The following is a 57,671-nucleotide window of genomic DNA, read 5'->3' as shown; positions in this document are numbered from 1 at the left end:
TAGCACTGCCATGCAGCAGAGCCATTTGATGCCATTGCATTTGTTGACAGGAAGAATGTGTTTCCATAGCCTCCTGTAGCAATAACAACAGCGTGAGCACCGAAGCGCTCAAGTTTACCTGTAACAAGGTTTCTAGCAATTATACCACGTGCACGACCATCTATAACTACAAGATCAACCATTTCGTAGCGAGTATACAGTTTCACCTGTTTTTTATTAACAGCACGGCTCAAAGCAGAGTAGGCTCCAAGAAGCAACTGTTGTCCGGTCTGTCCTCGCGCATAGAATGTTCTGGATACTTGTGAACCTCCAAATGAGCGGTTAGCAAGTAAGCCTCCGTACTCTCTTGCAAATGGAACACCCTGTGCAACACACTGGTCGATAATTTCATTAGATACCTCAGCAAGACGATAAACGTTAGCTTCACGAGCACGGTAGTCACCACCTTTTATAGTATCATAGAACAGACGGTAAACTGAGTCTCCGTCGTTTGGATAATTCTTAGCTGCATTTATACCACCCTGAGCTGCAATTGAGTGAGCTCTTCTTGGTGAATCCTGTATACAGAAGTTTAGAACGTTATAACCTTGTTCTCCAAGTGTAGCCGCAGCCGATGCACCAGCAAGACCTGTACCAACAACAATTATATCCAGTTTTCTTTTATTGGCAGGGTTTACCAGCTTCTGGTTGTTTTTATAATTTGTCCATTTCTCGGCAAGTGGTCCTTTAGGTATTTTAGAGTCTATATTATTCATAATGTTTGATTTTCTTAAGTTAAGCTAATAAGTTGGAATATCCCAGGTACATAAGCACTGCTACAGCAATAAATCCAACACAGATAAATGTTGACAGTACATTTCCAATTATTTTAATACGTTTCATCCAGATGTCGTTATTCCATCCTACAGTATGCAGTGCACTCCAGAAACCGTGTGTCAGGTGAAACCATAGAGCAATAAAAGAAACTACATATAAGATTACAACCCAGATGTTTGAAAATATCTCTTCTACAAGCTGAGCACCGTCATGACGTACTCCATCCAGGCCAAATAGTTCTTTTACCTGCATCTGATACCACATCTGGTACAAGTGCAATACCAGAAAAAAAGTAATTACAAGACCTAAAACAAACATGTTTTTTGAAGACCATGTTGTTGTGGTTTTGCTAGATGATTCATATCTGATGTTTCCACGAGCTTTCCTGTTTTGTAGTGTCAGGAATGTAGCGTAGATAATATGAACACCGAAACCAAAGAAAATAAAAACTGTTCCAACTATTGCCCACCAGTTTGCTCCCAGCACATCGTTTGCAAGGAAATTGTATGTTTCAAAGTTGAAAATTAGTACCAGGTTCATACAAACATGGAACAATAGAAACAGAATCAGGAATAATCCGGATAAGCTTTGTACAAACTTCCGCCCGATAGATGATTTGATTAACCAACTCATAAAGTTCTAATTTAATGATTAATTTTAATATAATTTTTTATTGAATTTTCAAACAACTGTATATCCAATAGTTACAAATTTCCTATATAATTATTTTGTATAATTTAGGTCCAAAGATGTTTCCTCCAACTTTATGGTGCAAAAATAGTACTTTTAACCGTCAAAAAAGAATGATTTAAAGAAATATTTCTTTAATAGGTTCTTTTAACGTCTCATTTCTCAAAGATATATTTTACATGTCATTACACAAAACTCTTTTTATAAATAATTTATTACCTTTGCGACTTTAACAGAAAAGAAATTGATTTTTTATGGATATTGTTTTAAGTGGTATACGCTCAACAGGTAAATTACATCTGGGAAATTATTATGGTGCACTGCTCAATTTTACAAAGATGCAGGATACAAGCAAATGCTATTTTTTTATTGCAGACATTCATTCACTTACAACTCATCCAGATCCCAAACAATTACATCAAAATGTTAAAAATGTACTAGTAGATTATCTTGCTGCAGGAATTGACCCTGAGAAGTCAGTTATATATGTACAGAGCGACTTACATGAAACGGCGGAGCTTTATCTATATTTGAATATGCATGCATATATGGGAGAATTGGCAAAAACTGCATCATTTAAGGAGAAAGCACGTAAGCAGCCTGAAAATGTAAACGCAGGACTCCTTACCTATCCAACACTAATGGCAGCTGACATTCTCATTCATAATGCTGATAAAGTACCAGTTGGAAAAGACCAGGAACAGCATCTTGAAATGACCCGAAAGTTTGCAAGACGCTTCAATAACTTTTATGGAGTAGAATATTTTAAAGAGCCTGTAGCATATAACTTCGGTAAAGAACTTGTAAAAATACCAGGATTGGATGGTAGCGGAAAGATGGGCAAATCCGAAGGAAATGCAATATATCTTAGCGATACACCAAAAGAGATAGAGAAAAAGGTGAAGAAAGCACTAACTGATTCCGGACCAACAATTCCAAATTCAGTAAAACCAGATTATATAGAGAATCTGTTCACAATCTTAAGAGTTGTTTCTACCGAAGAGGTGGTAAATCATTATGAAGATCAATGGAACAGGTGCGAAATTAGATATGGCGACCTTAAAAAGCAGTTAGCTGAAGATATAATAAAGGTAACAACACCTATTAGAGAAAGAATACTCGAGATACATAATGATGATAATTACCTACGCAAGGTAACTAGTGAAGGAGCAGAAAAGGCTAGGGAGAGAGCGTCAAAAACTATTGCTGATGTAAGAGAGATAGTGGGATTCAAGAAGTTTTAACTGAACTAACCGAATATATGCTAGAATTCAGGTCATTCGAATTAGAAGACAAAGATTTAATCAACTCATACCTTAAAAATCAGAATTATAGAGTTTCAGACCTTTGCTTTGTAAATCTATATGCTTGGGGAAAGAAGTTCAATACACAATTTGCTGTGTGTGACGACTGGCTTTTTATAAGATTTAAAGATAACTATGGCCGAAATTCATACCTTAAACCTATTGGTGAGGGTGATATTAAAAAAGGAATAGAGTTAATCATTGAGGACCACAAGCAGTTTGATACAGTATTTCAGATCAGGGGTGTAACCAAAGAGATGATAGCGGAAATTGAGGAAGCTATGCCCGGTGTATTTGAATATAAGCTGAATATGAGTGTTTCGGATTATATATATACATCTGAAAAACTTATCAATCTAAAAGGCAAAAAGCTTCAGAGCAAGAGAAATCATATAAACAGATTCAAACGCGAAAATAGCTGGAAATATAAAACACTTACAGGTAATCCTCAACTGGTGAAAGAGTGTAAAAGTATGCTTGATAAATGGATGGAGATCAATTCTGATGAAAAAGACCCATCACTGGCATATGATGATTTTGCTACAAAAATAATGCTTGAGAATTTTGAGTACCTGGGTCTTAAAGGGGGACTTATATGCGTAAATAATGAAATTGCTGCATTTTCAATAGGTGAAGTACTTACAGAAGATACAGTGGTAGTGCATGTTGAAAAAGCGTTTACATCCATTCATGGTGCATATACAATTATGAACCAGCAGTTTGTTTTAAATGAAGCCGCTGAGTACAAGTATATAAACAGGGAAGAAGATATGGGAGTTGAAAATCTTCGTAAAGCAAAACTCTCATATCAGCCTGATATCCTGCTGGAAAAATATAATGCAAGATTCAAAGAATAATCAGTATACAAATATTTTATTTTAGTGTACTATATACAGATCTTGATATTTAAAACACTATTGTGATGATTCAATTTGCTGAAGATTCAACAAAACAGGAGGTCTGGGACATGTGGAAAAAGGTCTTTGGTGATTCTGACGACTACATGGAGATATACTTCAGACACAAATACCGCAATGAAAACACTTTAATCTACTTTGATAATGGTAAAGCAGTCTCTTCACTTCAGATGCTCAATTACCAGTTTACTTTTTGCGGACAAGAGATACCAGTTTGCTATCTTTCAGGAGTTGCCACGCTAGCCAATTACAGAGGAAAAGGATACTCCCGTAAATTAATACTCAAAAGTTTTGAAGTAGCTGCAGAAAGGAATATTCCACTTGCTATTCTAGTCCCTCAGGAGGATTGGCTGCTTAGTTTCTACAATAAATTTGGATTTGCTCAAACATTTGATACTGGAAATGAAGATATAATTTCTCTTAAGGATTTAATTGATAAAAATCAAGGAGATCTTTATGAGGCTTACAAAGAGTATGATGCAATATTCAGGGCTAATGATATGACAGTTCAGAAATCGTTTTCTGATTTTGAAGCTATCGCAGAAGAAGCAAAATTGTTTGATTATCCACCCAAAAGAAATTTAAGAGGAATGGCTCGCATTATAGATGCAGAGCAACTGATCAAAATATTTGCTTGCAAATACAGCGATAAATCTTTTACAGTAAAGGTAAGAGATGAAATTGTGAGAGAAAACAGCAGTCAGTTTCAGGTTTCAATGGGTCAGCTCCAAAAGAATCCCGCCCGAATAATCCAGCCTGTTTTTGAAGTAGATATCAGAGAACTGGTTCAAATGCTTTTAGGATATCACACATCAGAAAAGAGCTGCTCAATTAGCTCATTTTTTCCGGAAAAATCAGCAGTAATGAATATGATGCTTGAGTAGCTATAACCACTTTTTCTTCCTGAAAATATATAGAATAATAAGTGATGAGAGTACCATTAAAATCAGGGCTACCGGATATCCCCACTTTTTATCCAGTTCCGGCATAAAATCAAAGTTCATTCCATAAATACTTGCAATAAGCGTTGGTGGCATGAAAATAACCGATACAATGGTAAATATCTTAATTATCTTATTCTGCTCAATATTAACATAACCCAGGAACGCATCCTGCAGATAATCAAGTCGGTCGAAACTAAATTTAATATGCTCAATTAGCGAGTTGATGTCCTTTATTATTATCGTAAGCTTTGGTTGCAGCTCCGTAGCAATAAACTCACTTCTTAACATACTTGAAATAACCCTTTGCTTATCAATTATATTTTCACGCAGCAACATGGTTTTTTCCTGAAGGTTCTTGATTTCAGAAAGTAGTTCCTCATCAGCATCTCTTAGTGAAATAGAGTTACTAAGCTGTGTAACCTTCTGAGTCATGTTTTCTATCATATCGGCATCAAAATCAACCCTCGTTTCAAGCAATGCTACAAGTACATGAGCCCCGGTAGGATAGTTCTTAGGGTTTGCGGAGATTTTCTTAACAGTTTCGTGAAAAGATATAAGTTCTTCACTGCGAACAGTTACAAGAATATTATTTTTTAATATAAATGAAACAGGGTCGGTTTCAAAGTTAGATAAAAGGAAATTGGAGTTAACCACAAGTGTATCAGTGGTTTCTATATATCGTGACGACATCTCGATTTCAATCATTTCCTCCTCTTCCTGAATATATATCTTAAGAAAATCTTCCAGTTCGTTTTCAACCTCTTCATCTACGTCCATGAGGTCTATCCATAGAAAATTCTGTATAGGATTTGATTTCAGGAATTCCAGGCTACGGCTTAATCTCACGATGCCGTCTTTATGATAGAATAATTTTATATCCGCCATGATCTGTTATTTTAAATCGTGTTCTCAAAAATGAACTTATCTCTCTGCCCGTCAGGCTTAATTCACCAAAGGTTCCAAAAGATTGGTAAGCTGTTCAAACTGCTCTATTGACAACTGTTCTGGCCTTTTAGTCAATATTGGATCTTCAGGTAGTGAACTATCTTCTTTTAAAAGTGATTTGATAGAGTTTCTAAGCATTTTTCTGCGTTGATTAAAACTGGTCTTAACAACAGTTTTAAATAACTTCTCATCACAGTTTAGCTTTACTCTATTGTTGCGAGTTAGTCTCACAACCGCCGATTTAACTTTGGGAGGAGGGATGAACGCCTGTTCGTTCACCGTGAAAAGGTATTCGATATCATACCATACCTGAAGTAATACACTTAGTATACCATAGGTCTTTTTTCCTGGTGAGGCAACCATGCGTTCTGCAACCTCCTTTTGAATCATACCGGACATGGATGGAATGTTTTCCCTATATTCCAGTACTTTAAAAAAGATTTGCGATGATATATTATAAGGGTAATTGCCAATGATACAAAAATCTCCTTTATAGAGCTTCTTAAGATCCAATTTCAGAAAATCCTCCTGTAAAATTCTGTCTTTAAGTTCAGGAAAATGTTCTTTCAGATATGCAATGGATTCGTAATCAATCTCTACAACAGTAAGGTCTTTGTTTTTTTGAATCAGGTACTGAGTAAGCATGCCTGTGCCAGGTCCAACCTCCATTACCGGAAGAGTGGGGTAGCCATCAAGTGTGGATGCTATTCGTTTAGCAATCTCATGATCTTTGAGGAAATGCTGGCCGAAGTTTTTTTTTGCTTTTACCTGAAACATTGATTTATGCCGATTATTACTTATATTTGCCGCCGCAAAGGTAATATATATTACTTAAAACCGGGCAAACCTATTCTAAAAAAACAAGATACAACAATATTACAATATCTCAAACGTAATATGAAGTCAGAATCCGCTAAAAATATTCTAAAGACTTTGCTATCACTGGTTCTCGGGTTACTAATTATCTGGGCAATGTATCGGAACTCTGATCTTGGCGAATTGTGGGATATAATTGAAACTGCCAATTTCGGAATAATTGGGGTATCTTTAATTTTTGGACTGATTGGTAATATACTCAGAGGCTTAAGGTGGGAGCTGTTTGTAAATTCACTCGGCTATCACCCTCCCAGAGCAAGTTTAATAAATGCAACTCTGGGGAATTATGCTGTAAACTTTTTGTTGCCACGTGCGGGAGATTTCTGGAGATGTGGTGTAGTCAGCAAGTATGACAAAATTCCATTTGCAAAAACTCTCGAGACTTTCCTAATAGATAAAATCGTTGATGTAATAGCAGGACTCTCAATAATATTTATAAGTATTATACTCTACATCGACTTCTTTATTTCATATTTAAACAATAATCCACAGTTTGGAGATAATATAGTCAATCTACTCTCTTCAGAGTGGCTTTATATCATTTTAGGACTATTTGTGATTCTTATTCTCTTGTACCTGGTATTTCTCAGGAAAAATCCATTGATGATTAAAGTCAGGAGTTTCTTATTGACTGTAAAACACGACCTAAAGCTTATTTCTTCGATGAAGGAGAAGAGGAGGATAATAATTTATACAATCCTTCTCTGGTTATGTTTTTATTTGTATTTTTACATCTGTTTCTTTTCATTTGATTTCACAAAGGAACTGGGACCGCTTGCAGGGTTGATTGTTTTTGCAATGACTAATATAGGAATTTCGGTTCCCGTTCAAGGTGGTATAGGTCCATGGCATTTCATGGTATCATCCTCTTTGGTTATATTGGGAGTTGCGGAAAATCAGTCACTTGCATTCGCAGCCGCCGTTTTTACAATACAATCAGTTTGGCAAATTTTATATGGTCTCTATGGTGTCTTTGCCATGCCTTTTGTTAAACGGGAACACACCTCCGGAAAAGTTCCGGATACTGAAACAAAAATAATTTAAACAAAATAATTATGTCAGCAACAGAGATTTTAAGTTTGAACCCCAAGAGAGTATGGAAACATTTTTATGAACTGACTCAAATTCCCCGACCCACTGGTCATATGGAAAAGATCACACAGTTTATCAAAGATTTTGGGGAAGAACTCGGTCTGGAAGTTGAACAGGATAAGGTAGGCAATGTGTTAATCAGGAAGCCTGCTACAAAAGGGTTTGAAAGTACCAAAACGGTTATTTTACAATCACACCTCGATATGGTACCCCAGAAAAATTCTGATGTAACACATGATTTCCTTAATGATCCCATACAAGCTTATGTTGATGGAGATCAGGTAAAGGCTAAATCTACTACACTTGGTGCTGACAATGGTATAGGCTGCGCAATGATGATGGCAGTGCTTGAAGATAAAATGTTGAATCATCCTGCAATTGAGGCACTTTTTACTATTGATGAAGAGGTTGGAATGGATGGTGCAAACGGTCTAGAGAAGGGATTCCTTAAGGGTACTGTTATGCTTAATCTTGATACCGAAGCCGATAATGAGTTATGTATAGGTTGTGCCGGGGGAAGAGATGTCAACATTACATTTAATTTTCAGCCGGATACCGAGATTGATAAAGATGATATTGCATACAAGATAAGTCTCAGAGGGCTTAAGGGCGGACATTCAGGGGTACAGATACACCTTGGTCATGCAAATGCAAATAAACTTATGAACCGTTTTCTGAAAGAGGTTGTAAGAGACTATGAAGCCCGCCTGGCTAGTATAAATGGAGGGTCCCTAAGAAATGCAATTCCAAGAGAATCATTTGTGGTACTCACAATCCCGAGTCATCTTGAAGATGACCTTATCGACCTGGTTGATGAGTTTCAGACACAATTCAGAGAAGATTTTGCAGGAATTGAGACAGGTATCTCTTTCAAGGCAGAAAAAACTGATATGCCGGAGTTCTTACTCCCTGTTGAAATCCAGGATGATCTGATAAATGCAGTTGAAGCTTGTCCTAATGGAGTTATCAGCAACCTTGCAGACTTCCCAGGTGTTGTTGAAAGTTCACTTAATCTTGCTTTAGTTCAATCAGCTTCAGACAAAATTGAGGTGAAGCTATTGGTCAGAAGTTCCTCTGAAAGTCGAAAAGAATGGATATGTTCATCACTTGAAAGCCTTTTCCAATTAGCAGGTGCAAAAGTGGAATTTTCAGGAGATTATCCCGGATGGCAGCCAAATGCAAGTTCTGAGCTGCTTAGTCTGATGGAAAAAATTTATATTGAGGAGTATGAAGAAAAGCCTGAAGTTATAGTGATACATGCCGGTCTTGAGTGTGGTATTATTCAATCCAATGTAGAGCATGATCTTGATATTGTCTCATTTGGTCCCACTATCACCGGGGCACATTCTCCTGATGAGTCAGTTGATATAAAGTCAGTAAATAAATCATACGAATATCTAGTAGAGATTTTAGAGAACCTGAAATAAAATTATAATGAACAATACACTTATCGTTTTTGCTTCTGAGCACGGTACAGTGGAAAAATGTGCGCGTGAGCTCTTTAGATTAATAGATGGCAAAGTTGATATTTGTGATCTCAGCCAGCGCCAAATTATTCCTGATCTCACCGGATATGATTCAATAATCATAGGAGGATCAATACATTACGGAGAGATACAGAAAGCTATATCAGACTTTTGTAAAACAAATTTAGATCAGTTGAATAAAAAACGTATTGGCTTGTTTATCAACTGTATTTATACCGGAGATAAAGCCATGCAGCAGCTGAATAATGCTTTCCCAAAGGAGTTAAATGATAAAGCAGTTGTGCGTGATTATTTTGGAGGAGAGATCAATGATCTTAAGTTAAATTATTTCGAAAGGTTCATAACAAAACAGATTATCAAAAAAGAAAATCTAGTTGTAAGCTTGTCCAGAGAGAAAATAGTACAATTTGCCAAAGTAATTTCAAATCATGAAACAAAAGAGTAAAAGATATATTCTCCTTCCCTCTTTACTTGTAATATATACTTTAGTGATGGCTGTGATAGCTTATCCAAGATATCAGGAGTCGGGCAAATGGATGGAGTATATTATTGTCCTTAGCGGCAGCCTTCTGATTGCATTATTGCTATACTTTATCCTAAAAAAGAAGCAAAAGTTGAGAGACAAATTTTCAGGTAAAATCTAATATGAAGTATTTCTTTTCCATTTTATTTCTTTTAACATCATTTCTGTCATACAGCTATAATGAAACCCAGCCTGTTCATTACAGATTCCGTGTCTATTTAACCGATAAGGGAGATGCAGGCTACACAACCGACAATCCCTCGCAATTTCTGACAGAAAAGGCAATTGAAAGAAAAAGAGTTCAGAAAGTAGAAATCGATGAAACTGATTTCCCTATTTCTGATGATTATATTACACTTGTTGAGATGGCAGGAGGTAAAGTTGTTAGTCACAGTAAATGGTTCAATACACTTGTTGTTGAGGTCTCTGACAGTCTCAAGATTGAAAACATCAGATCATTAAGCATAGTTGATTCCGTAAAATATGTTTGGAAAGGAACCAATAATGTATACCGCAAGTCGCTCCGACCACGCCTAAGCCGCAATTTACCCCAAGCAGAGTCAATCGATACAGTATATGGCTATACCTATTCACAATTCATGGTACATAATGCCGATAACCTCCATTCTGCGGGTTACAGAGGCAAAGGCATTGAAATAGGTGTTATAGATGCAGGGTTCACTAACTTTGATGTAATTCCTGAATTTGAGACAGTCGACCTGCTCGGCTACTCCAATTTTGTACCCGAAGGTGATATGTTTGCCACAAGCGATCATGGAACAAAAGTGCTTTCTGCTATGGCAGTAAACCAGCCCGGGCTTATGATGGGATCTGCCCCCGAAGCCTCATACTGGCTGCTTCGTTCAGAAGATGTTACATCAGAATTCCCTGTAGAGGAAGATTACTGGATAAGGGCTATTGAGTTTGCCGATAGCATAGGACTAGATATTATCAACACATCGTTGGGCTACTATGAGTTTGATGATTTAATTCTCAATTACACACATGATGATTTGACGGGAGAGGTCTCATTAATGTCGCGTGCAGCAGATCTGGCATATGAGAAAGGGATGATTATAGTTGTCAGTGCAGGAAATGAAGGTAATAAACCCTGGCAGAAGTCTACACCTCCCGGTGATGCAAAGAATGTTATTGCAGTAGGTGCGATAGGCACAGACAGCATCATAGCCCCTTTCAGCTCATATGGAGAACTGGCCGATGGGCGCATAAAACCTGACCTTGTCTCCATAGGCAGAGGCACAATCACCATAAATCAATTTGGGGAGGTAGTAAGAACAAACGGAACCTCACTCTCATCACCATTTCTTGCAGGTTTGATAGCATCGCTATGGTCTATAAACCCCCAACTCCACCGTACCGAATTAATCGATATAATATTAAGATCATCTGATAGATACATGTCACCAGATCCCGTTTACGGACAAGGGATAACCGATTTTAGCAAAGCCATGAACGAAGTGCTGAAAACAATAAAATAATTTTTTTGTCACAAAGTTTATGCATCATCGTCTACTAATTAAAGTACGATTAATAACACTTTAATTTTTATTGTATGAACAAAAGACTTCTAATTATTTTCACCTGCAGTTTATTAGCACTGTCACTTTACTCACAAACTTCGGTTGAGCAGCTCTATCGAACTTTTTCTAAGGAGTCCAATGTTGAGAAGGTCAATCTTAACGAATTAGCAATGTTCATGATGAGACCATTTTCCAACAACGACACTGAGAGTAAAATCACAAGTATCAGTGTTCTTTCTTTAGAAGATTGCTCTCCTGAAGTAAAAGAGAGATTCAACAAAACTGCCCTTAATTTTAATGATAAGGACTACGAGCTATTTGTCAGCTCCAACGAAGAGAATGAAAAAGTAAGGATCTTCCTTAAGTTTCAGAAAGATTTTATTCGCGAAATGGTAATCTTGTCGATGGGAGATGAGCCTGCCATGGTACAGCTGAAAGGTAAAATATCGCCATCTGAGATTGATAAAATGAAAAATGGACGGAAATGAGTTTAAAAGCCGGTTTTTACCCTATACAAATCTGATTTACAAGATCTCTTTTGCAATCACAAAAGATAGAGAAGATGCAGAAGATGTGGTTCAGGAGGTATATGAAAAACTGTGGAAGAGTCGCCAATCACTATCAGAAGTAGAAAACGATGAATCTTTTATAGTAATCATGGCAAGAAATATGGCATTAGACAGATACAGGTATAAAGCGAAACGACAAACCTCACCTCTTAACAATATTGTAGAAGTAAATCATGAGGTCACTCACGACATCATAGAACATAAAGAGGCGCTTTCTAATGTTGAGAAGTTGTTAAGTACACTACCTCAGACACAGCAATTGGCAATCAGGCTCCGTCACTTCAGCGACATGTCTATTTTACAGATTGCCGATACAATGGAGATAACGCAAGAGAATGTACGTCAACTTCTATCCAGGGCACGCAGAACCATCAAAGATAAAATGGAGAAGATATATGAAAACTGAAGATATAGAAAAATTATTATTCCGCTTCTATCAAGGTGAAACAGATGAGGAAGAGGAAAAGTTCCTCGCTCAATACCTGTCTCAGATAGATTCTGATGAAAGATATAAAGCCGATCGCGATGTTTTTCATTCACTCTCAGAAGATGAACCTGAAGTACCTTCAGAACTTGAGTTTAAGATATCAACTCTTATTGATTCATGGGAAGAGAGCGAAAAGAAACAGACAAAACGCTTTACAAAGTTAAGATTCAGTAAGCAGATCATAGGAATTGCCGCTTCACTTTTACTGGTAATCAGTATAGGGTTTTGGTATCAGCATTACAATTCTGCAAATTCAGAAATAGTAAACATATACAATGATCCGGAGGCGTCGCATGAAGTCGTAATAGAAGCTTTGCGACTGTTTTCGAAGAATTTCTCTAAAGGCACACAAGCATTAGAGAAAGCAGACAGTCGGGTAGATAACACCTTTAAGATACTGGAAAAGGTAATAAATGAATAGATAAACTTTTCGGTAAAAGTTATCCCAATATTCAAATAGCAAACATTAAAAAGATTACAACAATGAAAAAAATAATATTCACTTTAGCACTAATTTTTGCAGTAACAGTAGTTTCAGCACAAGATAATCCATTCGAGAAATTCACTGATATGGATGGAGTAACATCAGTATTTATCTCAAAAAACATGATGGCGCTCTTCCCGAAAGATTCAAATCAGTTTGGTGGAGTAAGTATTAACAGCTTTGTAGATAAGTTAAGCTCTATCCTCATTCTTACCACAGAAAACAAGAAAGTAGGGCAGGAGATGCTTTCTTTGGCAAACAGCAGAATCAAGACCAATAACTATGAGCTTCTGATGCGTGTCAAATCTGATGATGGCGAGAATGTGAACTTCTACATGAAAGGTAAGCCTGAAAATATACAGGAGCTTATTATGATAGTTGACGGAGATGATGATGAGAGCGTAATTATGCAGTTCTTAGGCAACTTCAAGCTGGAGGATGTGCAAAATATGACTAAAGAGTTCAAGAAACAAAACAACATGCAATAACCCCCATCCATTATTATATTCTGTTTAATTGTATTATTTTTGTTTACAATTAGACATGCATATGCCGGAAAATTTTCTCACACTAACAGAACTCAACTTAAGGGTACGGGATGCCATCAGAGAGTATCTTCCCGATACATACTGGGTACGTGCCGAAACAAGCGATGTGCGTCGCAACCGCAACGGTCACTGCTACCTTGAGTTCCTGGAAAAGGATTCTGTTGATCACTCAATCGTTGCAAAAGCAAGAGGAGTGATCTGGTCCAATGTATACGAGATGCTTTCGGCATATTTTCTTAGAGAAACAGGACAGGAGTTCACTTCAGGTTTAAATGTGCTTGTAGCCGTTTCAGTCACATTCCACGAACTATATGGATACTCTCTCACTGTAGTGGATATCGATCCATCCTTCACCTTGGGAGAGATTGCGCGTAACAGGCAGCAGGTAATAAAGAGGCTCGAAGATGATGGTGTACTCACACTAAACAAGGAGCTGGTCTTGCCTGAAATTGCAAACAGGATAGCGGTAATCTCCTCACCCACTGCAGCAGGTTACGAGGATTTCCGTGATCAGCTTGATAATAATGCCAATGGCTTCAACTTTTATACTAAGCTATTTCCAGCAATTATGCAGGGCGACCGCAGCGAATCTTCAATAATAGCTGCCCTTGAGAAAATATTTCTCCACAAAGAGTTTTTCGATGCAGTGGCAATAATACGCGGAGGAGGAGCTTCAGCCGATCTCAACTGTTTCGACTCCTACCTGCTTGCCAATAATGCCGCTCAGTTTCCACTCCCCATTATAAGTGGAATCGGTCACGAAAGAGATGTCACCGTTCTCGATGTTGTTTCTCATACGAGGGCTAAAACACCTACCGCTGTTGCAGAGTATTTCATCGCACATTTAACAAAAACCGCTTCTGAATTATTATCCCTGCAAGAGAGAACAATAAATATCAGTGAGAAGGTTATTTTAAGAGAGCGAGCAGATCTTCTTTCACTCTCAAAAGAGGTGATACATGGCTCCACTCTCAGAATACAAAAAGAGAGCAACTTTATCGAGAAATCATCAACAACCATAAAGCATCGTATCAGCCATTTAGTTCAAAATCAGATTCACTTCCTCGAGAGGAACCAACAGTATATCAATATGGTGTCACCCTTTAATATACTTAAACGGGGCTATACACTATTACTCAAAAATGGAAAGATCATTACTTCGGTAAACGAGATAGAGGTGGGAGATGATATTCAAACGCTGTTCAGAGATGGAACAGTAACCTCAAAAGTTACTAATAAAGAGGCATCCGGAGATGCAGTTAAATAAAATCAGATCAAAAGGATATGGAACAAGAGATGGAGAAATTGACCTATACATCAGCAAAAAAAGAGCTGGAAGCAATTGTAGCTTCTATTGAATCCGGTGAGCTTGATGTAGATGCACTTACAGACAAAGTAAAGCGAGCATCTGAGCTAATCACCTTTTGTAAGGATAAATTAACCAAGACAGATAAAGAGCTCCAGAAGCTGCTAGAAGAGCTGGATTAACACATTAAGTATAAATTATAAGATGATTCCTGAAAGAAAATACAGTGCAATTATTGTAGCCGGGGGCAAAGGTTATAGGGTAGGAGGAGAATTGCCCAAACAGTTTATATCTATTGGAGGTAAACCAATGCTTATGCACACCATTCAGGCATTTTATGATTATGACTACAGAGTCAGAATAATAGTTGTTCTCCCCGAAGGTTATAAGCCCCTATGGCAACAACTATGCGATGAATACAGGTTTGCCATTAACCACACAATAGTTTATGGAGGAGAAACAAGGTTTCATTCAGTGAAAAATGGTCTAAGCCTGATCTCCGACGAAGAAACAGTCTGCATACACGATGCAGCCCGCCCATTTGTAACCTCAGGTCTGATTGGTCGCTGCTTTGATATTGCTTTTAATGATAACTGCGGAGTAATCCCGGTAATTGATGAGGTTAACAGCGTACGCAGGCTAACTGAAAAAGGGAGTGAGATTGCCAATCGCGAAGAGCTTAAAATAGTTCAAACCCCTCAGGCATTTCCTGCAGAACAACTCAAGGCAGCATACAACACACATTATTTGCCGGTATTTACCGACGATGCCTCCGTTGCTGAAATTAGCGGAATAAAAATCATTCTGACCGAAGGCGAAGAGTCCAACATAAAAGTTACCACCGCTTTTGATATTGAATTAGCAGAATTCTACCTTAAATATTTATCAAAACGATAAGATTACTGCTAATTCTTTGGATTTTCATTGAAAATGTACATTAAAATATAAAATAGGCTTCCATTTTGTCATAATATCATAGATATTTATTACTTTTGTACTAATTATTCAAAGTAGAGAATTCCCCATGGAAAAAATTGACAAATTAGACAGACAAATTCTGGAGATCATCACTCAAAATGCACGTATCCCATTCAGAGATGTAGCTGAACAGTGTGGAGTTTCGCGTGCTGCAATCCATCAGCGAGTACAAAGAATGATCGAAAACGATGTTATTACCGGATCAGGCTATCATGTAAATCCGAAGGTGCTTGGCTATGCTTCCAGTGCCTATATAGGTGTGAAGCTTGAGAAAGGATCAATGTATAAAAACGTTATCCCCGAGTTCGATAAGATCCCCGAGGTAACTGAATGTCATTTTACTACCGGTCCATATACCCTGCTTATAAAACTATTTGCCCGCGACAACGAGCACCTGATGGACCTGCTAAACAACCGCATACAGGAAATTCCCGGTGTAGTGGCAACAGAAACAATGATATCACTTAGCCAGAGTGTCAAGCGTGAGATACCTATCATGAATGACAACAACAAACAGTAAAACAGGAAAGTATAAAACAGAATTCATAAAAAAACAGACGAAAGTGATTAGCTCTCGTCTGTTTTTTTATATGCTGTCGGGATGAGAAGACTCGAACTTCCGACCTCCACGTCCCGAACGTGGCGCGCTAGCCAACTGTGCTACATCCCGTTTTTTTTGTGATGCAAAGGTAATATTTTTTTTACTTTTCTACGAAAAATATTTACATTTGCCAACACATTTTGCGGCAATAGCTCAGTCGGTAGAGTATTAGCTTCCCAAGCTGAGGGTCGCGAGTTCGAGTCTCGTTTGCCGCTCGTTCATCATCAAGCACTTATCGGTTTATTCCGGTAGGTGCTTTTTTCTTATAACAAACAAATAACAAACATGCGCCCAGAAAAACAATGAAAAGAAAAACAACGTTATCTACTGAAATCGAATAATAAATAGTATGTTTGCTATTCAAAATCATGGATTATGGCACGTCCCCGCAAATATACCTTTCCCCTTTCCGATCTGAGAGGATTTGAAGATGTAAGGCTGGAACTTAAATCCAACCCTGAACTTGATGGTCTTGATATTGAAAACGCAGTTATAACCCTGAAGCAACGTAAGCAGTCATATACCGCACAGCCTGAAAACCTTAAAAGAGCCCTTGTATCACTTGAACGATATATTTCCCGAAACGGTATCACCGAACCGGTCGAGTTGAGCAAGCGTGAAATGAGCGATATATTATGCATTTCCCGTCCGACCGTTGATAAGTGGATCGATGCGGAGATTATCAAGGCAGAAATCCCTGAAACTGCAAGTGACAAGTTCAGCAGCATTCAGTATTATCCGCATATCTTTACTACCCGATCCATATTGCAGGGATTGAAAAAGTTGGTAGATAAATTATAGTTATACAGTATCTTATAACTGTTGCCACCTCTCATTTCCAGATACTCCCCCTTTCTATTTATATTTATTTAACCGAAAATAATTACCACTTTACGTTTGGCATCGAGTGGCTTCGACTGTCTCCGGATTGACTTATATAGTTGTTAAAAGGTAAAGTTTAATCCTTATTATTACTTTACATTTGTCTATGAATGGCATCGAGTTACTTCGAATAAAGACATTTGTAAACCGATTTTGTGATTTGATTTTCAGTAATATACGACTTTACTTTGTGCGATGGATTTCTATTTATAATTTAAAAGAAAACGTAATGGAGAAAATTATTATCACAACACCCGACGAATTGAAAGCGCTGGTAAAGGAGGCGGTACACGGGTTGCTACCGGCACCGGCAGAGCAAAAGAACGATACGGATGCAGCCAACCTTGTGGAGATACTTGCCTTCCTGAAAGAAAACGGTTATCCCACATCCAGAGGAAAGATGTACAAGCTCACTTCCGCAGGAGATATCCCGCACCGGATTTATAATGGCAAACTTGTCTTTTCACGGAAAGAGGTACTGAAATGGGCTGCAAGCCAGACACGAAACCGTCATGACTATAGTGAAATCACCCGAACCGTTGCCCGTAGCGCACGCAGGAAAATGAAATGAAGCCATGGAAGATAAAAGAGAATATTTCCGTGTCGGGACAACCCTGTACAAGAATGTCAGGCGACCACTGATCAGTGGTGATTTTATCGAGGAAAAGATTGTCTGGAGCTATGAAGCGTTACGGCAGGATTACGGGAAAAACAGTCTCCCCGAAATCGGGAAATACGACGGATTTTGTATCATACCCAGCCATATAGACTATCAGCAGGCCTATGGAACTTTCCTCAACCAGTACGAACCTGTTGGCCATGCACCCTGCGAGGGTGATTTTCCTTATATCCGGCTATTTCTGGAACATATTTTCGAGGAACAGATAGAGCTGGGACTGGATTATATCCAACTACTGTATGTCCGTCCGACACAAATGCTGCCCATTCTCCTGCTTGTATCCAATGAAAGAGAAACGGGCAAGACAACGTTCCTGAAATTCCTGAAAGCATTATTCGGGAAGAATGCCACATTCAACACGAACGAGGATTTTAAAAGCCAGTTCAATGCCGACTGGGCAAACCGGCTGTTGATCCTGGTCGATGAGTTGCTGTTGAACAGGATGGAGGATACCGAGAAGATCAAGAACCTGTCAACAGCCGGAGACTACAAGATTGAAGCCAAGGGGAAAGACCGTCGTGAGATCGAGTTCTTTGCCAAGTTCGTACTCTGTTCCAATAATGAAAAGAACCCGATTATCATCCCGAGGGAAGAAATCCGTTTCTGGGTTCGTAAAATCAAACCGGTCGAAAAGGATATAACTTCCCTAAAGGAATTGATGACAAAGGAAATACCCTTTTTCCTGCATTTTCTGAAGAACCGGAAGCTATCCACGCAAAACGAATCCCGCATGTGGTTCAAACCCTCGCTGCTTGAAACCCCTGCGCTGAACAAGATAAAGAAATACAATTCGAGCAAGGTCGAGATTGAAATGGCTTCCTATTGTGCCGAGGTCATGGAACGGCTCAACCTGACCGGAATCCATTGCTGCCCGAAAGATTTACTTGACGTGGTACGGAATGCAGGATTGAAAGCAAACCTTCCTCAAATCCGGAACATTCTAAAGGATAACTGGAAGCTCCGTTCGGATCACAACAGCGATTATACATTTTACAGTATAGGCCCTAACGGGGAGATAAGTCCACTGGACAGGAAAGGACGGTATCTGGAGGTAGGGAAAGAGGTGATCGATAAAATCCTGTTGTGATGTTTTTCTTTCATCGTTAATTGGTTAATAATCAATGAAAGAAAAATAACAACAAAAGCACAACAACCGTACAACAAAACCGGGATTGTCGGGAACGGGCGGCAACGGAAATAATACTTGTTGTGGAAGTGTTGTCAGTGTAATGTATTGTAATACAGCAAGTATTGGATAAACCGCAACAAAACAACAGAAAAATGAATAGAGACAATATAAAAAACATACAGATAAGGGATTACCTGAAAAGTCGGGGATTTTACCCTGCAAGGGAATATTCCGGCTACGGGATGTACAGGAGCCCGTTCAGGGATGACAGCACGCCAAGCCTCAAAATCGATTATTCCAAAAATCTGTGGTACGACTTCGGAAGCGACGAGGGAGGAAGCATCATCGACCTGGTGATGAAACTGGAGGGATGCACTTTCAATGACGCCATCGAACATCTGAGGGAACAGCCGCTCATACCCATGGAGGAGCAACGATCCTTTTCCTTTCACCGGAACAGCGGAAAGAACAGCTGTATCACCCTGATCGAAGATAAACCGCTGGAACATCCCCGACTGCTGGAATACCTGAAAATCCGGAAGATCAATGCGGACATCGCACGGGAACATTGCAGGGAGATACACTACAGCGTGGGGGAAAACACCTACTATGCCATCGGCTTTGCGAACAATGCCGGAGGCTATGAACTGCGCAATTCCTCATTCAAGGGATGCATCGCCCCCAAGGATATCACCCATATCCGGCAGGAGGACGGAAAGGAAAGCTGTCTCGTTTTCGAGGGGTTTATGGACTATCTCTCTCTGCTTACCATACACAAACAACTCAATCCGGAATATCCAAATTCCAACCGGCACGACCATATCATTCTCAACTCGACGGCAAACCTGCAGAAAGCCATACCTCTATTGGTAGACTATGAACAGGTACATCCCTTCCTCGACAACGACAAGGCAGGGATGACAGTTTTCAGAAAAATGGAAAAGGATCTGGGCTGCCGTGTACGGAATTCCTCGCACCACTATTCGGAGTACAAGGACTTGAACGAATACCTGTGCGCAAGGGCACATTTGAAACACAGCCGATCTCCTAAGAAGCCAGTCCAAAAACCAAAAAGGGGATTAAGGATTTAATGCAGCAAAAAATGGGATACCTTATGTTTTTGGGAGTAGCAAGTTTATGTTTTGGTAGTACCAAAACCCGCTTGCTCCCCGAATAGGGAGAAGAAATCCCGCCGGTCTGGAATGAAATCATAATGAAAAATGACATTGAGAACTAAAGTATGAACACGATAAAAAAGGGAGGAAGACCCGCCAAGAAACTGGGAGAAAAACGCAAGTACACCGTCAGCGTGAAACTCGACACGAGGGAGTATATCTCGCTAAGGACAAAGGCAAACAGTGCAGGGATCAGCAGGAGTGAATTTATCCGGCAGTCCATATCTGGGAGCATGATCCGTCCACGGATAACCCCCGAACTGAACGGCCATATCCGCAAGCTGTCGGGGATGGGGAACAACCTGAACCAGATCGCAAGGAGAGCGAATGCCGAGGGGTACGCCAATGCAAGGGGGGAATATCTCCGTCTGGCAGTCAAGATCGATGACCTGATAGAAACTTTACGCAATGATGGCTAAGATCACAAAGGGAAGTTCATTCAAGGGCGTAATAAAATACGTCATCGATGAAAAGAAAGAGACACGGATACTCAATTCGGACGGCTTACGGCTGAAAAACCTGAATACCGTCATCGACGGCTTTGTAACGCAGGCAGGGATGAACGGCAGGGTATCGAAACCGGTCGGGCATGTCTCGCTCGATTTTTCGGCACAGGACAAGGAAAAGCTATCCGACAAGGTGATGGTAAGAATCGCCCATGATTACATGCAGCGGATGGGGATCACCGGTACACAATACATCATTGCCAGGCATTTCGACAAGGAACACCCGCACATCCATCTTGTCTTTAATCGGGTTGACAATAACGGCAAGACCATATCCGACAGTAACGACCGTTACCGGAGCGAGAAGATCTGCAAGGAATTGACGCACAAGTACGGATTATACTATTCCACGGGCAAGGAGAATGTGAAGCAACACCGCCTGCGTGAGCCGGACAAGACCAGATACGAGATATACGAAGCCCTTAAAACTTCCGTCCCGAGGTGCAGGGACTGGAAACAATTGATAAGAGAACTTGAAAGATCAGGAATCAGGACGGAATTCAAGACCAAAGGCAATACCACCACCGTGGAGGGAGTAAAATTCAGAAAGGGAGGGTACACGTTCAACGGCTCGAAAGTGGACAGGATGTTCAGTTACTCGAAAATCGACTACCAATTAAAACAGAACGTCCGACAGTCCATGCGGCAGGATCAGGCACAATCGATATCGGCAACGGTACACAACAGTACAGAATCCATAGTATCGGGATTGGGAGGACTGTTCGACATCCGGCCTGCAAGCGGGCATGATGACGATCAGGCATACCTGTACCAGCAACCGAAAAAAAAGAAGAAACGCAGGTACGGCCGGCAGATGTAGTCTACATAATGCAGTCAATATCTCAATAAGTCATGGCATCATGATCTCATTAAATAGTACTTCAATGCATAAATGCAAGGGTGCAATAAAATATCAAGGTAATAACACAATAACACATTAAAGAAATGAAGAATAAAGACGTAAACGAGATATACACGCTTTTCGAGGAAATCAGGGAGATTGTAAAGGCAGGGAACAGTAATAGCGCTCCCCCCCAACCCGAAATACTCGGCTTGTCGGCCATCGACGAGTTATCCGGTAAACTGGATGAAGCCATCAGAGAAATCCGCAAACCGGTTAGGACTGAATACCACCATATTTTCAGTATCGCTTCCAGTAAGGTATTTTACGGGATGATCGGGTTATGTATCATGTGCCTAATTTTATTTTTCATCGTATTCTACCAGCAGAAAGAAATCACTACCTGCAAGGACAACGATTTAAAGTACCGTTACGTCCAGATGCAGGGAGAAATCACCCCTGCAGGTGTAAACGATCTCGACAGTATTTTCGAGAACCGGAGGGATAGCGTGAGAATGATCCGTAAACTGGTGAAACAGCACGAAAAAGCAGTTATCGAAAAAACCAGAAGGTTGGAAAGGGCAAGGCTGAAAGAACTGGAAGCAGAGCAGTTGAGACAGGATGTGGAAAATTTCAAACACAAAAAATAAATTTCACAGCGATCAAAAAACACACTTTTGTGTGTTGTGTACACTATTTTTCTTCACGACCTTTGTTGCAAAAATAAGACAATATGGAAGAAAGATACAGTAGGAACCGAATTTATGTCCGCCCGGAAGAACAGCAACTCCTCAAGCATTTCCGCATCCTGCTGGGTGGTGCAGGTATCGGCAGTATTATAGCCGAGTGCGCATTGCGGTTCGGATTTGAAACCATTACCATCGTGGATGGCGACGTGGTGGAAGAATCAAACCTCAACCGCCAGAATTACCGGATGCAGGATATAGGTAAACCCAAAGCCGAAGCTTTGAAAGAGCATTTATTGAGTATCAATCCAAATGCTGACATTACGGCAATAAATACATTCATCGATGCCGGCAATGTGGAAGAACTGGTTAAAGAACAAGATGTTGCCATAAACGCATTGGATTTCCAGTCGGATATCCCGTTTGTTTTTGATGAATGGTGCCAGAAGTATAATGTCCCGGTCATACACCCCTATAATCTCGGTTGGGGCGGATTGGCATTTGTGGTGGAGCCTACAGGCCCGCAACTGAAAGACTTTACCGATAAATGGGAGAACTTTGAAGTACAGCTTATAGAGCGCATTGTGAATTACTTTAAACTCTGGGTACAACCCAAGCCGTGGATTGAAAAAATCATCACCCAATACAAAAATGAAAAAAGTATACTTCCGCCACCGCAACTTCCTATCGCTTCGTGGATAGCCGCCGGATTGTGCACCAACCTGTTGTTTTGCATTGCCACGGGGCAAAAGACAAAACGCTATCCAAAATTTTATCTGTCATCCATTATAGATGACAGGAATTAAACAGGGGAGACAAGTAAAGGTATTGTAAAGCTTCGAGCTCCACTTTGAATTATACTATATCAGCCTGTGGTGAATGGCAAAACCAAGGGCTTCGGTTATGTTACCCACGTTTAATTTCTCAAACAGTAACCGTTTATACCCCTTGATGGTATCGACCGACTTATGGATCTGTTCAGAAATTTCGTTCATCGTGCAGCCTTGTGCGGATAACCGGAGCACCTCTTTTTCATAATCCTTCAGTTCTACACCCGCATATTTGACCCATTTTTTATTTTCCGGATGATACCTCCAGCGCGAATTACAACCCTGACGGGAAATCTCGATATTACCGGCTTTCGTCTGTGAGGAGAGGGATACCGAGCATAACGCCAACCATATCCTGCCGTCCCTTGTCAAATGTAGCGGTGTGATTTCATGGTGGACAAGCATAGCCTTGCCTGACGGTTGTTTCATATGGAAATCGTAACCAAGCGTATATTCCAGCCGGTTCACAGGCGGAACAGACTCCGAGAACAAAAAACCTGCCCGGTTGATTTCCAGTAGAAGTGGCAGGTCTGCATCCGTCACACGTTCAAGATAAAAATCGTATCCCATATCCCTGACCTTTCCGGCAGGCATACCACAAAGGAATAAAGGGTTTTCAGACACATACAGGAAGTTTTTCCTGAAATAGTCAATGACGTAAATACTTACATAAGTAGTTCGTGAGAACGCATCCAAAAACTGAATATACCTTTCCATGGGTGCATAGTCCTCATCAGGGACAAAAAGAATTTCATTCTCCTGAATGAAAAAATCCTCTTTTTTAGCCATACAACACTCCTTTTAATAAAAACAGACGGATCTTACATCCGGAACTTAAGAAACACACTTTTGTGTCATTCCCTTTTGCCCCGACAACTGTACTTTTGTGTCCGTAAATATAAAAAAATAAATCTAAATAATGGATAAATTCATTACATTTTACGACAAATATACCATCTGGCAATTGTCGGAGGATAGTTTGCATGAACTTGCCGGATTTGTGGTGCGGGAAAACTACAAGCATCATTCCAATAGCCGGCCCAATATTCATTTCGATGCAGAAGTCGAAGCAGTATATCGGGAAGAAGTGCGTTATTTTAACCATTCACGGATATTTGTAGCAAAAAATAGTGAGAATAACATTATAGGAGCCATCCGCCTGATGCTGTGGGATGGGAGAGAAACACTGCCCATACAGTCTTTATTCGGCATTCAATGCCTAAACGATATTTCACCCGATGATAGTTGTTCTGCAATTTGGCATATAGGACGATTGGCAGTCAATACCGATATCGGCCGTCATGGATTGTTACTGTTCAAATCGCTGTTGCTCTATGCCATGTACCCGATTTGCAACAGAAAGAAAGGGATTGTGTTTGCAGAATGTGATAGCAAACTGCTGCGAACAATGAAACTAATGGGTATTCGGGTGCATAGCCTTGGCAATGGGATCGAATACCTCGGTTCGGAAACGATCCCCGTTTATTCCACATATGATGACCTTGTCGGTTTTTTTCGTGAGAACCAATCTTTCTACGGTATCAATCAAGCCAGTGTAGTTGCTTGAAATACAATTGTAAGGAACAACCAAGTGTCATTACGACGGCTTTTTTGGATCAGAATTGAAAAATATTCCGTAAAACCAAATGTTTTTTGCCCAAAGGAAAAAACACACAAAAGTGTGTATTTCGATAGTGTATGCCAAAAACACACTTTTGTGTATAGTAAATGGAAAAACAAGGGTATAATTTTGCATCAGTAAAGCAAAAAAATGAATTAATCAACAGATTTTTATAGTGCGCAATATGGAAAGAAGGTTGTTAAGATAGTTCATTGACAAATATTTATTCATACCCTGAGTACTTGAATACAATATGTACGGTATGGGGACAAAAAAATTACAATTATGAGAACAATTCTTTTTACATTGCTGGCATTAACATGCATGCTACTATCCTCTTGTAATAATGAGTTGGATGAACAACAAGTAGCGATCACCGATGAAACTAATACAGTTTTTAGGCAATCGGATGGAATTCTTATGTTTGATAATGAAGCAGCATTTTTAGAAGCTGTCGAAAAAGTGAGAAATAATGAAGTTGGAACTGCCTCTTTTACCCGTTCTGCTTCCGGGGAAGAATTTATTTCTTTATTTAGAGAATTTGATCAGGCTATGACTGAAGCAGACGATTATTACCAACGTGAGGGAGGATATGAAGAATTTAAGGTGAAATTCCCCAATCTGTATTATCCTGAATACGAAGAAGATTATGCAGCGTTCCTGCCAGTAAGTGACGAGGCTATTGCAAAGCTATTAAATCAGCAAGGTAAAGTTATAATAGCTGGAAAAGAGATAGATATGCGTGATGTTTTTTCTTATGAAAAAATTCAAGAATTAGGATTAGGTATGCCCGAAAATGTAAATGTTGATGTAGAGGAAAATCCCAATACTCGCGCATTTACAGATATAAAGTATCTTACCTTGGATAAAGAAAATATGAATAAAAAAAGAAAAGCTTGGATTACTTTGAGAGGAATTGAGGTTAGTGATAAAAATTCAAAAGACGGGTCTAAAGTTAAACTAGGAAGAGTTGATTTATGTTTTAGGAAGAAAGGGGCTGTTCATTGGTATAATGGGAAAATGACATCAAGGGGTTATTGGTATTCAACAAATGGCGTTCGAACCCCCATAACAAGTCAAGGTCTAAAAGAACTTGAATATTCCCCCCATAAATATTATGTTTCTGCATCCAGGTATTATCAAACTATAAAGCCATCAGAAGTTGATAAAATTAAATTGGAATTCGCATGCGGAGAAGATTATCCTAAATACTCTTTTACAGGAATTTATACTGTAGATATAAATCATTTAATGTCACTAGATAACGGTACGGGTTTTGGGGAAGACCTTGCAAGTTTTTTGGTTAATTGGGGCCTGTGGTTAATACCTGTAGCAGTAACCATTATTTTATTATAAATATAAAAAAAAGGATTATGTTTTCGATTTTAAGGACATCATTATTTGTGTTATTTGTTTTCGCATGCACATACATGAACGGCCAGAACTTAGAAAAGATGGAATTTTTTTTTGAAGCAGGTTCCGCAAAGGGGATAAATGACGTTTTTAGTTATAACTTCCAGTTTTCTCCAGGATATAAATTAACAGAAAATTTCACATTAGGAGTAGGAATTGGATTTGTAGACTATAATAATAGAACGGATTTAAAAAATGAATTAATAGATAATCATTATTTTCAAACAGGCTGGCATAATGCGTGGAAGCCTTATCTACATGGAAAATATAGTATTTCGTCAAATCATCGGGTAAACCCCTTCATTAAGGTTGACATTGGCTATGCATTCTTTTCCCATAAGAAAAAACTTTCTTATGTAGATGAAATTGAAAACGATTATGTTACTATACCGTTTGATATAAAGGGGGGGATTAACTCTACTATCAATTTAGGCATTTTAAAACATTCAAATCATTTTGGAGAGGCATTAACTGTATCCGTGTTTTATCTTTTTCAGCCTGTAACATATAAATATATGTCGAACTCTGTAAGGAAAAACATATCTTCCATTGGATTTAATGTAGGTGTTATTTTTTAGTCTCCTGCGATTGTATCGCATGGATGAGCATGAGCCATATGAATGTGAAATATACGTTCTCCTCACGTGGTAAGATCGCTCCTTACGTCAAAGGCCGGGTAGGACATGGGATTCTCTTATCCACTTGCGGGAGAAGCTCGTATATTGTTAGCTGTTTCTTATCATTATCAGCGGTTAACAAATAGATACCTGGAGCATCCATGAGAATATAGCCGGTTGCAAGACAATTCCTCCGTAGGATTAAACGTCGATATTCTTTTTTAAGACAAATGTCTATTGAAATAGTAGCACTATCATTTCAGCATGCTGCCTTTTAAAAATTTTATGGAAATGAAATTGATTAAGTACTTTTATTTGACAGCTATATTGTCCCTGCTAGTAAGTTTGGGGTCAAATATTACTTTTAGAATATATTTGATTCCAAGCCAATTTCTCTTTCAGAATTACCCGCAGGAGTTTTGTTCTTACATTCAACAATGATCACGGCACTATGTGGGGGGAATTTGAAATTAATTGATAAGGTAGAGTTGAGACTTTAACTAAAGTTTCTTTGTAAACTCTAAATGACAATATTGGATAAATACTCTATCCTCTTCTCAATGGCAGCAAGCTTGTGGCTGAAATAAGACAAGCAATAAAAGCAATTATTAATTTCGTCGTGAATGCGTAGGGACATAACACAATTTTACAAAATGAAAAAGTTTAATGTATTCATGCTTGTAGCATGTTTTGTTGTTTTTCAGTTTTTGTCTTCATGCAATAAAAGTGAAGATAATTTTGAGAATGAAATTTTGGTTAAACAGACAGAATCTGTTTCTGAGATCAATGCTTTTAGTAGTAAGGAAGAATTAAAAAATGCGATAAACAATACAGGTTATACTCGATCGGCATCTTCTGTTTCAGCATTTGACTCTGATATTTCCGAGGTACTCGTTCCAAATGAAAATTTCAGAAAATTATTGAATGAAAAAGGACAAATTATCGTAGATGATACCTTATATATGATTACAAGACAGGGTACACTATTTACCCATATGTCAAATCAAACAGTTGTTGACACGCTTTCTGATTTTTCAGTTTTTGAGCAAGTTTCTACCGATTTAAAAAAATTCAATGAAATATTTCTTTTTGATACTTTCAAAGATTTGTCAGAAGAAGATTTTTATGAAGAACCGGATGGAGATGAAGAGGATATTTCATCTATCTCTACACGTGCAACCGCATATAATCTACAAAGAGATCCTGTAGATATAAAGAATTTTCCTGTTATGTCAACAGAACCGTATACTTTGGTTGGGAAAGGACTTGCAGGTTTATTCGGAAATAACAGTGCTCACAAAATAGATATTCAACATAAAAGAAGATTGAGTGCTTCTTTATATAGTTATAATTATTTGGTCTATAGTGAAACAGGATTAAAAGCGGCTGTAATAAGAAGACGATCGTTGCTTCATAACTGGACTAAAGAAGCAAGTTGGGGGCCTGGAACAGTTATGGGATGGGAACATATTCATTTTGTATATGATAAGTTAGATATACCTGACATGCCTGATTTACATGATCAGACTAAGAGAATGACCTACGGCAAATTCATGGGAAATTTAGCTAAAGTCTCTACATTGTATAAATTTGACAAGAAAGTCTCGGATGGTAATATTATTACCATACCTATTATTTTAGGAAAAGAGATTGAAGTTAATTCACTTGATATTGCAAATGCAGGTATAGACTTAATGACAAAAGCAGGATTAGATTATCTGAAAAAATTAGGAGACCCCTATCTTACTCAAGCTCTTGAGCAAAGAGAAGCGGCGATTAACAAGAGTATATGGAATACAAATCCTTTTCAAAAAGTACCGATTCCGGGTATTTCAATACATATTATAGATTTGAAGAAAAAGCAGATGCATGTTTTTATTGGTTCCGATAAAATTTGGAAACCCGGGCCAAGCCAAGTGAAAGTTTTTGATAGTGGTGTTGTATTTGAAGTTGAATACAATTCAAATTTAGGACTGGTTGGAAGTGCCCTTAAAACTTTAGCAAAAAATGTCAAGAATAAAGCTCCTAATGTGGAATCTGCATTTGTTTACGCATATACAACAACTGATTCCGGCGGTGAAGTAAAAGGTATGATTCTTAAAAAGACAAAAGACAAGTAATAGAATCATAGTAAAATATTATATTTAAATTTTATATCCGGCGTGAGTGTTTATTTGCTTGCGCCGGATTAAAAGTAAAATAATCAAAATAATACGAATATATAAATGGAAACGAAGAAACTACTTTTTAGATACTTTTTATTTTGCTCCCTTTTTATTACAAACACTTTGTATTCACAAGAGTTGCAAACAGTATCCAGAATAGGATTGGGAATAAATGGACTTGATCTGGCGGTTGAGTTACCCATAGCGAAAAAAATAACCATTGAACCGAGCATTGGTCTTGGGCCAAGTTATGATTTCGGTGAAGGTGAAGCCCTTACGTTCAGGATGGATTGGCATTGGACATTATTGAATCCGAGCGTACATTTAGGAGTAAATGGCAAGTTTATTTATAACCATAAAAGTGAACCGAAATTATTCAATTCGGGAAACTTTATCGGTTTAAAAGTGAAATATGTATCAAAACCATTAACTGATGAGATACATTATTTGACCAATACATTGCTAACAAATCTGAATTGGGGAGGACAGCGAAATATTGGAAGACATTGGATTTTCAGTTATTCGTTAGGAGCAGGATACGGCTACAACCTCGATGAACCGTATGGTTTATTCTATCCGGCTTTCGATCTCAAATTTGCCTATGTATTGCCCTACGGAAGAAGCAATTAAAATTTAACTATAGCAAACAAAATACTAAATAGTCTCTTAGCTAATAAATTAATGTTTTCACAATTATAATTAGTATGAGGGACTATTATTTTACTAATTGTTTCTTTCTGCAAAAATAGAAGAACAAATAATGATACAAATATCGGCATGAAACGTATAATATTTTGTACTTTGGTTTTGGTTATGTTTTTTCTTAATTCAGTTTATTTGAATGCGCAAATCCAAAAAACTTTAGGTATGGATGGCGGTTTTTACTTTAATTCCAGTAACATAGCATATCATTTTTCGTTGACTTATAGCCTTCAATTCAATCAGTATTTTGGAATTTCTGCTGGAACTATGTTCCTTTCCGTTCCATTGGATATTGCTGGATGGTCGGATAGTTCAAGAAATAGCAGCTATTATTTTGATGAAGATAATATTAAACGTTTCAATCTGTTTTTTTCTACTTTTTATTCACGACCACTTTTCCAATCTACAGGTGTTTACACGAATTGGTCGGTTTCATTCGAACCAATTCCATATGAGTATATATCATTAGAGAAACGGATGAACAATGATATACTATCCGAGAATGTAGGTAAATACCAATTTACTGGATTTTCACCCGGTACATTTTTAGAAATGGGCTTAGTTCAATATTTAAATAGAGATAATAATGGATTAAGGCTATCCCTCGGGTTTGGTTATGGCTGGTATGATATGTATGCCGGTTATAATAGAGCTATTATTGATGGACAAAGAATATCGACATATATTCCTAATAATAATCTTTATAAAAGGATAAGTCTAAAGTTAATTGGACTTTAGACGATTAATGACTTAAAAATAAATGTAATTACACTTTCTAAATTCTAACGCGCTCATACCATATTTTCATTAAACAAATAGTTGGGATAATGTTTTCATTTAGCGAAGGTGCCTAAAATATCACATTTTACAACCAGTTCGGTGTTATACAGGAATTGGTTTCCTTATCTTTGAAATTAACAGACACAGTCTGTCATATTTCGGGAAACGATCATCCGGTTACAGACAATAGACTTATCGTATTATATTTTTTGTTTGGGTTTAATAGTTTAGAATTCACCTCTCTCCTTTTTTTGGGGGATGGATTATTATAGCCGGCGGTTACATTCTTTCCAGTACTATGGCCAACCATTTGTTTAACGAAAATCTCACTAATATACATTTCGCTTGTAAGATGAGTTACGTAGCTGTTACGGGTATAGGCGGTCGATAAATTCCGGTCTATCCCTAATTGTGCTGCTATTACTTTTAATGAATTATTTATTGGGTTTAATGCCAGTTGAATAGCGTCTTTTATCTTTCTTTCGTTTTGATCTACTCGTTCGATGCCGTTAAGAAATGGAAAGATATATCCATTCTGTTCTTTATTGCCGTGTCGGTTAATTATTTCTACCATTGGAGGTAGTAGCGGAGCGCAAATAGGCTCTGGATTTTTTTTCTTTTTTGTATCTCTGGTTTTCTTACGATGAAATACAATCTCTTGGGATGCTCCGTCGATGTCTTTGTATTGCAACCTGCATAGATCACCGAAATTTAGTCCGTTACAATAGAACATGAATATGAAAATATCCCTTGCAACCATCAATCCTTGATTGTCAGTCTCAAAATCCTCTATTTTCCAAATGTCCTCAATGTCTAAAGCGATAGATTTTCTCCCACCTTCCGGAATAGAATATTTATTCTTGCCCTCTCCAAATGGATAGCGAGTTCCGCTTAAATAAGGGTCTTCTCCATTGTTTATTATTGCCCTAAGTGTTCTCATATAAATCCCGATAGTAGCGTATTCTATACCGGTCGCACTCCAAAAGTCTTCGCAGTCAGATAAAAATTTCACCGTGATATCGTCAAATTTAATATCAGCGATGACGTTTAAAACATCCTTACCTTTTGTCTTATGCTTTTTACTTACACATTCTTCAATAAATAGTTGTTTGGCTATTTTACTTTTGATTTTTCTGTAATACTGAAAACGTATAAGAGCGTTTAATGTGGTTCTGTATATTGTTGCATTCCCGACCTTGAAGGTGTTGTTTAAAGTGTTTATTTTGGCCGTAAACGCATCATTTACGGTTAAGATATCCGACTTGCCTAATTTGTGATCGAGTGCTGCAAAAGAGAAATTGTCTGCAGTCTCTTTAACTGCGGGTTTAAGAATATCATCAAAATATTTTTGTATGTCGTCTTTATGCTCTCTTAGATGTGCCGCTTTAGTCTTAAAATTAAAATCAGCTTCCTCTGAAGCTTCAAATAATTCCCAGTCCTCACGATCTAATACTTTTCCTGTAGAGTAGTAGTCGCTATCTCTTTTATATGTTACACGCCACCGTAGTGGGCATTCATTTTCGGGATTTTTATTCCTTATATCTCGAACAAGTTTAACGGTTATACCGTTATTGGAATAGTAGAATTTCATATCAGTATATTTTTAGATTGTATTCGATATATAACAAACAATCATAACAAACAAATAACAAACAAAAGTAGCAAAAATATACAAATAGAAGAAATAGGAAAGAGTTAATAATTTATTATATATGCTGTTAAACAGGTATTTATGAATTATTTGAAAATAGAGAAAAAATACAGAAATAACTGTTTAAAAGCTTCCCAAGCTGAGGGTCGCGGGTTCGAATCCCGTTTGCCGCTCTAATAATTAAGCACTTATCGTTTAATACGATAGGTGTTTTTTATTATATATTCAAAGTTTTTGTTACATTTGAACAATTATATGATAAACACACCTTTCAGCCGATGAGAAGTTTTGCCGCAATAGATTTTGAGACTGCCAATGAACAACGAACCAGTGTATGCAGCGTAGGTGTAGTAATCGTGCGCAATGGCGAAATAACAGATAGCTTTTATAGTCTTATTCGTCCCGAACCGGAATATTATTGTTACTGGAACATGAAAATTCATGGTATCACCTTTGAAGATACAGTAGATGCGCCAATATTCCCGGATGTATGGTGTCAGATTGAACCTCTAATTGAAGGACTCCCTCTGATCGCACATAACAAGAGTTTTGATGAGAGTTGCCTTAAAGCCTGTTTCCGTATGTATCAGATGGACTATCCCGAATATGAGTTTCACTGCACACTGCAGAATGCAAGGATGCTACTGAAAGGATTGCCCGACTATAAACTATATACTGTCTCCGCCTACTGTGGATATAAACTAGAAAACCACCATCACGCTTTGGCTGATGCAGAAGCATGTGCTCAGATTGCATTAAGGATAATGGTTGAGGATTAAAATTTTAAAAGATATGAAAAAAGGAGTACTATTTATTTTACTGTCATTCTCTTGTTCATTACTGTTTAGTCAAGATTTCCCTTCTATAAGTGAGACTGATAGAATAGATCTTTTAACACCAAACAGAGGGAAAATAAGGATGGTGCTGGATACCGACACTTATAATGAAATTGATGACTAGTTTGCAATGGCCTATGCACTCTTATCAGAAGACAAACTAACTGTTGAAGCAATTTATGCAGCACCCTATTTTAATGACCGGTCTGAAAGTCCTTCAGATGGTATGGAAAAAAGTTATCAAGAGATATTAAGACTGCTAGATTTTATGAACAGACCTTCAGATGGATTAGTTTTCCGAGGATCAACGGAGTATTTGCAAGACATTTCAAAGCCAATCCGAAGCGATGCAGCACTTGATCTGGTATCCAAAGCTATGAAGAGTACTCCTGATAATCCTTTGTATATTGTTTCAACTGGTTGCATCACCAATGTTGCATCAGCGATTCTTATAGAACCTCAGATAATTAAAAACATAGTTGTTGTTTGGTTAGGAGGCAATGATTTAAACTGGCCAACACAAAAAGAGTTCAATTTAATGCAGGATGTTTTAGCAGCTCAGGTTGTACTAAACTCAGGTGTCCCATTAGTTATAACCCCTTGCAGACCTGTTGTGTCACATTTTACAACTACAATACCGGAGCTGGAATTGTACCTTAAAGGGAAAAACGATTTATCCAACTATTTATATGAAATTGTTAAAGGATATAATAGTCAAAACCTGGATGCATGGTCAAAGGAGATATGGGATGTAGTGGCTATAGCCTATTTAATTAATCCATCCTGGGACAGACAAACTTAGTACATAGTCCTATACTAACTGATCAGGTTACGTATAGTATCAACCACTCACGTCACTTCATCAGAATGGCAACATCTCTTAATAGAGATGCTATTTTCAGAGACCTGTTTAATAAATTAACTGCTGTCAGCATCTATCTCATTAGCCGGAATGGCAGTTGCATTCCCCGTAGGAGTCAGTATAGCATTGGTCCTTGGTGTATTTATAAACTATTTTGGTGCTCCCAAAGGTGATCCTGTTATATTATTTCTTGGGGTCGCACTCATAGTAATTGCAATAATTTTGAACGGTATAGCTTCAGGGAAAGTGAGTTCTGTAACCGAAACAGTGAAAACTAAAAAGAAGGGAGTAATAATTGCAATATTTGCAGGAATATTAATGTCATTCTTCTACAGGTTTGTTGCCTCTTCCATGGATCTCAGCAATCTTGAAAATCCTATATCAGGTTTAATGACACCATACGGGGCTTTTTTCATTTTCAGTCTGGGAATATTTGCCAGTAACTTTATTTTCAACACCATTGTAATGAAAAAACCTTTTATTGGAGAACCAATCAAATATTCAGAGTATTTTGCAGGGAAAATGAATCTGCATTTAGTAGGAATATTAGGAGGTATAATTTGGGGTGTAGGCACAGCACTTAGTTATATAGCTGCAGGCAAGGCTGGTCCTGCAATCTCATATGCACTGGGACAAGGAGCACCTATGATTGCCGCACTTTGGGGTGTATTCATCTGGAAAGAGTTTAAAGGGGCTCCTAAATCTACCAATACCCTTTTAACTATGATGTTTATTCTCTTTATTGCAGGGTTATCATTAATAGTAATTTCAGGAGGGAGTTGATAATTTAAATAATTAGTTTATCTAAAATGCTGAGTTTAGAACAATACAAAAAAGAAAAGAAAACCATAGATATTTATGAAGCAAGTAAACTGGCGGTTGTTTTATTTTTTGTTCCTTTAATTCTGTTAGGATTGCCATTTTACTTTCTCTGGCGTCCTGTATTACAGTTCTATTGGTATGATATATTAATATTTTCTTTACTTTTTATTGTTGGCATTGTACTTCATGAACTAATTCATGGCTTAATATTTGGATTATTTGCTGAAAGCGGATTCAAAAGCATAAGATTTGGAATTTTATGGAGTCCAATAACACCATACTGTCATTGTGTTGAACCATTGAAGTTGAGACATTACATTATTGCTGCTTTAATGCCAGCCATCATATTGGGTCTTATTCCAGCTGTAATATCTCTTTTTAACGGTAATCTGATGTTACTTATTATAGGTGTTTTTTTTATAAGTGCTGCTGCAGGTGATATCATGGTGATATGGATTCTTCGGAAAGAGAGTATGGAGACTCTTGTTCTGGATCACCCTAGTGAGCCGGGTTGTTTTATATATCGAAAACACTCCCGTTAAATTCATTTCAACTCATTTATTCTCTAAAATAGATAGTACAATTTTCTCCTCTTTTGTAAGATCCGAATAATTATCCTCCTCTTCAATTGCATCAAGCTGATCAAAATACTCTTGTAGAGCACCATTCTCGTAAGAGGTGATAATTTCGGGATGGATGTAGTATTTTTTACAAACTGCACGAGTATTTCCCAACTTTGTGGCAACCTTATCAACAGCCTCTGTTATTAGCCTCTTTTTTTCTGATTCTGATCCACCACAACCAAGTTCCTTGAACGCGAGAAATGCTTTTACTGTTCCTGCCCAGGTTCTGAAATCTTTAGAAGTGAACTCCTCGCCACTTATCTCTTTTAGGTAGTCGTTTACCATACCTGAGTCGATAGATTGACGCTTTCCCTCATCATCGTAATACTGAAAAAGCTCCTTGCCTGGAATCTCTTTACATCTTTGAACCATGCGTGCAAGCCGGCTGTTACGTAAATTTATATCATGGTAAACCCCCTTCTTCCCTTTGAATGAAAATATGATATCGCTTCCCTTTATTTCGGTATGCTTATCCTTAAGGGTGGTAAGTCCGAATGAGCCATATAGTTTTTCATATGTATTATTGCCAACTCGTATGCTTGTGCGCTCCATAAGGCTGATTATAAGAGCCAGCACTTTCTCCTTTGGCAAACCTTTGCGTGACAGATCTTTCTCAATCTGTAATCTTATTTTAGGCAGGGCATAGGCAAACTGAATCATCCTGTGATATTTTCTCTTATCCCTCTGATTTACCCACTCAGTATGATAGATATACTGTTTACGCCCCATTGCATCAATGCCGGTGGCCTGTATGTGACCATTAACCATTGAGCAAATCCATACTTCTTTCCATGCAGGAGGAATTACAAGTCGGCGAATTCTGTTGAGGGTATCTGTGTCAGTAACTTTAACTCCTTCACAAATATATCTGAATCCTTTTCCCCTTTTTTCACGAAATATTCCTCCATTCTCGATCTTCTCGACATATGCAAGCTTAGATTTTGCTGCCATAAAATGATAATAAATCTTTTTCCTAAAACATAACCGTATTAAATTTGGTTCATTATATTAAATTGTAATATGGTGTAATGAATTATGCTAAGATTTGCTGACAGAGTAATTTTTTTTAACCGGGAGCTGGTTTTCAAGGGCAATCTGCCCGATAATTTTCAGGTGATTAATCCTTTCATAGATAACCCCGAAACAATGGTTGTGATGAGTCGGTTTTATCACAAGTATTATAATGACAACAAGCAGAGAAGATTAATATTGGGTATTAATCCAAGCAGAAAAGGGGCAGGGGTAACTGGTGTTCCTTTCACTGATACTAAAAGGCTGGCAACTGTTTGCGGTATAGAGATGAAGTCTGCCCATACCCATGAGGTCTCTTCTGTTTTTGTCTATGATATGATTGAAGCTTATGGTGGACCTGAACGGTTTTATAGTGATTTTTATATCAACTCACCCTTCCCTCTGGCAATTATCAGGGAGACAAAAGATGGTAGCTGGTTGAATGCAAATTATTATGACGACTCGCTGCTATTTGAGATGGTGAAAGAGTTTATGATTGAGTCATTGAAGAAACATATTGATCTTGGTCTGGACTGCTCAGAGGTTTTTGTGTTGGGCAAGAAGAATGCTGTTTTTATTGAGAAGCTTAACAGGGAGGAGAAGATGTTTGATAAACTTACTGTCCTGGAGCATCCGAGATATATTCAGCAGTATAAATCGAAGGAAAGAGATCTGTATATCGATAAATATATTAACGCTTTTCTGTGAAATTGAATCTGTTACTCAATAATTAAATTATTTTCGGAAAATAATACTCACAGTGATTTAGAGGTTTTTAAAGCAAAAAGCCCTGAAACCTCAAAGTTTCAGGTCTTTTTGTGGTGCCACCAGGAATCGAACCGGGGACACAAGGATTTTCAGTCCTTTGCTCTACCAACTGAGCTATGGCACCAACATTGCCTTATTTGCGAGTGCAAAGATAATCGCATTTTCAGGATTTACAAAATTTGAAACAACATTTTGCAAAAAAATATTATTTTTCTGCAATGGGATTCCATCCCTGTGCTTTCAATTCTATTTCAACACCATCACGTGTAATCATATAACAGCCGTTTTCAGGTTTAGTGATATGGCCTACCAGGTGTATTCCGGTGATATCCTTCATCTTCTCATGCAGGGTAAGCGGAACGGTGAACAGCAGCTCATAATCTTCCCCACCATTAAGAGCTGCAGTGGTTACATTCATATTGAATGTTTCCGCCATTGCCGCAGTCTGGTAGTCAATTGGAATTCTCTCTTCAAATAGTTGACAACCTACGTTACTCTGTTTGCAGATATGAAGCAGGTCGGATGAGAGCCCGTCTGATATATCAATCATTGATGTTGGGACTATTCCATTTTCAGCCAGCAACTCTACTATATCCTTGCGTGCCTCTGGTTTTAACTGACGTTCAAGAATATACTCCCTGCCTCCAAAATCGGGTTGAAATCCCTTGTCGGGGTTACTCGCGAACACTGATTTTTCTCTCTCCAGTAGCTGCAGACCCATATAGGAAGCCCCCAGGTCGCCAGAAACAAAAATCAGATCGGTATCTTTAGCTCCGTATCTATATACAATCTTATCATCATCTGCAGTTCCGATACATGTGATACTAATTGTGAAGCCTGTTAGAGAAGAAGTTGTGTCACCACCAATAATATCAACTCCATAAATTTCACAAGCAGTCTTAACTCCACTGTAGAATTCCTCGAGATCTTCCACTGACATCCTTTTTGCTATGCCCAGTGATATAGTTATCTGCTGGGGTTTTCCGTTCATAGCATATATGTCAGAGAAGTTTACCACAGCTGCTTTATATCCCAGATGCTTTAATGGAGTATAAATCAAATCGAAATGAATTCCTTCAAGAAGAAGATCGGTAGTTATAAGAGTACGTTTTCCCGCATTGTCCACAATTGCTGCGTCATCACCAACCCCCTTTACAGTTGTCTCCTGTTTGGTTTTAATATCTTTTGTGAGATGATCTATCAGACCGAACTCTCCCAATGTTGCTATTTCTGTTCTTTTCATATGATATAAAAAAACAGGGAATGCCATCTGATTCAGTGTTAGACACTCCCTATTATTATTTGATTACTATTTTATTCAGACTCTCTGAATTATTGTACGCATAATTTCAGCCATCATTGGCTGTGCAATTTTTGCAGCCTCCTGCACCTCTTCGTGAGATACTTCAACTATTTTACCCAATACCCCAAGGTCGGTGATAATCGAGAATGCAAGTACTCTCATTTTTGCATGATTGGCAACAATAACTTCAGGAACAGTTGACATACCAACAGCGTCGCCACCCATGATACGGAAGAAGTTATATTCTGCCGGTGTTTCAAAAGTTGGACCCTGAACGCCAACATATACACCATGCTGCAGTTTGATGTTCTTCTCTTTTGCTATATCCATAGCCATCTGACGCAATTCTTTATCATAAGCTGCACTCATATCAGGGAAGCGTGTGCCAAGCTCCTCGAAGTTTTTACCACGAAGAGGATGTTCTGGGAAGAAGTTGATATGATCCTCAATTAGCATTATGTCACCTACATCAAAGCTGGAATTCATACCTCCCGCTGCATTTGAGACAAACAGATACTCTATTCCCAGAGCTTGGAATACTCGAATTGGGAAAGTAACCTCCTGCATATTATAGCCTTCGTAGTAGTGAAATCTTCCCTGCATGGCAAGAACCTTTTTTCCTCCCAGGGTACCGATAATCAGTTTTCCGCTGTGACCTTCAACTGTTGATACAGGGAAGTTGGGTATTTCAGTATATGGGATTTCGTTCTTTTCCTCAATTTCATTGACAAGTTCACCAAGACCAGTTCCAAGAATAATCGCCGTATTCGGGATTTCACCAATCTTACCTTTAAGATAATCTGCTGTTTGTTTTATAGTTTCTAACATGTTCTACTATTTTTTTGTTAAATGTTATTCTCTCTTTATTATTTAAAAATGTCACTCTCACCGGGAGGTAGTACATAATATTCTTAATATTCTCCGGCAAATAAGCCAAATCACGGAAGCGAACTGCATCCTTTTCAGTAGTCACAATTATCTTATTTTCATCTTCAACACTATTTACCATATTCTCTATTGATTGAATATCTTTTCTGGTAAAGTTGTGATGATCCGAAAAGAACATTGTGTATAGATTATATGTCTTATACTCAAGTTTTCTTACAAGTGGCTCAGGTGAGGCGATACCAGTTACAAGAAACAGATGCTTTTTGCGCAGGTCGTTTATAGATACCACTTCAGGATGAAGCTCAGGGAATACCGGACTCAGCTTGTCATAATCGAATGTAGTGAAGAATAGTTCCTGAAATGGATATAGATTCAGTCCGTTTGAATATATTCTGAAATCAATGGGCTGCATATCAGGATTACACTTTGTAACTACCACAACAGAAGCCCTATCTATACTCTTAAGAGGCTCTCGCAGCAGTCCCGCAGGCAATAATCTGTCTTCAAACACTGGTCTGTTACAGTCAGCCAGCACAATTGATAATGATGGTCTTACATGACGATGTTGAAAGCCATCATCTAGTAGTATAACATCGGGACGCTCCTCTTTTTCGATAGACATGATTTTTTCTATAGCATTCACCCTGTTCTTATCAACAACAACCAAGGTGTCGGGAAACTTCTTTTTTATCTGCAATGGTTCATCGCCAACATTTCTTACATTAGAATTGGTGTCAACGATTAGAAAACCCTTGCTTTTTCGTTTATATCCCCTGCTTAATACAGCAACTTTGAATTTAGGAGAAAGTAATCGTATAAGATACTCTATATGAGGTGTCTTTCCTGTACCTCCTGCTGTTATGTTCCCCACACATATGACAGGGATGCTGAACGACCGCTGTTTGAGTATATTTTTATTGAACAACCAGTTTCTGAAACTCACAACGGTCCCGTACAGCCACGATAAGGGCAGTAAGGATTTGCGGATTTCAACCTTAGGAATGTCCATAGATATTTTATTTAATATTCAACTCGAAAGGGATGCGTGCCTGGAGATAATCCTGTTCTTTAATCTCCTTCAAAAGCATGAATGTATCGTAACTATCACCCAGGTACTGCCTGATGGTTTTTGCAACAAGCTCTTCCTTAGCAGGTTGCAGAAGCTCTTCAAGTGGTGAGCGCAGTTTTGGGTATTCAAACACAACATAACTCTTGCCAAGGTTTGCAAGCTCAGCGGCAATCTCAATGGCTCTTTCTATACCTCCAAGTTCGTCTACCAGACCAATCTCGAGTGCCTGGTTTCCTGTCCAAACACGCCCCTCTGCATATTGAGCAAGCGTATCTTTTGGAATACCGCGTCCTTCAGCACAACGTGTGAGGAACAGGTCATATCCCTTCTCAATATATTTCTGCATTATCTGTTTTTCGCTATCTTTCATTGGTCGTGTCAAGTTTCCGAAATCGGAAAACTCGTTGGTCTTCACAACATCGGTGTGAACGCCCAGTTTCTTAGTTGTTCCTTCAAGATCGGGGAACATACCAAATATACCGATAGAACCTGTAAGTGTTGTTGGCTGTGCCACTATCTTGTTGGCGTTAGCAGAAATATAGTATCCGCCTGAAGCTGCATAGTCACCCATAGAAACAACCACTGGTTTTTCTTTCTTAAGATTTTCTATAGCTTTCCATATCTGCTCTGAAGCATAAGCACTGCCTCCTCCTGAGTTTACTCTGAAAACAACTGCTTTGATATCTTTATCTTTTCTCAGCTTTTCAATCTCATTGACAAAATGTTTATCCTGAATGTTAGAAGAACCGTTGCCTGAAACAATATTCCCATGTGCATAGAGGAGTGCAATAGTATTGCTTGTCTTCTCAATGGATTTGGTTTTTACCGATTTCATATCAGCAACAGTTGCCGATGGGATCTTTTTATCGCTGTCGATATTCAGTAGTGATCTGAGATATTCTTTCATCTCAGTTTCATAGAGAATTGTGTCAACCAGGTTCTCTGCAAGAAGGAAATCGGTTGACTGTGTCAATGTGAATATGTTGGCAAGCGAGTCGATCTTTTCTATTGATAGTGAGCGAGATTCTGCAAGGTCTTTTCTTATGAAGCTCCATGTATCATTCAGATATGAAGAGATCTGCTCTCTGTTGGCTTCACTCATCTCGTTCTGAGTGAATGGTTCAACTGCAGATTTATATGTGCCCACTTTAAATATTTGCATTTTTACTCCCAACTTGTCAAGTGCATCCTTGATAAAAATTGGGTTTGCGGCCAGACCATGAATATCGAGCATTCCCTGAGGATTGATAGCTATCTTATCGGCTGTAGATGCCAGATAATAGCCTGCCTGGTTGTAGCTGTCGGCGTAAGCAACAACGAATTTGCCGCTCTCCTTGAAACTTTCAAGCTCACTACGGATCTCTGCAAGAGTAGCCATTGATGCGGAAACTTCACGAGAGTCTATGTAAATTCCTTTAATCTTGCTGTTATTCTTTGCTTTGCGGATGGCACTTACAATATCGTTTAACCCCATCTCAGTGATGTAATCTGAACCTAACATTGATGTGAACGGATCAGGTTCAGCGGTCCGTTCAACAATAGTTCCACTTAACTTTAAGTTTAGTACTGAGTTTTCCTGAAGGATAAATTTATCAGAGGTCATTGAACCCATGAATGAGCTTGCAGCACCTACAAACATTATCATTGCTATGAAAAACAGTATAATTTGAGCAATGAGAAATCCCAAAACAGAAGCAAGCACGATTTTTAGAAAATCTTTCATAATGAGGTTGTTTTTTGAATTATATACAAAACAAAAATATACAAAAAACACAGCTCCTGCAATTTAAAATTATACATTCTTAATAAATTCACTTGCAGGTTCCTCGTATGAACATTATATTTGAAGGTTAAAACGGGAAATCGAATAGGTTTCGCATAGTTACCTTTCTTAAAAAAAGGTAAATTTTGGATAAAACAGCTATACTTATGCAGCGTTTTATCTTTTAATTCATCTTTATAATAACTGCGACAATAATGGATGATTCGCAACTAATATCAGCGTGTAAGAAACAGAACCGGGATGCACAAAGAGCATTATATGAGAGATTTGCTCCTGTAATGATGAGTGTGTGTGTACGTTATTGCGGTGATGAGGATATTGCACGCGATTTGTTGCACGATGGATTTATCCGTGTTTTTACGCAGATTGGCTCTTTTACGGGCGAAGGTTCTTTTGAAGGATGGCTAAGACGAATATTTGTAAATCTGGCGCTTGAGAATTATCGGAAAGAAAAGAGAAAAAATCTATTTCTGGAAGAGTATGTACAGATGTATATTAATGAATCCGAAGATCAGGCAGATGATTTACTCGACATAGAAGATATTCCCAGGGAAGTTGTATTTGAAATGATCAGAAACTTACCAACGGGATACAGAACTGTGTTTAATCTATACATTTTTGAAGATATGTCGCATAAAGAAATTGCTGAAGAACTGGGCATAAATGAAGCTGCTTCGAGGTCTCAATTCTTTCGGGCTAAAACTTTATTAAAGAAGAAGATTGAAGCCATGCTTGAAAAAAACCATCAAAGAAAAGTACAATGAATTCAGAAGATAAAATAAGAAAACAGTTTCAATCTAAATTCAATGATTTTACAGTACCTCCTCCGTCAGATGGCTGGATGAGGCTGGATGAGTCGTTGAATAATATATCTCTCACTAGAAAGATGGTTGTTCGCCGCAGATGGCAGTATGCTAGCTCTGCTGCTGTAATTTTATTATTGATGGTGGGGGGACTGTTTTATATGAATAGACCTGAGGTAGCAGATGCTCCTCTTTTATCGGATGCAGCTCCATCATCAACAGAGGTTACTACTGAAGTGGAGCTTAATCCGCAATCAGAAGCAGAAGTGGTAAAACCTCAACTGTTTGTAAGCAGGAGTGTGACAACAGCTGTTCCTGTTGTAGAAGAGATTGTTGTGGAGCCAACAAACCCTGTTGATATAATTGCTGATTATATTGATCATGAAGAGTCGCAGGATTATGAGGTTATTGAGAAAAATAGGTTTAGTGAAGAGTCAATAATTGCTGAAGCTGATTATTCACTGCTATATGCTGATTATGACATGGGCAGTGAAGAGGAGTATATATTGTCGTTCGGTGGAAAGGGTGGACTGACCTCATTTCATCAAACTGTAAACTCACCGATGACATTAAGGAGTGCTGCTGTTTCGGGTGAGGCTAATTTTATTGATGAGTCTGAGAAGATGTTCCAGGCAAATAATTTCAGAGACAATATAGCCGAAATGGAGCATGATCAGCCAATCTCATTTGGAGTAACAATTTCAAAATCAATAGCACATAATCTATCTGTAGAAACAGGTCTGATATACTCATACCTCTACTCAAAAAGCAAGAATACAAGTAATACGCTCCAGAATAAACAGACACAAAGTCTGCATTATCTGGGAGTACCTCTAAATCTTAACTACCAACTCTTTTCTTTAAAAGATCTGAATGTGTATGTATCATTGGGTGGTATGATTGAGAAAGATGTTTATGGTAAATTCCGTGAAGAGGGAGTTGGTCAGACATTAGATGATCAGAGCAAGTCTGTTGTAATAATTGATGAAAAAATAACTCAAAGAAATCCTCAGCTGTCGGTAAATACAGGTCTCGGGTTATCCTACCCAATCTACAAAGATCTTAAACTGTACGGTAAAATTGGAGGTGCTTACTACTTTGACGCTAAGAATGAATTTAAAACAATTTACTCAGACAGAAAAATCGTGATGGATTTGAGTCTGGGTCTCAGATATGAATTCAAGTAAATAACTAAATACAGAAAATGTAATGAAAAAATCAATTCTTTTTTTGACTTTAATCGTGACTGCACTCTTTATGACATCATGTCTAGGAGAGGTTAGCAATAATTATTCAGACACAACTTTTGTTTATATAGAAAGTGATGATGTTGGTACTGTTTTTGGCAAAACTTTCTCAATCTATTCACCAGCAAGAATTATCACTTCAAGTAATATGGCTATGATGATGCCGGGTACTTTTAAAATAATGAGCTACAGTTGGGATGAACAGAATGGTACCAAGCCATTAAGTGTAGGTGGTCAGACTATCAATGCAGATTTAGTGCAAATAACCAGTGATGTTATTGATGTACGTCAGACTATGCTAAGAATGAGTCAGTTGCCGGAAATAGAAAATCCAAAAGAGTTTCTTGAAATAGCTCCTCCATTATATGCTGATTCTCGTGAATTCATGGATGACAACTGGATATTTCAATATTCTTATGAAGTGCCAAAAGGACAATCAGCTTATGTTGAATTTTACAAAAGGGATGATGATCCAGATAGCGATGAAATAAAAATTGATCTGAATATAACATATACAGGCACTGCTGATGGTGCTACACTTGAAAAGAAAACAGATTTTCTGGCTGTTGATATGTCACAATTGAGATCAATGTACGAAGGTACTAGCAGTACTGAAACTAAGAAGCTTAACATCAAATTCATATATCACCAAAAAGATCGTAATGAACCGGTCGAATCACAGATATATACGCTTACTGTGAAAAAGTGATATTTATAGATTTTATTTCGACATAAATTAAAAGACAGCAGTACTTTATATGAGTGCTGCTGTTTTTTGTTTGAAAATAACTACCTTTGCTCTCCAAAATTGTTTAGAAATGTGGAGAGAAATTTTAGTAATAATCACACAACTTATTGTAGCTTCTCCAAAAGCCTGGAAAGATATTAATAGGGAAAAGAGGACTTATAACGAGTTTCTTAACCGTTTTCTGCATCCGCTTTTTGGAATAATAGCACTAACTTCATTTATAGGGGGATTGTGGATTTCACAAGATGGTAATATGGAAAGTGCATTAAAGAACTCTATAATAAGCATTGTTGCAGTTTACGGAGGTTATTTTATTGCATCTTATGCGATAAATGATCTTGCACCAAGATTTGGTTTGGAGAAAAACCTGTCAATGTATCAGAAATTTGTCGGTTTTGCTTCAGCTGTGATTTATTTGTTGTATATTGTTATTCCCTTTTTTCCCGGTTTTATTATTTTATGGGTATGTGCACTATATACTATTCACCTGGTGTATACCGGAGCTCAGAGTTTTATCTTGATAAAAGAGGATAGACTTACAAATTTCACTCTTATTGCTTCAGCATTGATAATTCTTGCACCGGCTACTATTCATCAGCTTTTTTCCATAACAATTAAATAATGAATCAGCCTCAAATAAATATAAAAAACAAGCGAGCCACATTCGATTATGAATTGCTGGAAATGTTTACAGCAGGAATCGTTCTTACAGGTACGGAGATCAAGTCGATTCGTCTCGGTAAGGCAAGCCTGGTAGATACTTACTGCCAGTTTGAGGGCTCTGGTTTGTGGGTTCGTAATATGAACATTTCGCCATATTTTTATGGAACATATAATAATCATGATTCACGTAGGGATCGCAAACTGTTGCTGAACAAAAACGAACTGCGTAAAATAAGGAGGCTTACAAAAGAAACAGGTTACACGATTATACCTGTAAGATTGTTTATAAATGAAAAGGGATTGGCTAAAATTGTAATTGCTGTTGCCAGAGGTAAGAAACAGTATGACAAGCGTCAGTCATTGAGAGAGAAAGAGGATAAACGTACTATGGACAGAATGTTTAAGAAGTAATTGTTCTCTTTTCAAGTTATCAGTAAATTAGGTTATCATTTAGTTAGGTTATCATTTCGTAAGTTTATACTTTCTATATAATATGAATTTTAAAAAATATATTTTGGTGCCGGCCATGAAGAAGTCCGGTGCCACCACTTTGTGGCTGCTGAAAATTATCCTGCCAATCTCTCTTGTTGTCAGGTTTTTAGGATATTTTGGTGTACTTGAATTTTTAGCTGGATTTCTTGATCCCGTTTTTATGAATCTGGGACTTCCGGGAAGTACTGCTATCATTTTTATAACATCTGTTTTTCTTCCTCTTTATGCACCATTGGCTATTATAACTTCTATGAGTTTGACGTTAAGAGAACTCACTATTCTTGCTCTCATGTGTCAGATTGCTCATAACTTGCCTGTTGAGAGTGCTGTTCAGGCAAAAACAGGAACTACATTCTGGGGAATGACAACACTGCGAATCACAATGAGTATATTAACAGGTTATATACTTAATGTAATATTGCCGGCTGATATGGGAATGCCCCTGTTTGTGCACTCAGATGTAGTTGTTATTGATTCAATCGGTATGCTTTTGCTAATATGGATTAAAAGTTCACTTAAAATCTCAATATTGATTACAGTTGTAATTTTCTCACTTAATCTGTTATATAATCTTTTACATGCTTTCAAGCTTATTCCAAAGCTGAGCAAGGGAGTTGAGCCATTGTTGAAGTTTTTTGGACTCTCGGCAAATACCGGCTTTCTATGGCTGATTGGTTATATCGTAGGGGTGGCTTATGGTGGTGCTCTTATGATGGATCAGTTGAAAGATGGGAGAGTTACGCAAGAAGAGGCTAATCTGCTGAACCATCATCTTGCTGTATCTCACTCTGCTATTGAAGATAATCTGTTATTTGTTGCTCTGGGTGTGTCGATCTGGTGGATATTGGGCGTAAGGTTTGCATTAGCATGGGTAGTTGTATGGTCCCGACGACTAATAATAAGGTTATCAAGTAGGAAGAAAGTCAATTATAATGCTTATTTTTGAATTTATATACTCTAAAAAAACAGGCTTATGTCTGTTTATACATTAAATGGAAAATATATTTTAATGGATGAGTATGCAAAATAAGTAAATAGAGTAAAGATGAAATTGGAAAACTTATTATCCGATCGCATATTGATACTGGATGGTGCGATGGGAACAATGATACAGAGATATAATCTCACTGAAGAGGATTTCAGAGGTGATAGGTTCAGGGATTTTGATGTACTGCTGAAAGGTAACAACGACCTGCTCTCAATTACACGGCCTGATGTGATTAGTGAGATACATCGTGAGTATTTGGCAGCAGGAGCTGATATTATTGAAACAAATACATTTAATTCGACATCAATCTCAATGCAGGATTACAAGATGAGTCATCTTGCAGGTGAGATTAACAGGGCTGCTGTGAAATTAGCCAGGGAGGCGGCAGACGAGTTTACAAAACTTACACCAGAAAAACCTCGTTTTGTTGCAGGTTCGATAGGACCTACTAATAAAACAGCGTCAATGAGTCCGCGTGTTGAAGAGCCTATGTATCGAGCTGCCACTTTTGACCACTTTAAGTCTGCATATAAAGAACAGATTTTTGCGCTTGTGGAGGGTGGTGCAGACCTGCTGCTTATTGAAACTATTTTTGATACTCTTAATGCCAAAGCTGCAATTTTTGCTGCTGAGGAAGTTGCTGCTGAAACAGGGATCAATACTCCTATAATGCTTTCAGTAACACTTTCGGATAAGGCTGGAAGAACCTTATCCGGACAGACACTTGGTGCTTTTGTTGCGTCTGTAAGTCACGCCAACCCTCTACTGATTGGCTTAAACTGTTCTCTGGGTGCAGCAGAGCTCAAACCTTATGTCAAAGAATTGGGTAAAGCAGCTCCATTCTATATATCAACATATCCAAATGCAGGCTTGCCAAATCAACTGGGAGAGTATGATGAGACTCCCGAAAAGATGGCTTCACAGATAAGAGAATTTATAGATGAGAGACTGATCAATGTCGTAGGCGGATGCTGTGGTACAACACCTGAGCATATTTCAAAATATGTTGATCTGGTTAAAGGCGCTATTCCTCACGAGAGATCCAAACCGTCTGAATATATGCAACTTTCCGGATTAGAGATGCTTGAGGTTTCTCCTCAAATAAATTTTCTAAATATTGGAGAGAGATGTAATGTTGCAGGTTCGCGAAAATTCCTGAGACTCATCAAAGAGCAAAAGTATGAAGAGGCCCTTGATATTGCACGCAAGCAGGTAGAGGATGGAGCACAGGTACTTGATATAAATATGGATGAGGGTTTGCTGGATGGCGTTAAAGAGATGACTAATTTCCTTAATATGCTTGCTTCCGATCCCGATGTTTCAAGAGTACCAATAATGATTGATTCATCCGACTGGAATGTACTTGAGGCTGGATTGAAATGTGTCCAGGGTAAACCAATCTTAAACTCTATCTCATTAAAAAATGGTGAAGTGGAGTTTCTGAGACAGGCAAAACTAGCACAGATGTATGGTGCAGCAGTAGTTGTTATGGCATTTGATGAAACGGGTCAGGCCGCCAGTTACGAGCGACGTATAGAAATTTGTGAACGTGCATACAGATTACTCACAGAGAATGGATTTGACCCTAAAGATATAATCTTTGATCCAAATATTCTGGCAATTGCCACAGGTATGGATGAGCATAAGAACTATGCAGTGGATTTTATTGAATCTGTTACCTGGATAAAAGAGAATCTGCCACATGCTAAAGTTAGTGGAGGAGTCAGTAATCTCTCGTTCTCATTCAGAGGGAATGACTATATACGTGAATTGATGCACTCAGCATTTCTTTATCATGCTATAAATGCAGGTCTCGACATGGGAATAGTTAACCCATCACAATCTGTTATTTATGAGGATATTCCTGAAAATGAGAAGCAGCTTGTAGAGGATGTTATATTCAACAGGAATGATGATGCTACCGAACGGTTAATGGCTTATGCCGAGAAAATTAAAAAAGATAAATCAACTGATACTGAACAAGCAAAAAGTGAAGAGTGGCGCAACTATACTCTTGATGAAAGATTAAGTTATGCTCTTGTAAAGGGTATCAGTGATCACATGGAGGAGGATCTTGCAGAAGCTCTAAGAATATACCCCCGAGCTGTGGATATTATCGATAAACCACTGATGGAGGGTATGAATCGTGTAGGAAATCTGTTTGGTGCAGGTAAAATGTTTCTCCCTCAGGTTGTTAAGGCAGCAAGAGCTATGAAGAAGGCTGTATCAATTTTACAGCCGGTGCTTGAAGCAGAAAAATCAACTGAAGAATCAAATAAAGCAGGAAAGATTTTACTTGCTACTGTAAAAGGTGATGTTCATGACATAGGGAAGAATATTGTTTCAATTGTATTGTCATGTAATAATTATGATATTATAGATCTTGGAGTAATGGTACCTCCTGAAAAGATTATTGAGACAATAAAAAAAGAAAAGCCCGATATTGTTGGGTTGAGTGGACTGATTACTCCATCACTTGGCGAAATGGGTGTAGTCGCTGAAGAGATGCAGAAAGCAGGCTTAAATATACCTTTGCTGATTGGTGGTGCTACAACCTCTAAGCTGCATACTGCACTCAAGATTGAACCTAAATATAGTGGACCGGTAGTTTATGTGAAAGATGCTTCACAGGCTCCCTCAGCGGTGGCTAATCTGATGAATAGAGAGAGCAGGCAGGAGTATATTGAAAAAGTTAAGGAGGAGTATGAGCGACTCAGAGAGAATTATTCACAAAAAGAAGTTGAGCTGGTCACGATTGATGAGGCAAGAGAGAATGCTTATAAAATCGACTGGAACTCTTTTGAGTCTTACAAGCCTAATAGTCTTGGCCGCATAAAATTGGATAAAATAAATATCGCTGAAATAATTCCATGGTTGGATTGGAAGTTTCTGTTTCCTGCATGGAATCTCTCAGCACGCTTTCATACAATTACAAGGATTGGTAAGAGTGATGAAGAGAGAGCTAAATGGATTGAAAGTTTCAGGGAGGATGACCGTGAAAAAGGAAAAGAAGCTATCAAGCTATATGACGATGCTGTAGAAATGCTGAATAAATTTGTATCAGATGATGTGGATTACATAAGGGCTGTATTTGGGATTTATGAAGCATACAGTGATAATGATACTATTTATGTTAAAGGTGATGCTAAAGAAGATTATACTGCATTCCCTTTCCTGCGTCAACAGAAAAAGTCAAGAAAGAATGAATATTATTGCCTGAGTGATTTTACTGCACCACTTGAATCAGGCAAGAAGGATTATATAGGAGCTTTTGCTGTAACTGCAGGCTTTGGAGCCGATGATCAGCTTGAGAGATATAGTGTCGAAGGAGATGAGTACAATGGACTGCTTATGAAGTCTCTTCTCGACAGATTAGCCGAGGCAGCAACAGAGTGGTTGCATGCAAAAGTTCGTCGTGAGTACTGGGGCTACGCCAGTGATGAGGATCTTACAATAGATGAAATGCTTGCTGTAAGGTTCCAGGGTATTCGTCCTGCTGTTGGATATCCATCTATTCCGGATCAGACTACCAATTTTACATTGCATGATCTTCTTTCAACAGAAGAGATTGGTATAAAACTCACTGAGAATGGTGTTATGCATCCAAATGCATCAGTTAGCGGACTCTTCTTTTCACATCCTCAATCTAAATATTTTGGAATTGGTGAAATTGATGAGGCTCAGATGGTGGATTATGCGAATAGAAAAAAGAAGAATCCCGATGAGATCAGAAAATTCCTTATGGCCAATTTAGTTTAAAGTATATTCTTGCATAATAGAAATATAGCGTTTTCAGGAGTTGTTGTAAACAAAGAGAAAGAGTGTTGAGTTAATTGGATTATAAATATGAAGAGAATACTCAACTCTAAAAAAATATCAATTTTGCTCAAATGGAGTGTACTTAATTTAAGTATCTTTGCAATTTAGAATTCTTGTAAATTAATCTTCTAAATTTAAAAACTACAAATGCGCAGTTTTGGCAGTGATAATAATTCGGGAGTTGATCATCGCATAATGGAAGCTCTATCAAAAGCAAATGTTGATCATACGATTGCATACGGGGATGATAAGTGGACACAAGAGGCATCTGAAGTTATTAGCGAACTCCTGGGAAATAAAGATGTAAATTCATATTTTGTATTTAATGGTACCGGTGCTAATGTTGTTGCACTGCAGGCATGCACACTTCCATTCCATTCCATAATTTGTGCATCCACCGCACACATTGCAGTTGATGAGTGCGGTGCACCTGTTAAATTAACCGGGGCTTCACTTAAGGAGGTTCCTACGCCTGATGGCAAACTTACCCCTGAATTGGTTAAACCATACTTGCATGGATTTGGATTTGAACATCACTCACAACCTAAAGTTATAGCTATTTCACAAACAACTGAGTTGGGTACTGCATATACCATTGAAGAGATTAAGTCTTTAGCGGAACTAGCACATGAGAATGATATGTATCTGTTTGTAGATGGTACACGTATTGCTAATGCAAGTGCTTTCATAAATACTGGCCTCAAGGAGATGACTGCTGACTGCGGAGTTGATATATTTACTATCGGAGGTACTAAAAATGGATTAATGTTTGGTGAAGCGTTAGTATCTTTACGTAAAGAGCTGTCCGAAAATATTAAATATTACAGGAAACAGACTACCCAACTTTATTCAAAAATGAGATATATATCGGCACAGTTTATTCCGTATCTGAAAGAGAATATTTGGTTGGAGAACGCCAGGAAGTCAAATAGTGCAGCACAAATACTGTCATCTGAAATGGCGAAGATTAAAGGTGTTGAGATAACACAGCCTGTTGAGTCTAACGCTATATTTTTTATTCTGCCTAAAGAAATTACCTATAAGTTGCGTGAACGCTATTTTTTCTATGACTGGGATGAAAGACGTAACGAAATGCGATTAGTATGCTCTTGGGATACCACCAATGATGATATTTATGATTTTATTAAATACCTGAGAGAGATTACAGAAACTTATTAATGATCACTTACTACTCATATTCTATCTATGTTTGATTTTTTAGATGTATACCCCTGGTTATTACCATTTATAATTTTCCTTGGACGTGTAATTGACGTTTCACTTGGAACTCTTCGAATTATATTTGTTTCAAAAGGAGAGAAATATAAAGCACCAATTATAGGTTTTATAGAGGTGTTTATCTGGGTAATGGTTATTTCACAGGTACTCTCACGTGCAAACGATTTAGTCTCATATCTTTCATATGCAGCGGGCTATGCTACAGGTAACTATATTGGGATACTACTCGAAAATAGAATAGCATATGGAATTGTCCTTTGCAGAATCTATACCCAGAAGAATGGGAATGCGTTGATTCAAACACTCAATAAATTAGACTTTGGAGCAACATTAACACACGGAAGTGGTTCTACAAATGAAGTGGATATTATTGAAACTGTTGTGGATAGGAAAGAGCTGAAAACATTAGAGGCTACAATTAATAGTTTTGATAATAATAGTTTTTATGTTATTGAGGATGTACGTACAAAACAGAATGGTATTTTTCCTAAACGCAAATCCCTCCTAGATCGCTGGAGAATAGGAAAGTAGATTATTGCCTGCATAGCTAACAGTTTTCCGTTAGCTTAGCCTCTTGCCATATTTCTTCAAGCTCTTCAAGTGAAAGCTGATTCAATGATTTACCCATCTCCTTAACCTTCTTCTCCATATAATTAAATCGGTAAATGAATTTTTGGTTAGTTCTTTCCAGAGCATTGTCAGGATTTACTTTGTAGAGTCGTGCAGCATTTATGATGCTAAATATGAGATCACCAAATTCAGCTTCGGTTTTATCAGCATCCATGCTATCTATCTCTTCTTTTAGTTCAAGCATTTCCTCTTTCACCTTCTCCCATACATCCTGACGTTGTTGCCAGTCGAATCCCGAATTGCGTGCCTTATCCTGTATCCGATAAGCTTTAACAAGTGAAGGTAATGCCGAAGGAACACCCTCGAGAACAGTCTTATTGCCTCCTTTTTCTTTTAGTTTAATCTGTTCCCAAGATTGCTCAACTTTACTTGCAGAATCTATATTTATATCACCAAATACGTGAGGGTGTCTGAAGATAAGTTTGTCTGAAATAGCATTACATACATCAGCTACGTCAAATTCTTTTTTCTCTTCACCTATTTTAGAGTAGAATACAATATGAAGAAGCAGGTCACCAAGTTCCTTTTTTATCTCATCATTGTCATTGTTGATGATCGCTTCAGCCAGCTCGTAGGTTTCCTCAATTGTATTTGCACGCAGGCTTTCATTGGTCTGTTTGTTATCCCATGGACATTTCTCACGAAGTTCGTCCATAATATCAAGTAGTCTCCCGAAAGCTTCAAGCTTCTCTTGTCTGCTGTTCATTATTGTATTGTACTAATCTTGGGTGTTTTAATGAATTTAACTCTAATCTTTTATGGTCTACTTTTCAAAGTTTCTTAGTCCTGTTTGAAGAAATTCCACATATTTATCTACACTCTCATCATATGCATGTGCAGGAGAAAGCGGTTTTCCCTGATGATCCAACACCACATAATAGGGCTGTGATTGTATACCAAATTTATAACGTTGAAGGTAACTCCATTTGTCGCCGACCGTTCTCAAACGCGTTTTTTTGCCGGCATCATCAACCTCAATCACCTCTGGTAGTCTGGTTCTCTCATCTACCATTAAAACAATAAACACAAACTCTTCCTCAATAAGGTTCTTCACTCTATCTTCGGCAAGAACTGTTGCGTCCATCTTATGGCAGTTTACACAGCCATGACCACCAAACTCAAGAAGTACAGGCTTCCCTTCACGTGCGGCATATGCCATACCTGCTTCATAATCATCAAATATCAGCCCTTTTGATTCACCGGTTAGATTAAAATCAAGTGTTGATAAAGGGGGTGCAATTGCACTAAGCGGTTTAAGTGGAGCACCCCATAATCCCGGTACCATATAAACAGCAAAAGCAAATGATAACATTGCGAGAATCAACCTGGTAAGTGATACATTATTAATATCGCTATCTCCCTTAAGTTTGATTTTTCCTAGCAAGTACACTCCAAGTACCACAAATAGTACTATCCATATGGCAAGGAATATATCTCTGTCCAGCAAGCCCCAGCCACTTGAGAGGTCGGCCACCGATAGGAATTTAAGTGATACAGCAAGTACTATGAATCCAAGCACAACCTTAACAGTGTTGAGCCAACTTCCTGATTTGGGAAGTGTTTTCAACCATGATGGGAATATGGCAAATAGTGTAAAAGGAATGGATAATGCTAGTGCAAATCCAAACATACCAACTGTTGGTGCCATCAGGTTACCGTGAGTAGCAGCATCTACAAGCAACCATCCTATTATTGGACCTGTACATGAAAATGATACCAGTGCCAGGGTGAATGCCATAAAGAATAGACTCAGAAATCCCTTTGAGCTGTCAACTTTACTATCCATCTTGTTTGTCCACGATGCAGGTAAAACCAGCTCAAATGCCCCCATGAATGAAAATGCAAAAGTGATAAGCAGAGCAAAGAAGATCAAGTTGAATATCGGACTGGTAGCCAGGTTATTTAAAGCACTTGCCCCAAATATTGCGGTAATTAGAAGTCCTAATGTTACGTAGATTATTATTATTGAAAGTCCATAAATGCTGGCATCCTGAATTGCTTTTCTACGGCTTTTCTTATTTCTGTTCAAGAAAAAGCTTACTGTAATTGGTATCATTGGCCAGACGCATGGAGTAAGAAGGGCAGCGAATCCCCAAATAAGACCTTTTAGGAAAATACTAATCAAAGATGCATTTGCTAGATCTTCTCCATCGCTTAATTCTTGTAACTCCTCAATTACAGGGGTCCACAGCAGATCTCTGTCTACAGATTCCAATGTTACATTTGATCTGGCAGATTCATTTCCTGATATTGATCCTGCATCATTAATATCCGCAGTTTCATTTCCGGTAACAACTTTATTTTGGTTTCCACTAACATCATCTGATGAGGTTGCAGTTATTACTAATGTGGCAGGAAGATTTGAACCTGTAAATGAGAAATCTACAGGTAGGGGAGGTGTACAGGTCTGATCGTTACAAGCCTGAGCTCGTACATTTCCAATTACTGAAAATGAGCTTTTGTCTGTCACCTTAAGTTTCTGGGCAAAAGTAACGCTGTTAGTAAAAGATCCGATCTCCATCATGAAAATCTCATCAAACTTTACTTTTGCTTTTTTATCAATAGACTTGAACTCTCCAACAGGAACAGCACCTTTAATCTCATCAAACTCAATCATTGTTGGATTTGGTCCCCCTTCGGGTATATTGGTGTCGTACATATACCAGCCCTGTTCAACAGTAGCTTTTGCTAATATATTAATCTCTCCGTTTCCAGCATCTGAAAGAGTAAAATCCCAGGATATTGGATTCTGTGCGTGTAAAATAACAGAAGAAAGGAGAATTAAGACTCCAATACTGAATAATCTGCGTGCTATTTTTTTCATCTTTTATCTATTATCGTATTCTTTTCGGACTAACAAAGTTAATGAACAGATGTTTATTTCCTAAATTTATTTGAGTTATTAAAAAAGTGGATTGAGCTAAAGCAGTGCACAATCGGGAAGTATAACTGATAGAAATTATTTATTAATAATAATATCCAGAACAACTTTATCAGTCTCTGACATGCCATTGTTACCTATCAGCGCCAGGTTTCTTATTGTCTGATCAATATCCTGATCAATAATCCCCTCCAGAGGCGAAGCTACACCATCCTCAATGGCCATCAGGGCTGAGAGTGTTGCAGTAGATACTCCACTGGCTATTTTTAATGCACAGCTGGGTTTAGCTCCATCACAAATCATTCCTGTAATGTTTGCTATCATATTTTTTGCTGCAAATGTTATCTGATTATAATTTCCACCCATTAGATAGGTGATTCCGCAACTGGATCCTGTTGATGCTACAACGCAACCGCAAAGTGCCGATAATCTGCCAATATGTTGTTTGATATAAATCATAGAGAGATTACTAAGAATAAGTGCTCTTATAAGCTGTTCGTCAGAAGCACCGGTATTCTCAGCGAAAGTTAGTACAGGTAAAGTCGCAGCTATACCCTGATTACCACTTCCGCTGTTACTCATTACAGGCACCATTGCACCGGCCATCCTTACATCACATGCACCAGCTGTAGATGATACCATCCTGCTATGCAGGTTGTCCCCAAATATTCTCTGTCCTGTTTCACCCTTAATGTTCTTAGATACATTATGGCCAAATTGTCCATTATACGACCTTTCAGCAGCCCTTTTATTCATTCTTGCAGCATCGAGTATAAACTCCAGTTCATCAATTGGAGATTCTGTCGCATAGAGGTATATTTTCCTAAAACTTAGCTGAGGTCTGTTTTTTAGATTCTCTTTTGAGTCTGTATCGTTTTTATAGAGAGTTTTTCCATTCAGTTCAATGTGTGAAAAAAAAGTGTGATTACCGGTTATTGTTGCGACAGACCTGTTTTCTTTGTTAACGCAATGAACCTCAATATATAACTTCTCAGAGATATTATCCTTTAAATTTATATTGATTATTTTGTCATTGATAAACTTTTTGCCTCGTTCCACATCTTCATGAGAAATATTATCAAGCAGCTCTAAACCCTTTTCAGATTTACCAATTAACGCACCCAGAGCAATAGCAATAGGCAACCCATTCATACCTGTACCAGGTATGCCAACACCCATAGCGTTTTTGATTATGTTTGCACTTAAGTGAACATCAATCTTATCCGGTATTTCACCTAAAACTTCTGTAGCTCTTGCTGTGCATAAGGAAACAGCAATTGGTTCAGTGCAGCCAACTGCCGGAATTATCTCCTGTTGCATCAGTAATTTTATCTCTGTTCTTTCTTTATCTGCTAACACTTTGGTGGTTATTTAAAATTTTAAGGGACAAAGATACATAAATTTGAACGCAAAAAACCGGTCTTTTAACTGTTGTAAAACAAGACCGGTTTATTTTTATATGCAATTTAATTATTGCTCTGAATTTACATTATGCCAGCTTTTTCATATGAGATGCCTAAAGCGTCTGCTACACCTCTTCCGTAAGCAGGATCAGCTTTATAGCAATTGCCAATGTGACGTATTTTAATTATTTCATCACTATCTCCCATATTGCGGGCAGTATTTTCAAATAATCTCTGCTGCTCTTCCGGGTTCATAAGTCGGAACAACTTACCTGGCTGTTCATAATAATTGTCGTCATCAGCACGGAAATCCCAACGCTTGATATCTCCATTTACCTTCTGAACCGGTTCGTCATGTTCGGGTTGTTCACGCCATACATTGTAGCTGTTTGGTTCATAATGCAATGTAGCTCCATGGTTCCCATCAACACGCATCTGTCCGTCACGGTGGAATGAGTTGTATCCCTCTTTCACACCTTTAGGCTGATTAACAGGTATCTGATGATGATTTACACCAAGTCTGTATCTTTGAGCATCTCCATAAGAGAAGAGTCTTCCCTGAAGCATTTTATCTGGAGAGAACCCGATTCCGGGAACAACATTTGCCGGATTAAAAGCTGCCTGTTCAACATCCTGGAAATAGTTGTCAGGGTTGCGGTTAAGTTCAAATTCACCTACAGGGATAAGAGGGAAATCACCTTTATACCACACTTTTGTCAAATCAAACGGATTGAAAGGCATTTTCTCAGCCTGATCTTCAGTCATAACCTGAATATACATTTTCCATTTTGGGAAGTTGCCATTACCAATTGCTTCAAACAGGTCGCGTTGATGACTTTCGCGGTCTTTTCCTATAAGCTCTTCTGCTTCTGCATCTGTAAGATTCTCTATTCCCTGTTGTGTAACAAAATGGAATTTAACCCAGTGACGCACATTGTCAACATTAATGAAGCTGAAAGTGTGGCTTCCAAAGCCATGCATGTGACGATAACTGCGAGGTATTCCTCT

At 38.2% G+C, this 57,671-nt stretch carries 59 protein-coding genes, 3 tRNA genes and 1 pseudogene (2 of these 63 only partly in view); 46 read left to right on the top strand and 17 right to left on the bottom strand.

The genetic code is table 11. From position 1 onward, the window contains the following. On the bottom strand, positions 1–755 hold the beginning of the coding sequence (locus BN1354_RS08950; RefSeq protein WP_045088798.1) for a fumarate reductase/succinate dehydrogenase flavoprotein subunit. It extends 1,189 nt beyond the left edge of the window; only the first 755 of its 1,944 coding nucleotides appear in the window; its start codon is at positions 753–755; its stop codon lies beyond the left edge, outside the window. Between the two features lie 19 nt (positions 756–774). Next, the gene (locus tag BN1354_RS08945; protein ID WP_053826885.1) at positions 775–1,449 is read right to left on the bottom strand and encodes a fumarate reductase; all 675 of its coding nucleotides are present in this window, start codon (positions 1,447–1,449) and stop codon (positions 775–777) included. Positions 1,450–1,760: 311 nt separating this feature from the next. Between BN1354_RS08945 and trpS the strand changes: the two genes are divergently transcribed. The 3 genes from trpS to BN1354_RS08930 all read left to right on the top strand — a co-directional run bounded on the left by trpS (position 1,761) and on the right by BN1354_RS08930 (position 4,611). Continuing rightward, entirely contained in the window at positions 1,761–2,750 is a 990-nt protein-coding gene (gene trpS / locus BN1354_RS08940) for a tryptophan--tRNA ligase (protein ID WP_045088800.1), read from the top strand. Positions 2,751–2,767: 17 nt separating this feature from the next. Further along, on the top strand, positions 2,768–3,667 hold the full coding sequence (locus tag BN1354_RS08935) for a DUF2156 domain-containing protein (RefSeq protein ID WP_053826884.1): 900 nt from the start codon (positions 2,768–2,770) through the stop codon (positions 3,665–3,667). A 65-nt stretch (positions 3,668–3,732) separates the two neighbouring features. Beyond that, positions 3,733–4,611, top strand: a complete 879-nt coding sequence (locus tag BN1354_RS08930; RefSeq protein WP_053826883.1) for a GNAT family N-acetyltransferase — start codon at positions 3,733–3,735, stop codon at positions 4,609–4,611. Here the strand turns inward: BN1354_RS08930 and corA are convergent, their stop codons facing one another. Both corA and rsmA read right to left on the bottom strand, forming a co-directional pair. After that, positions 4,612–5,556 carry a magnesium/cobalt transporter CorA gene (gene corA / locus BN1354_RS08925; RefSeq protein ID WP_045088802.1) on the bottom strand — a complete coding sequence of 315 codons (945 nt, stop codon included), beginning with the start codon at positions 5,554–5,556 and terminating at the stop codon, positions 4,612–4,614. It lies immediately after the preceding gene. A gap of 57 nt (positions 5,557–5,613) precedes the next feature. Beyond that, entirely contained in the window at positions 5,614–6,393 is a 780-nt protein-coding gene (gene rsmA / locus BN1354_RS08920) for a 16S rRNA (adenine(1518)-N(6)/adenine(1519)-N(6))-dimethyltransferase RsmA (protein ID WP_045088803.1), read from the bottom strand. Positions 6,394–6,513: 120 nt separating this feature from the next. On the opposite strand from rsmA, the gene BN1354_RS08915 reads away from it, so the two are divergent. From BN1354_RS08915 to BN1354_RS08855, 13 genes are all read left to right on the top strand, one after another. Further along, the gene (locus BN1354_RS08915; RefSeq protein WP_045090733.1) at positions 6,514–7,536 is read left to right on the top strand and encodes a lysylphosphatidylglycerol synthase transmembrane domain-containing protein; all 1,023 of its coding nucleotides are present in this window, start codon (positions 6,514–6,516) and stop codon (positions 7,534–7,536) included. An 11-nt stretch (positions 7,537–7,547) separates the two neighbouring features. Further along, positions 7,548–9,011 (top strand): aminoacyl-histidine dipeptidase, encoded by a 1,464-nt coding sequence (locus BN1354_RS08910; RefSeq protein WP_053826882.1) that lies wholly within the window; start codon positions 7,548–7,550, stop codon positions 9,009–9,011. A gap of 7 nt (positions 9,012–9,018) precedes the next feature. Further along, positions 9,019–9,516, top strand: a complete 498-nt coding sequence (locus BN1354_RS08905) for a flavodoxin domain-containing protein (RefSeq protein ID WP_053826881.1) — start codon at positions 9,019–9,021, stop codon at positions 9,514–9,516. Continuing rightward, positions 9,500–9,715, top strand: coding sequence for a hypothetical protein (locus tag BN1354_RS08900; protein WP_045088806.1), 216 nt, complete (start codon positions 9,500–9,502; stop codon positions 9,713–9,715). The genes BN1354_RS08905 and BN1354_RS08900 overlap by 17 nt, the downstream gene beginning before the upstream one ends. Position 9,716: 1 nt before the next feature. Next, the gene (locus tag BN1354_RS08895) at positions 9,717–11,093 is read left to right on the top strand and encodes a S8 family serine peptidase (RefSeq protein ID WP_053826880.1); all 1,377 of its coding nucleotides are present in this window, start codon (positions 9,717–9,719) and stop codon (positions 11,091–11,093) included. Positions 11,094–11,167: 74 nt separating this feature from the next. Continuing rightward, positions 11,168–11,623: a DUF4252 domain-containing protein gene (locus BN1354_RS08890; protein WP_053826879.1), complete on the top strand. Its 456-nt coding sequence runs from the start codon at positions 11,168–11,170 to the stop codon at positions 11,621–11,623. Further along, positions 11,610–12,110: an RNA polymerase sigma factor gene (locus BN1354_RS08885; RefSeq protein WP_045088808.1), complete on the top strand. Its 501-nt coding sequence runs from the start codon at positions 11,610–11,612 to the stop codon at positions 12,108–12,110. Before BN1354_RS08890 ends, BN1354_RS08885 begins: the two co-directional genes overlap by 14 nt. Beyond that, a complete protein-coding gene (locus tag BN1354_RS08880; protein WP_053826878.1) occupies positions 12,100–12,612 on the top strand; it encodes an anti-sigma factor in 513 nt (170 codons plus the stop codon). The genes BN1354_RS08885 and BN1354_RS08880 overlap by 11 nt, the downstream gene beginning before the upstream one ends. 62 nt (positions 12,613–12,674) lie before the next feature. Continuing rightward, positions 12,675–13,163, top strand: a complete 489-nt coding sequence (locus tag BN1354_RS08875) for a DUF4252 domain-containing protein (protein WP_045088810.1) — start codon at positions 12,675–12,677, stop codon at positions 13,161–13,163. Between the two features lie 61 nt (positions 13,164–13,224). Continuing rightward, positions 13,225–14,490: an exodeoxyribonuclease VII large subunit gene (xseA, locus tag BN1354_RS08870; protein WP_053826877.1), complete on the top strand. Its 1,266-nt coding sequence runs from the start codon at positions 13,225–13,227 to the stop codon at positions 14,488–14,490. 17 nt (positions 14,491–14,507) lie between these two features. Continuing rightward, entirely contained in the window at positions 14,508–14,711 is a 204-nt protein-coding gene (gene xseB / locus BN1354_RS08865; RefSeq protein WP_045088812.1) for an exodeoxyribonuclease VII small subunit, read from the top strand. 22 nt (positions 14,712–14,733) lie between these two features. After that, positions 14,734–15,426, top strand: coding sequence for a 2-C-methyl-D-erythritol 4-phosphate cytidylyltransferase (locus tag BN1354_RS08860; RefSeq protein WP_045088813.1), 693 nt, complete (start codon positions 14,734–14,736; stop codon positions 15,424–15,426). Positions 15,427–15,553: 127 nt separating this feature from the next. Further along, positions 15,554–16,027: an Lrp/AsnC family transcriptional regulator gene (locus tag BN1354_RS08855; protein ID WP_045088814.1), complete on the top strand. Its 474-nt coding sequence runs from the start codon at positions 15,554–15,556 to the stop codon at positions 16,025–16,027. A 76-nt stretch (positions 16,028–16,103) separates the two neighbouring features. On the opposite strand, the gene BN1354_RS08850 is transcribed toward BN1354_RS08855, so the two are convergent. Next, a tRNA-Pro gene (locus BN1354_RS08850) sits at positions 16,104–16,177 on the bottom strand. 73 nt (positions 16,178–16,250) lie between these two features. On the opposite strand from BN1354_RS08850, the gene BN1354_RS08845 reads away from it, so the two are divergent. The 9 genes from BN1354_RS08845 to BN1354_RS08805 all read left to right on the top strand — a co-directional run bounded on the left by BN1354_RS08845 (position 16,251) and on the right by BN1354_RS08805 (position 22,812). Next, positions 16,251–16,323, top strand: a tRNA-Gly gene (locus BN1354_RS08845). A 160-nt stretch (positions 16,324–16,483) separates the two neighbouring features. Beyond that, positions 16,484–16,909 (top strand): hypothetical protein, encoded by a 426-nt coding sequence (locus tag BN1354_RS08840; protein ID WP_045088815.1) that lies wholly within the window; start codon positions 16,484–16,486, stop codon positions 16,907–16,909. 187 nt (positions 16,910–17,096) lie between these two features. Beyond that, positions 17,097–17,561, top strand: coding sequence for a MerR family transcriptional regulator (locus BN1354_RS08835; protein WP_082331565.1), 465 nt, complete (start codon positions 17,097–17,099; stop codon positions 17,559–17,561). A gap of 4 nt (positions 17,562–17,565) precedes the next feature. Then, positions 17,566–18,756, top strand: coding sequence for a primase-helicase family protein (locus BN1354_RS08830; protein ID WP_045088817.1), 1,191 nt, complete (start codon positions 17,566–17,568; stop codon positions 18,754–18,756). A gap of 194 nt (positions 18,757–18,950) precedes the next feature. After that, positions 18,951–19,889 (top strand): toprim domain-containing protein, encoded by a 939-nt coding sequence (locus BN1354_RS11890; protein WP_074010788.1) that lies wholly within the window; start codon positions 18,951–18,953, stop codon positions 19,887–19,889. Between the two features lie 149 nt (positions 19,890–20,038). After that, positions 20,039–20,392 (top strand): MobC family plasmid mobilization relaxosome protein, encoded by a 354-nt coding sequence (locus BN1354_RS08820; RefSeq protein WP_045088819.1) that lies wholly within the window; start codon positions 20,039–20,041, stop codon positions 20,390–20,392. Next, positions 20,382–21,299 (top strand): relaxase/mobilization nuclease domain-containing protein, encoded by a 918-nt coding sequence (locus BN1354_RS08815; protein ID WP_045088820.1) that lies wholly within the window; start codon positions 20,382–20,384, stop codon positions 21,297–21,299. Before BN1354_RS08820 ends, BN1354_RS08815 begins: the two co-directional genes overlap by 11 nt. Positions 21,300–21,424: 125 nt before the next feature. Next, the gene (locus BN1354_RS08810; RefSeq protein ID WP_053826875.1) at positions 21,425–21,970 is read left to right on the top strand and encodes a hypothetical protein; all 546 of its coding nucleotides are present in this window, start codon (positions 21,425–21,427) and stop codon (positions 21,968–21,970) included. A gap of 83 nt (positions 21,971–22,053) precedes the next feature. Further along, positions 22,054–22,812, top strand: coding sequence for a HesA/MoeB/ThiF family protein (locus BN1354_RS08805; RefSeq protein WP_045088821.1), 759 nt, complete (start codon positions 22,054–22,056; stop codon positions 22,810–22,812). Positions 22,813–22,866: 54 nt separating this feature from the next. Here the strand turns inward: BN1354_RS08805 and BN1354_RS08800 are convergent, their stop codons facing one another. Further along, positions 22,867–23,625: a response regulator transcription factor gene (locus BN1354_RS08800; protein ID WP_045088822.1), complete on the bottom strand. Its 759-nt coding sequence runs from the start codon at positions 23,623–23,625 to the stop codon at positions 22,867–22,869. 130 nt (positions 23,626–23,755) lie between these two features. On the opposite strand from BN1354_RS08800, the gene BN1354_RS08795 reads away from it, so the two are divergent. From BN1354_RS08795 to BN1354_RS08770, 6 genes are all read left to right on the top strand, one after another. Further along, a complete protein-coding gene (locus tag BN1354_RS08795; protein ID WP_045088823.1) occupies positions 23,756–24,403 on the top strand; it encodes a hypothetical protein in 648 nt (215 codons plus the stop codon). Between the two features lie 339 nt (positions 24,404–24,742). After that, positions 24,743–25,813, top strand: a complete 1,071-nt coding sequence (locus tag BN1354_RS08790) for a hypothetical protein (protein WP_045088824.1) — start codon at positions 24,743–24,745, stop codon at positions 25,811–25,813. Between the two features lie 74 nt (positions 25,814–25,887). Further along, on the top strand, positions 25,888–26,448 hold the full coding sequence (locus BN1354_RS08785; protein WP_045088825.1) for a hypothetical protein: 561 nt from the start codon (positions 25,888–25,890) through the stop codon (positions 26,446–26,448). Between the two features lie 692 nt (positions 26,449–27,140). Beyond that, entirely contained in the window at positions 27,141–28,607 is a 1,467-nt protein-coding gene (locus BN1354_RS08780) for a hypothetical protein (RefSeq protein WP_053826874.1), read from the top strand. Between the two features lie 105 nt (positions 28,608–28,712). Continuing rightward, positions 28,713–29,282: a hypothetical protein gene (locus tag BN1354_RS08775; protein ID WP_045088827.1), complete on the top strand. Its 570-nt coding sequence runs from the start codon at positions 28,713–28,715 to the stop codon at positions 29,280–29,282. A 237-nt stretch (positions 29,283–29,519) separates the two neighbouring features. Further along, entirely contained in the window at positions 29,520–30,092 is a 573-nt protein-coding gene (locus BN1354_RS08770) for a hypothetical protein (RefSeq protein WP_053826872.1), read from the top strand. Positions 30,093–30,303: 211 nt separating this feature from the next. Here BN1354_RS08770 and BN1354_RS08765 read toward each other — a convergent pair whose 3' ends face one another. Further along, entirely contained in the window at positions 30,304–31,725 is a 1,422-nt protein-coding gene (locus BN1354_RS08765; RefSeq protein ID WP_045088829.1) for a phage integrase SAM-like domain-containing protein, read from the bottom strand. A gap of 338 nt (positions 31,726–32,063) precedes the next feature. Between BN1354_RS08765 and BN1354_RS08760 the strand changes: the two genes are divergently transcribed. The 5 genes and pseudogenes from BN1354_RS08760 (at position 32,064) to BN1354_RS08745 (ending at position 34,847) form a co-directional block, all read left to right on the top strand. Then, on the top strand, positions 32,064–32,564 hold the full coding sequence (locus BN1354_RS08760) for a 3'-5' exonuclease (protein WP_045088830.1): 501 nt from the start codon (positions 32,064–32,066) through the stop codon (positions 32,562–32,564). Between the two features lie 13 nt (positions 32,565–32,577). Further along, positions 32,578–32,745, top strand: a complete 168-nt coding sequence (locus BN1354_RS12040) for a hypothetical protein (RefSeq protein WP_157360205.1) — start codon at positions 32,578–32,580, stop codon at positions 32,743–32,745. Positions 32,746–32,751: 6 nt separating this feature from the next. Then, positions 32,752–33,423 carry a nucleoside hydrolase gene (locus BN1354_RS08755; RefSeq protein WP_053826871.1) on the top strand — a complete coding sequence of 224 codons (672 nt, stop codon included), beginning with the start codon at positions 32,752–32,754 and terminating at the stop codon, positions 33,421–33,423. A gap of 120 nt (positions 33,424–33,543) precedes the next feature. Continuing rightward, a pseudogene (locus BN1354_RS08750) lies at positions 33,544–34,266 on the top strand (multidrug DMT transporter permease); the annotation flags it as partial. Positions 34,267–34,292: 26 nt separating this feature from the next. Next, positions 34,293–34,847 carry a DUF3267 domain-containing protein gene (locus BN1354_RS08745; RefSeq protein WP_053826870.1) on the top strand — a complete coding sequence of 185 codons (555 nt, stop codon included), beginning with the start codon at positions 34,293–34,295 and terminating at the stop codon, positions 34,845–34,847. 12 nt (positions 34,848–34,859) lie between these two features. Here BN1354_RS08745 and BN1354_RS08740 read toward each other — a convergent pair whose 3' ends face one another. Next, a complete protein-coding gene (locus BN1354_RS08740) occupies positions 34,860–35,879 on the bottom strand; it encodes a DNA topoisomerase IB (protein ID WP_053826869.1) in 1,020 nt (339 codons plus the stop codon). Between the two features lie 84 nt (positions 35,880–35,963). On the opposite strand from BN1354_RS08740, the gene BN1354_RS08735 reads away from it, so the two are divergent. Next, positions 35,964–36,647: an SMUG2 DNA glycosylase family protein gene (locus BN1354_RS08735; RefSeq protein ID WP_045088835.1), complete on the top strand. Its 684-nt coding sequence runs from the start codon at positions 35,964–35,966 to the stop codon at positions 36,645–36,647. Between the two features lie 111 nt (positions 36,648–36,758). Here the strand turns inward: BN1354_RS08735 and BN1354_RS08730 are convergent. From BN1354_RS08730 to sppA, 5 genes are all read right to left on the bottom strand, one after another. Next, positions 36,759–36,831: transfer RNA gene (locus BN1354_RS08730), tRNA-Phe, on the bottom strand. An 81-nt stretch (positions 36,832–36,912) separates the two neighbouring features. Beyond that, positions 36,913–37,950, bottom strand: a complete 1,038-nt coding sequence (thiL, locus tag BN1354_RS08725; protein WP_045090737.1) for a thiamine-phosphate kinase — start codon at positions 37,948–37,950, stop codon at positions 36,913–36,915. Positions 37,951–38,025: 75 nt separating this feature from the next. Continuing rightward, positions 38,026–38,838, bottom strand: coding sequence for a purine-nucleoside phosphorylase (locus tag BN1354_RS08720; RefSeq protein WP_053826868.1), 813 nt, complete (start codon positions 38,836–38,838; stop codon positions 38,026–38,028). Next, positions 38,801–39,907, bottom strand: a complete 1,107-nt coding sequence (lpxK, locus tag BN1354_RS08715; protein WP_053826867.1) for a tetraacyldisaccharide 4'-kinase — start codon at positions 39,905–39,907, stop codon at positions 38,801–38,803. Before lpxK ends, BN1354_RS08720 begins: the two co-directional genes overlap by 38 nt. 7 nt (positions 39,908–39,914) lie before the next feature. Then, on the bottom strand, positions 39,915–41,690 hold the full coding sequence (gene sppA, locus BN1354_RS08710; RefSeq protein ID WP_045088838.1) for a signal peptide peptidase SppA: 1,776 nt from the start codon (positions 41,688–41,690) through the stop codon (positions 39,915–39,917). 254 nt (positions 41,691–41,944) lie between these two features. Here sppA and BN1354_RS08705 point away from each other — a divergent pair, with 254 nt between their 5' ends. The 9 genes from BN1354_RS08705 to BN1354_RS08665 all read left to right on the top strand — a co-directional run bounded on the left by BN1354_RS08705 (position 41,945) and on the right by BN1354_RS08665 (position 52,280). Beyond that, positions 41,945–42,514 (top strand): RNA polymerase sigma factor, encoded by a 570-nt coding sequence (locus BN1354_RS08705; protein WP_053826866.1) that lies wholly within the window; start codon positions 41,945–41,947, stop codon positions 42,512–42,514. Then, positions 42,511–43,740: an outer membrane beta-barrel protein gene (locus BN1354_RS08700; RefSeq protein ID WP_053826865.1), complete on the top strand. Its 1,230-nt coding sequence runs from the start codon at positions 42,511–42,513 to the stop codon at positions 43,738–43,740. The genes BN1354_RS08705 and BN1354_RS08700 overlap by 4 nt, the downstream gene beginning before the upstream one ends. Positions 43,741–43,762: 22 nt before the next feature. Further along, positions 43,763–44,509 carry a hypothetical protein gene (locus BN1354_RS08695; protein WP_154904845.1) on the top strand — a complete coding sequence of 249 codons (747 nt, stop codon included), beginning with the start codon at positions 43,763–43,765 and terminating at the stop codon, positions 44,507–44,509. Positions 44,510–44,618: 109 nt separating this feature from the next. Continuing rightward, entirely contained in the window at positions 44,619–45,170 is a 552-nt protein-coding gene (locus BN1354_RS08690; protein ID WP_045088842.1) for a YIP1 family protein, read from the top strand. After that, on the top strand, positions 45,170–45,622 hold the full coding sequence (smpB, locus tag BN1354_RS08685) for an SsrA-binding protein (protein WP_045088843.1): 453 nt from the start codon (positions 45,170–45,172) through the stop codon (positions 45,620–45,622). The genes BN1354_RS08690 and smpB overlap by 1 nt, the downstream gene beginning before the upstream one ends. Positions 45,623–45,704: 82 nt before the next feature. Beyond that, positions 45,705–46,649, top strand: a complete 945-nt coding sequence (locus BN1354_RS08680) for a nucleoside recognition domain-containing protein (RefSeq protein WP_053826863.1) — start codon at positions 45,705–45,707, stop codon at positions 46,647–46,649. Positions 46,650–46,748: 99 nt separating this feature from the next. Next, positions 46,749–50,450, top strand: coding sequence for a methionine synthase (metH, locus tag BN1354_RS08675; RefSeq protein WP_053826862.1), 3,702 nt, complete (start codon positions 46,749–46,751; stop codon positions 50,448–50,450). Positions 50,451–50,657: 207 nt separating this feature from the next. Then, positions 50,658–51,689: a threonine aldolase family protein gene (locus BN1354_RS08670; RefSeq protein ID WP_053826861.1), complete on the top strand. Its 1,032-nt coding sequence runs from the start codon at positions 50,658–50,660 to the stop codon at positions 51,687–51,689. A 27-nt stretch (positions 51,690–51,716) separates the two neighbouring features. Continuing rightward, positions 51,717–52,280 carry a DUF2179 domain-containing protein gene (locus tag BN1354_RS08665; protein ID WP_045088847.1) on the top strand — a complete coding sequence of 188 codons (564 nt, stop codon included), beginning with the start codon at positions 51,717–51,719 and terminating at the stop codon, positions 52,278–52,280. A 16-nt stretch (positions 52,281–52,296) separates the two neighbouring features. Here BN1354_RS08665 and mazG read toward each other — a convergent pair whose 3' ends face one another. From mazG to BN1354_RS08645, 4 genes are all read right to left on the bottom strand, one after another. Further along, the gene (gene mazG, locus BN1354_RS08660) at positions 52,297–53,085 is read right to left on the bottom strand and encodes a nucleoside triphosphate pyrophosphohydrolase (RefSeq protein ID WP_053826860.1); all 789 of its coding nucleotides are present in this window, start codon (positions 53,083–53,085) and stop codon (positions 52,297–52,299) included. Between the two features lie 57 nt (positions 53,086–53,142). Next, a complete protein-coding gene (locus BN1354_RS08655) occupies positions 53,143–55,203 on the bottom strand; it encodes a protein-disulfide reductase DsbD family protein (RefSeq protein ID WP_053826859.1) in 2,061 nt (686 codons plus the stop codon). A gap of 135 nt (positions 55,204–55,338) precedes the next feature. Beyond that, a complete protein-coding gene (locus BN1354_RS08650; protein WP_053826858.1) occupies positions 55,339–56,619 on the bottom strand; it encodes an L-cysteine desulfidase family protein in 1,281 nt (426 codons plus the stop codon). Between the two features lie 125 nt (positions 56,620–56,744). Beyond that, positions 56,745–57,671, bottom strand: the 3' portion of a protein-coding gene (locus BN1354_RS08645; protein WP_053826857.1) for a catalase. The gene runs 579 nt beyond the window's last position; the window shows 927 of its 1,506 coding nt (coding positions 580–1,506); its start codon lies off the right edge, out of view; the stop codon is at positions 56,745–56,747.

This window comes from Lascolabacillus massiliensis (assembly GCF_001282625.1).
Classification (GTDB): domain Bacteria; phylum Bacteroidota; class Bacteroidia; order Bacteroidales; family Dysgonomonadaceae; genus Proteiniphilum; species Proteiniphilum massiliensis.
Note: the sequence above shows the minus strand (reverse complement) of the source record. Positions and strands in the feature narration are given on the sequence as shown.

What these genes read in the sequence shown, in the direction of transcription:
- BN1354_RS08885 (WP_045088808.1), top strand. Translation starts at nt 11,610, where the DNA reads ATGGACGGAAATGAGTTTAAAAGCCGGTTTTTACCCTATACAAATCTG.
- corA (WP_045088802.1), bottom strand. Translation starts at nt 5,556, where the DNA reads ATGGCGGATATAAAATTATTCTATCATAAAGACGGCATCGTGAGATTA.
- BN1354_RS08880 (WP_053826878.1), top strand. Translation starts at nt 12,100, where the DNA reads ATGAAAACTGAAGATATAGAAAAATTATTATTCCGCTTCTATCAAGGT.
- BN1354_RS08670 (WP_053826861.1), top strand. Translation starts at nt 50,658, where the DNA reads ATGCGCAGTTTTGGCAGTGATAATAATTCGGGAGTTGATCATCGCATA.
- xseA (WP_053826877.1), top strand. Translation starts at nt 13,225, where the DNA reads ATGCCGGAAAATTTTCTCACACTAACAGAACTCAACTTAAGGGTACGG.
- BN1354_RS08755 (WP_053826871.1), top strand. Translation starts at nt 32,752, where the DNA reads ATGGCCTATGCACTCTTATCAGAAGACAAACTAACTGTTGAAGCAATT.
- lpxK (WP_053826867.1), bottom strand. Translation starts at nt 39,907, where the DNA reads ATGGACATTCCTAAGGTTGAAATCCGCAAATCCTTACTGCCCTTATCG.
- BN1354_RS08775 (WP_045088827.1), top strand. Translation starts at nt 28,713, where the DNA reads ATGGAAACGAAGAAACTACTTTTTAGATACTTTTTATTTTGCTCCCTT.
- BN1354_RS08680 (WP_053826863.1), top strand. Translation starts at nt 45,705, where the DNA reads ATGAATTTTAAAAAATATATTTTGGTGCCGGCCATGAAGAAGTCCGGT.
- BN1354_RS08740 (WP_053826869.1), bottom strand. Translation starts at nt 35,879, where the DNA reads ATGGCAGCAAAATCTAAGCTTGCATATGTCGAGAAGATCGAGAATGGA.
- BN1354_RS08770 (WP_053826872.1), top strand. Translation starts at nt 29,520, where the DNA reads ATGGATGGCGGTTTTTACTTTAATTCCAGTAACATAGCATATCATTTT.
- BN1354_RS08900 (WP_045088806.1), top strand. Translation starts at nt 9,500, where the DNA reads ATGAAACAAAAGAGTAAAAGATATATTCTCCTTCCCTCTTTACTTGTA.
- BN1354_RS08935 (WP_053826884.1), top strand. Translation starts at nt 2,768, where the DNA reads ATGCTAGAATTCAGGTCATTCGAATTAGAAGACAAAGATTTAATCAAC.
- BN1354_RS08840 (WP_045088815.1), top strand. Translation starts at nt 16,484, where the DNA reads ATGGCACGTCCCCGCAAATATACCTTTCCCCTTTCCGATCTGAGAGGA.
- BN1354_RS08820 (WP_045088819.1), top strand. Translation starts at nt 20,039, where the DNA reads ATGAACACGATAAAAAAGGGAGGAAGACCCGCCAAGAAACTGGGAGAA.
- BN1354_RS08945 (WP_053826885.1), bottom strand. Translation starts at nt 1,449, where the DNA reads ATGAGTTGGTTAATCAAATCATCTATCGGGCGGAAGTTTGTACAAAGC.
- BN1354_RS08890 (WP_053826879.1), top strand. Translation starts at nt 11,168, where the DNA reads ATGAACAAAAGACTTCTAATTATTTTCACCTGCAGTTTATTAGCACTG.
- xseB (WP_045088812.1), top strand. Translation starts at nt 14,508, where the DNA reads ATGGAACAAGAGATGGAGAAATTGACCTATACATCAGCAAAAAAAGAG.
- BN1354_RS08720 (WP_053826868.1), bottom strand. Translation starts at nt 38,838, where the DNA reads ATGTTAGAAACTATAAAACAAACAGCAGATTATCTTAAAGGTAAGATT.
- BN1354_RS08695 (WP_154904845.1), top strand. Translation starts at nt 43,763, where the DNA reads ATGAAAAAATCAATTCTTTTTTTGACTTTAATCGTGACTGCACTCTTT.
- BN1354_RS08690 (WP_045088842.1), top strand. Translation starts at nt 44,619, where the DNA reads ATGTGGAGAGAAATTTTAGTAATAATCACACAACTTATTGTAGCTTCT.
- BN1354_RS08705 (WP_053826866.1), top strand. Translation starts at nt 41,945, where the DNA reads ATGGATGATTCGCAACTAATATCAGCGTGTAAGAAACAGAACCGGGAT.
- BN1354_RS11890 (WP_074010788.1), top strand. Translation starts at nt 18,951, where the DNA reads ATGAATAGAGACAATATAAAAAACATACAGATAAGGGATTACCTGAAA.
- BN1354_RS08735 (WP_045088835.1), top strand. Translation starts at nt 35,964, where the DNA reads ATGCTAAGATTTGCTGACAGAGTAATTTTTTTTAACCGGGAGCTGGTT.
- BN1354_RS08835 (WP_082331565.1), top strand. Translation starts at nt 17,097, where the DNA reads ATGAATGGCATCGAGTTACTTCGAATAAAGACATTTGTAAACCGATTT.
- BN1354_RS08745 (WP_053826870.1), top strand. Translation starts at nt 34,293, where the DNA reads ATGCTGAGTTTAGAACAATACAAAAAAGAAAAGAAAACCATAGATATT.
- sppA (WP_045088838.1), bottom strand. Translation starts at nt 41,690, where the DNA reads ATGAAAGATTTTCTAAAAATCGTGCTTGCTTCTGTTTTGGGATTTCTC.
- BN1354_RS08785 (WP_045088825.1), top strand. Translation starts at nt 25,888, where the DNA reads ATGAACGGCCAGAACTTAGAAAAGATGGAATTTTTTTTTGAAGCAGGT.
- BN1354_RS08895 (WP_053826880.1), top strand. Translation starts at nt 9,717, where the DNA reads ATGAAGTATTTCTTTTCCATTTTATTTCTTTTAACATCATTTCTGTCA.
- BN1354_RS08815 (WP_045088820.1), top strand. Translation starts at nt 20,382, where the DNA reads ATGATGGCTAAGATCACAAAGGGAAGTTCATTCAAGGGCGTAATAAAA.
- BN1354_RS12040 (WP_157360205.1), top strand. Translation starts at nt 32,578, where the DNA reads ATGAAAAAAGGAGTACTATTTATTTTACTGTCATTCTCTTGTTCATTA.
- BN1354_RS08795 (WP_045088823.1), top strand. Translation starts at nt 23,756, where the DNA reads ATGGATAAATTCATTACATTTTACGACAAATATACCATCTGGCAATTG.
- BN1354_RS08855 (WP_045088814.1), top strand. Translation starts at nt 15,554, where the DNA reads ATGGAAAAAATTGACAAATTAGACAGACAAATTCTGGAGATCATCACT.
- BN1354_RS08790 (WP_045088824.1), top strand. Translation starts at nt 24,743, where the DNA reads ATGAGAACAATTCTTTTTACATTGCTGGCATTAACATGCATGCTACTA.
- BN1354_RS08930 (WP_053826883.1), top strand. Translation starts at nt 3,733, where the DNA reads ATGATTCAATTTGCTGAAGATTCAACAAAACAGGAGGTCTGGGACATG.
- BN1354_RS08915 (WP_045090733.1), top strand. Translation starts at nt 6,514, where the DNA reads ATGAAGTCAGAATCCGCTAAAAATATTCTAAAGACTTTGCTATCACTG.
- BN1354_RS08780 (WP_053826874.1), top strand. Translation starts at nt 27,141, where the DNA reads ATGAAAAAGTTTAATGTATTCATGCTTGTAGCATGTTTTGTTGTTTTT.
- BN1354_RS08860 (WP_045088813.1), top strand. Translation starts at nt 14,734, where the DNA reads ATGATTCCTGAAAGAAAATACAGTGCAATTATTGTAGCCGGGGGCAAA.
- metH (WP_053826862.1), top strand. Translation starts at nt 46,749, where the DNA reads ATGAAATTGGAAAACTTATTATCCGATCGCATATTGATACTGGATGGT.
- trpS (WP_045088800.1), top strand. Translation starts at nt 1,761, where the DNA reads ATGGATATTGTTTTAAGTGGTATACGCTCAACAGGTAAATTACATCTG.
- rsmA (WP_045088803.1), bottom strand. Translation starts at nt 6,393, where the DNA reads ATGTTTCAGGTAAAAGCAAAAAAAAACTTCGGCCAGCATTTCCTCAAA.
- BN1354_RS08760 (WP_045088830.1), top strand. Translation starts at nt 32,064, where the DNA reads ATGAGAAGTTTTGCCGCAATAGATTTTGAGACTGCCAATGAACAACGA.
- BN1354_RS08905 (WP_053826881.1), top strand. Translation starts at nt 9,019, where the DNA reads ATGAACAATACACTTATCGTTTTTGCTTCTGAGCACGGTACAGTGGAA.
- BN1354_RS08765 (WP_045088829.1), bottom strand. Translation starts at nt 31,725, where the DNA reads ATGAAATTCTACTATTCCAATAACGGTATAACCGTTAAACTTGTTCGA.
- BN1354_RS08830 (WP_045088817.1), top strand. Translation starts at nt 17,566, where the DNA reads ATGGAAGATAAAAGAGAATATTTCCGTGTCGGGACAACCCTGTACAAG.
- BN1354_RS08805 (WP_045088821.1), top strand. Translation starts at nt 22,054, where the DNA reads ATGGAAGAAAGATACAGTAGGAACCGAATTTATGTCCGCCCGGAAGAA.
- BN1354_RS08810 (WP_053826875.1), top strand. Translation starts at nt 21,425, where the DNA reads ATGAAGAATAAAGACGTAAACGAGATATACACGCTTTTCGAGGAAATC.
- thiL (WP_045090737.1), bottom strand. Translation starts at nt 37,950, where the DNA reads ATGAAAAGAACAGAAATAGCAACATTGGGAGAGTTCGGTCTGATAGAT.
- BN1354_RS08655 (WP_053826859.1), bottom strand. Translation starts at nt 55,203, where the DNA reads ATGAAAAAAATAGCACGCAGATTATTCAGTATTGGAGTCTTAATTCTC.
- BN1354_RS08700 (WP_053826865.1), top strand. Translation starts at nt 42,511, where the DNA reads ATGAATTCAGAAGATAAAATAAGAAAACAGTTTCAATCTAAATTCAAT.
- BN1354_RS08910 (WP_053826882.1), top strand. Translation starts at nt 7,548, where the DNA reads ATGTCAGCAACAGAGATTTTAAGTTTGAACCCCAAGAGAGTATGGAAA.
- mazG (WP_053826860.1), bottom strand. Translation starts at nt 53,085, where the DNA reads ATGAACAGCAGACAAGAGAAGCTTGAAGCTTTCGGGAGACTACTTGAT.
- smpB (WP_045088843.1), top strand. Translation starts at nt 45,170, where the DNA reads ATGAATCAGCCTCAAATAAATATAAAAAACAAGCGAGCCACATTCGAT.
- BN1354_RS08800 (WP_045088822.1), bottom strand. Translation starts at nt 23,625, where the DNA reads ATGGCTAAAAAAGAGGATTTTTTCATTCAGGAGAATGAAATTCTTTTT.
- BN1354_RS08875 (WP_045088810.1), top strand. Translation starts at nt 12,675, where the DNA reads ATGAAAAAAATAATATTCACTTTAGCACTAATTTTTGCAGTAACAGTA.
- BN1354_RS08665 (WP_045088847.1), top strand. Translation starts at nt 51,717, where the DNA reads ATGTTTGATTTTTTAGATGTATACCCCTGGTTATTACCATTTATAATT.